The 50,242-nt window shown below is 70.0% G+C and carries 52 protein-coding genes, 1 tRNA gene and 1 pseudogene; 24 read left to right on the top strand and 30 right to left on the bottom strand.

Annotated features, from left to right (window positions below; translation table 11 throughout):
* Window positions 1–271: IS5/IS1182 family transposase (locus EP26_RS19775; protein ID WP_043341184.1), on the bottom strand; the 271-nt coding region annotated here is incomplete at its 3' end.
* A gap of 98 nt (window positions 272–369) precedes the next feature.
* Here EP26_RS19775 and EP26_RS35005 point away from each other — a divergent pair.
* Window positions 370–528, top strand: a complete 159-nt coding sequence (locus EP26_RS35005) for a hypothetical protein (RefSeq protein ID WP_157033634.1) — start codon at window positions 370–372, stop codon at window positions 526–528.
* 347 nt (window positions 529–875) lie between these two features.
* Here EP26_RS35005 and EP26_RS19770 read toward each other — a convergent pair whose 3' ends face one another.
* The 5 genes from EP26_RS19770 to EP26_RS19745 all read right to left on the bottom strand — a co-directional run bounded on the left by EP26_RS19770 (window position 876) and on the right by EP26_RS19745 (window position 6,592).
* Window positions 876–1,730 (bottom strand): hypothetical protein, encoded by an 855-nt coding sequence (locus EP26_RS19770; protein WP_211259483.1) that lies wholly within the window; start codon window positions 1,728–1,730, stop codon window positions 876–878.
* 284 nt (window positions 1,731–2,014) lie between these two features.
* Window positions 2,015–3,067: a DUF808 domain-containing protein gene (locus EP26_RS19765; protein WP_043341183.1), complete on the bottom strand. Its 1,053-nt coding sequence runs from the start codon at window positions 3,065–3,067 to the stop codon at window positions 2,015–2,017.
* A gap of 882 nt (window positions 3,068–3,949) precedes the next feature.
* Window positions 3,950–4,024, bottom strand: a tRNA-Gln gene (locus EP26_RS19755).
* Between the two features lie 55 nt (window positions 4,025–4,079).
* Window positions 4,080–4,931: a 4-(cytidine 5'-diphospho)-2-C-methyl-D-erythritol kinase gene (locus tag EP26_RS19750; protein WP_043341182.1), complete on the bottom strand. Its 852-nt coding sequence runs from the start codon at window positions 4,929–4,931 to the stop codon at window positions 4,080–4,082.
* Window positions 4,931–6,592, bottom strand: a complete 1,662-nt coding sequence (locus tag EP26_RS19745) for a tetratricopeptide repeat protein (RefSeq protein ID WP_245624455.1) — start codon at window positions 6,590–6,592, stop codon at window positions 4,931–4,933. The genes EP26_RS19750 and EP26_RS19745 overlap by 1 nt, the downstream gene beginning before the upstream one ends.
* A gap of 171 nt (window positions 6,593–6,763) precedes the next feature.
* Between EP26_RS19745 and EP26_RS35000 the strand changes: the two genes are divergently transcribed.
* Entirely contained in the window at window positions 6,764–6,940 is a 177-nt protein-coding gene (locus EP26_RS35000; RefSeq protein WP_157033633.1) for a hypothetical protein, read from the top strand.
* A gap of 3 nt (window positions 6,941–6,943) precedes the next feature.
* Here EP26_RS35000 and EP26_RS19740 read toward each other — a convergent pair whose 3' ends face one another.
* The 8 genes from EP26_RS19740 to EP26_RS19700 form a co-directional block, all read right to left on the bottom strand.
* Window positions 6,944–7,576 (bottom strand): class II aldolase/adducin family protein, encoded by a 633-nt coding sequence (locus tag EP26_RS19740; protein ID WP_043341180.1) that lies wholly within the window; start codon window positions 7,574–7,576, stop codon window positions 6,944–6,946.
* Between the two features lie 500 nt (window positions 7,577–8,076).
* Complete coding sequence (locus EP26_RS19730; protein WP_052389396.1) at window positions 8,077–10,482, bottom strand: PAS domain-containing sensor histidine kinase; 2,406 nt, start codon at window positions 10,480–10,482, stop codon at window positions 8,077–8,079.
* 419 nt (window positions 10,483–10,901) lie between these two features.
* The gene (locus EP26_RS19725; RefSeq protein ID WP_043341177.1) at window positions 10,902–12,080 is read right to left on the bottom strand and encodes a multidrug effflux MFS transporter; all 1,179 of its coding nucleotides are present in this window, start codon (window positions 12,078–12,080) and stop codon (window positions 10,902–10,904) included.
* Window positions 12,081–12,112: 32 nt separating this feature from the next.
* Window positions 12,113–14,197, bottom strand: a complete 2,085-nt coding sequence (locus EP26_RS19720; protein WP_052389395.1) for a TonB-dependent receptor — start codon at window positions 14,195–14,197, stop codon at window positions 12,113–12,115.
* 40 nt (window positions 14,198–14,237) lie between these two features.
* Window positions 14,238–14,774, bottom strand: coding sequence for a hypothetical protein (locus EP26_RS19715; RefSeq protein WP_043341175.1), 537 nt, complete (start codon window positions 14,772–14,774; stop codon window positions 14,238–14,240).
* Window positions 14,775–14,802: 28 nt separating this feature from the next.
* Complete coding sequence (locus EP26_RS19710) at window positions 14,803–15,090, bottom strand: DUF4214 domain-containing protein (protein WP_043341174.1); 288 nt, start codon at window positions 15,088–15,090, stop codon at window positions 14,803–14,805.
* A gap of 8 nt (window positions 15,091–15,098) precedes the next feature.
* Entirely contained in the window at window positions 15,099–15,701 is a 603-nt protein-coding gene (locus EP26_RS19705) for a matrixin family metalloprotease (RefSeq protein WP_245624456.1), read from the bottom strand.
* A gap of 204 nt (window positions 15,702–15,905) precedes the next feature.
* On the bottom strand, window positions 15,906–16,640 hold the full coding sequence (locus EP26_RS19700) for a maleate cis-trans isomerase family protein (RefSeq protein WP_043341171.1): 735 nt from the start codon (window positions 16,638–16,640) through the stop codon (window positions 15,906–15,908).
* A 108-nt stretch (window positions 16,641–16,748) separates the two neighbouring features.
* Between EP26_RS19700 and EP26_RS19695 the strand changes: the two genes are divergently transcribed.
* The 3 genes from EP26_RS19695 (at window position 16,749) to EP26_RS19685 (ending at window position 18,551) form a co-directional block, all read left to right on the top strand.
* Window positions 16,749–17,165 carry a rhodanese-like domain-containing protein gene (locus EP26_RS19695; RefSeq protein ID WP_043341170.1) on the top strand — a complete coding sequence of 139 codons (417 nt, stop codon included), beginning with the start codon at window positions 16,749–16,751 and terminating at the stop codon, window positions 17,163–17,165.
* Window positions 17,166–17,178: 13 nt separating this feature from the next.
* Window positions 17,179–17,646 (top strand): DUF3237 domain-containing protein, encoded by a 468-nt coding sequence (locus tag EP26_RS19690; RefSeq protein ID WP_043341169.1) that lies wholly within the window; start codon window positions 17,179–17,181, stop codon window positions 17,644–17,646.
* A 71-nt stretch (window positions 17,647–17,717) separates the two neighbouring features.
* Complete coding sequence (locus EP26_RS19685; protein WP_043341168.1) at window positions 17,718–18,551, top strand: cytochrome c; 834 nt, start codon at window positions 17,718–17,720, stop codon at window positions 18,549–18,551.
* Between the two features lie 65 nt (window positions 18,552–18,616).
* On the opposite strand, the gene EP26_RS19680 is transcribed toward EP26_RS19685, so the two are convergent.
* From EP26_RS19680 to EP26_RS19665, 4 genes are read right to left on the bottom strand one after another with little or no spacing between them, the layout of a single operon-like run.
* A complete protein-coding gene (locus tag EP26_RS19680; protein ID WP_043341167.1) occupies window positions 18,617–19,297 on the bottom strand; it encodes an amino acid ABC transporter permease in 681 nt (226 codons plus the stop codon).
* Between the two features lie 3 nt (window positions 19,298–19,300).
* The gene (locus EP26_RS19675; protein WP_043341165.1) at window positions 19,301–19,981 is read right to left on the bottom strand and encodes an amino acid ABC transporter permease; all 681 of its coding nucleotides are present in this window, start codon (window positions 19,979–19,981) and stop codon (window positions 19,301–19,303) included.
* 3 nt (window positions 19,982–19,984) lie between these two features.
* Window positions 19,985–20,725: an amino acid ABC transporter ATP-binding protein gene (locus tag EP26_RS19670; protein ID WP_281177101.1), complete on the bottom strand. Its 741-nt coding sequence runs from the start codon at window positions 20,723–20,725 to the stop codon at window positions 19,985–19,987.
* Window positions 20,722–21,588, bottom strand: coding sequence for a transporter substrate-binding domain-containing protein (locus EP26_RS19665; protein ID WP_052389394.1), 867 nt, complete (start codon window positions 21,586–21,588; stop codon window positions 20,722–20,724). The genes EP26_RS19670 and EP26_RS19665 overlap by 4 nt, the downstream gene beginning before the upstream one ends.
* A 172-nt stretch (window positions 21,589–21,760) precedes the next feature.
* On the opposite strand from EP26_RS19665, the gene EP26_RS19660 reads away from it, so the two are divergent.
* The gene (locus tag EP26_RS19660; RefSeq protein ID WP_157033632.1) at window positions 21,761–21,979 is read left to right on the top strand and encodes a hypothetical protein; all 219 of its coding nucleotides are present in this window, start codon (window positions 21,761–21,763) and stop codon (window positions 21,977–21,979) included.
* A gap of 17 nt (window positions 21,980–21,996) precedes the next feature.
* On the opposite strand, the gene EP26_RS19655 is transcribed toward EP26_RS19660, so the two are convergent.
* The 4 genes from EP26_RS19655 to EP26_RS19640 all read right to left on the bottom strand — a co-directional run bounded on the left by EP26_RS19655 (window position 21,997) and on the right by EP26_RS19640 (window position 25,715).
* Window positions 21,997–23,448 carry a porin gene (locus tag EP26_RS19655; protein ID WP_052389393.1) on the bottom strand — a complete coding sequence of 484 codons (1,452 nt, stop codon included), beginning with the start codon at window positions 23,446–23,448 and terminating at the stop codon, window positions 21,997–21,999.
* 208 nt (window positions 23,449–23,656) lie between these two features.
* Window positions 23,657–24,745 carry an S-methyl-5-thioribose-1-phosphate isomerase gene (gene mtnA, locus EP26_RS19650; protein ID WP_043341161.1) on the bottom strand — a complete coding sequence of 363 codons (1,089 nt, stop codon included), beginning with the start codon at window positions 24,743–24,745 and terminating at the stop codon, window positions 23,657–23,659.
* Window positions 24,746–24,760: 15 nt separating this feature from the next.
* Window positions 24,761–25,246, bottom strand: coding sequence for a UPF0262 family protein (locus EP26_RS19645; RefSeq protein ID WP_043341159.1), 486 nt, complete (start codon window positions 25,244–25,246; stop codon window positions 24,761–24,763).
* The gene (locus EP26_RS19640; protein WP_043341158.1) at window positions 25,239–25,715 is read right to left on the bottom strand and encodes a DUF983 domain-containing protein; all 477 of its coding nucleotides are present in this window, start codon (window positions 25,713–25,715) and stop codon (window positions 25,239–25,241) included. Before EP26_RS19640 ends, EP26_RS19645 begins: the two co-directional genes overlap by 8 nt.
* Before the next feature lie 149 nt (window positions 25,716–25,864).
* Here EP26_RS19640 and EP26_RS19635 point away from each other — a divergent pair, with 149 nt between their 5' ends.
* On the top strand, window positions 25,865–26,374 hold the full coding sequence (locus EP26_RS19635) for a ferritin-like domain-containing protein (protein ID WP_043341157.1): 510 nt from the start codon (window positions 25,865–25,867) through the stop codon (window positions 26,372–26,374).
* A gap of 1 nt (window position 26,375) precedes the next feature.
* Here EP26_RS19635 and EP26_RS19630 read toward each other — a convergent pair whose 3' ends face one another.
* Both EP26_RS19630 and EP26_RS19625 read right to left on the bottom strand, forming a co-directional pair.
* Window positions 26,376–27,023 carry an aspartate/glutamate racemase family protein gene (locus EP26_RS19630; protein WP_043341155.1) on the bottom strand — a complete coding sequence of 216 codons (648 nt, stop codon included), beginning with the start codon at window positions 27,021–27,023 and terminating at the stop codon, window positions 26,376–26,378.
* Window positions 27,020–27,817, bottom strand: a complete 798-nt coding sequence (locus EP26_RS19625; protein WP_342669114.1) for an SDR family NAD(P)-dependent oxidoreductase — start codon at window positions 27,815–27,817, stop codon at window positions 27,020–27,022. Before EP26_RS19625 ends, EP26_RS19630 begins: the two co-directional genes overlap by 4 nt.
* A 53-nt stretch (window positions 27,818–27,870) precedes the next feature.
* On the opposite strand from EP26_RS19625, the gene EP26_RS19620 reads away from it, so the two are divergent.
* The 6 genes from EP26_RS19620 (at window position 27,871) to ppdK (ending at window position 35,202) form a co-directional block, all read left to right on the top strand.
* Window positions 27,871–28,683 carry a S49 family peptidase gene (locus EP26_RS19620; RefSeq protein ID WP_043341153.1) on the top strand — a complete coding sequence of 271 codons (813 nt, stop codon included), beginning with the start codon at window positions 27,871–27,873 and terminating at the stop codon, window positions 28,681–28,683.
* 48 nt (window positions 28,684–28,731) lie between these two features.
* Window positions 28,732–29,616, top strand: coding sequence for a glycine--tRNA ligase subunit alpha (locus EP26_RS19615; protein ID WP_043341152.1), 885 nt, complete (start codon window positions 28,732–28,734; stop codon window positions 29,614–29,616).
* A gap of 38 nt (window positions 29,617–29,654) precedes the next feature.
* Window positions 29,655–29,915, top strand: a complete 261-nt coding sequence (locus EP26_RS19610) for a type II toxin-antitoxin system VapB family antitoxin (protein ID WP_043341151.1) — start codon at window positions 29,655–29,657, stop codon at window positions 29,913–29,915.
* Complete coding sequence (locus tag EP26_RS19605; protein WP_043341150.1) at window positions 29,912–30,301, top strand: type II toxin-antitoxin system VapC family toxin; 390 nt, start codon at window positions 29,912–29,914, stop codon at window positions 30,299–30,301. Before EP26_RS19610 ends, EP26_RS19605 begins: the two co-directional genes overlap by 4 nt.
* A 3-nt stretch (window positions 30,302–30,304) precedes the next feature.
* The gene (gene glyS / locus EP26_RS19600; RefSeq protein ID WP_043341148.1) at window positions 30,305–32,458 is read left to right on the top strand and encodes a glycine--tRNA ligase subunit beta; all 2,154 of its coding nucleotides are present in this window, start codon (window positions 30,305–30,307) and stop codon (window positions 32,456–32,458) included.
* Between the two features lie 74 nt (window positions 32,459–32,532).
* Window positions 32,533–35,202 (top strand): pyruvate, phosphate dikinase, encoded by a 2,670-nt coding sequence (gene ppdK / locus EP26_RS19595; RefSeq protein WP_043341147.1) that lies wholly within the window; start codon window positions 32,533–32,535, stop codon window positions 35,200–35,202.
* Window positions 35,203–35,239: 37 nt separating this feature from the next.
* Here the strand turns inward: ppdK and EP26_RS19590 are convergent, their stop codons facing one another.
* On the bottom strand, window positions 35,240–35,950 hold the full coding sequence (locus EP26_RS19590) for a serine/threonine-protein kinase (protein ID WP_043341145.1): 711 nt from the start codon (window positions 35,948–35,950) through the stop codon (window positions 35,240–35,242).
* Window positions 35,951–36,049: 99 nt separating this feature from the next.
* Between EP26_RS19590 and EP26_RS19585 the strand changes: the two genes are divergently transcribed.
* From EP26_RS19585 to EP26_RS19575, 3 genes are read left to right on the top strand one after another with little or no spacing between them, the layout of a single operon-like run.
* Window positions 36,050–36,922: an SDR family oxidoreductase gene (locus tag EP26_RS19585; RefSeq protein WP_043341144.1), complete on the top strand. Its 873-nt coding sequence runs from the start codon at window positions 36,050–36,052 to the stop codon at window positions 36,920–36,922.
* A 28-nt stretch (window positions 36,923–36,950) separates the two neighbouring features.
* Entirely contained in the window at window positions 36,951–37,430 is a 480-nt protein-coding gene (locus EP26_RS19580; RefSeq protein ID WP_043341143.1) for a GNAT family N-acetyltransferase, read from the top strand.
* Window positions 37,431–37,483: 53 nt separating this feature from the next.
* Window positions 37,484–38,449: a Bug family tripartite tricarboxylate transporter substrate binding protein gene (locus EP26_RS19575; RefSeq protein WP_043341142.1), complete on the top strand. Its 966-nt coding sequence runs from the start codon at window positions 37,484–37,486 to the stop codon at window positions 38,447–38,449.
* Window positions 38,450–38,462: 13 nt separating this feature from the next.
* Here EP26_RS19575 and EP26_RS19570 read toward each other — a convergent pair whose 3' ends face one another.
* Window positions 38,463–39,365, bottom strand: a complete 903-nt coding sequence (locus tag EP26_RS19570; RefSeq protein ID WP_043341141.1) for a LysR family transcriptional regulator — start codon at window positions 39,363–39,365, stop codon at window positions 38,463–38,465.
* Window positions 39,366–39,461: 96 nt separating this feature from the next.
* On the opposite strand from EP26_RS19570, the pseudogene EP26_RS19565 reads away from it, so the two are divergent.
* A pseudogene (locus EP26_RS19565) lies at window positions 39,462–40,216 on the top strand (SDR family oxidoreductase).
* A gap of 12 nt (window positions 40,217–40,228) precedes the next feature.
* On the opposite strand, the gene EP26_RS19560 reads toward EP26_RS19565, so the two are convergent.
* Complete coding sequence (locus tag EP26_RS19560) at window positions 40,229–40,807, bottom strand: YqaA family protein (protein ID WP_043341186.1); 579 nt, start codon at window positions 40,805–40,807, stop codon at window positions 40,229–40,231.
* Window positions 40,808–40,979: 172 nt separating this feature from the next.
* On the opposite strand from EP26_RS19560, the gene EP26_RS19555 reads away from it, so the two are divergent.
* From EP26_RS19555 to EP26_RS19540, 4 genes are all read left to right on the top strand, one after another.
* Window positions 40,980–42,215, top strand: a complete 1,236-nt coding sequence (locus EP26_RS19555; protein ID WP_043341139.1) for an MFS transporter — start codon at window positions 40,980–40,982, stop codon at window positions 42,213–42,215.
* Window positions 42,216–42,229: 14 nt separating this feature from the next.
* A complete protein-coding gene (locus EP26_RS19550) occupies window positions 42,230–42,781 on the top strand; it encodes a dihydrofolate reductase family protein (protein ID WP_043341138.1) in 552 nt (183 codons plus the stop codon).
* A 241-nt stretch (window positions 42,782–43,022) separates the two neighbouring features.
* Window positions 43,023–43,358 carry a hypothetical protein gene (locus EP26_RS19545; RefSeq protein ID WP_043341136.1) on the top strand — a complete coding sequence of 112 codons (336 nt, stop codon included), beginning with the start codon at window positions 43,023–43,025 and terminating at the stop codon, window positions 43,356–43,358.
* Between the two features lie 114 nt (window positions 43,359–43,472).
* Window positions 43,473–44,201, top strand: a complete 729-nt coding sequence (locus tag EP26_RS19540) for an RraA family protein (protein ID WP_052389392.1) — start codon at window positions 43,473–43,475, stop codon at window positions 44,199–44,201.
* Between the two features lie 146 nt (window positions 44,202–44,347).
* Here EP26_RS19540 and EP26_RS19535 read toward each other — a convergent pair whose 3' ends face one another.
* Window positions 44,348–45,556, bottom strand: coding sequence for an MFS transporter (locus tag EP26_RS19535; RefSeq protein ID WP_043341134.1), 1,209 nt, complete (start codon window positions 45,554–45,556; stop codon window positions 44,348–44,350).
* A gap of 278 nt (window positions 45,557–45,834) precedes the next feature.
* Here EP26_RS19535 and EP26_RS19530 point away from each other — a divergent pair, with 278 nt between their 5' ends.
* Complete coding sequence (locus tag EP26_RS19530) at window positions 45,835–46,830, top strand: catalase family peroxidase (protein ID WP_043341132.1); 996 nt, start codon at window positions 45,835–45,837, stop codon at window positions 46,828–46,830.
* Window positions 46,831–46,872: 42 nt separating this feature from the next.
* On the opposite strand, the gene EP26_RS19525 is transcribed toward EP26_RS19530, so the two are convergent.
* Window positions 46,873–47,853 (bottom strand): Bug family tripartite tricarboxylate transporter substrate binding protein, encoded by a 981-nt coding sequence (locus tag EP26_RS19525; protein WP_043341131.1) that lies wholly within the window; start codon window positions 47,851–47,853, stop codon window positions 46,873–46,875.
* A gap of 206 nt (window positions 47,854–48,059) precedes the next feature.
* Here EP26_RS19525 and EP26_RS19520 point away from each other — a divergent pair, with 206 nt between their 5' ends.
* Window positions 48,060–48,584 (top strand): MOSC domain-containing protein, encoded by a 525-nt coding sequence (locus EP26_RS19520; protein WP_043341129.1) that lies wholly within the window; start codon window positions 48,060–48,062, stop codon window positions 48,582–48,584.
* 114 nt (window positions 48,585–48,698) lie between these two features.
* Window positions 48,699–49,901, top strand: coding sequence for a CaiB/BaiF CoA transferase family protein (locus EP26_RS19515; protein ID WP_043341128.1), 1,203 nt, complete (start codon window positions 48,699–48,701; stop codon window positions 49,899–49,901).
* Between the two features lie 56 nt (window positions 49,902–49,957).
* Here the strand turns inward: EP26_RS19515 and EP26_RS19510 are convergent.
* Window positions 49,958–50,242, bottom strand: a 285-nt coding sequence (locus tag EP26_RS19510; protein WP_043341126.1) for a transposase, incomplete at its 5' end; no start/stop codon positions are given.

The raw sequence follows: 50,242 nt of genomic DNA, 5'->3' as shown, positions 1-50,242 counted from the left end.
GCACAGTCCAATCAAGGCCGGTCAGCCGCAGGAGGCTCTCGACGAAGCCAGTCGTCTGGCGCAGCGCCATGCCGAACAGCACCTTCATGGTCAGGCAGGTCTGGACAGCAGCATCGCTATAGAGGGGCTGTCGGCCCCGTTTACCGGTCGGCGCGGCTTCCCAGGTCATCTCGCGATCGAGCCAGATCGTTAGCGAGCCGCGTCGCTTGAGCCCGTCGCTGTAGGCAGGCCAGTTCCTGGTCTTGTAAGTCGGCGGTGTCGGTCTGCTCATGCCGTCCAGCTATCACGCTGGATTCACGAGATGAATCCCCCTCAGGCCATTTGTGCAACAGAGCCCCCTACAGCCCCGACCTGAACCCAGACGAGGGAGTGAACGCCGACCTCAAGCAGGCGGTCCCGCGCAAGGCGCCGGCGCGCAGCAAGCAGCAGCTGAAACGTGCGGCGATCAGCCATATGCGTAGCCTTGCCAAGCGGCCGCAGCGGATCCGCTCCATCTTTCAGCACCCGCAATTCCGCTACGCCGCGTAGTCAAGACAATGGGGGCCGCCTCAATAATGCCAGAGGTAAAAGGTGATACCGTCATGTCTGTCGTGAAGCAGCGCCAAGACGAGGCGTTCATCGCCAGGATGGATCAGACGCAGCGCGTCCCAGCGCTGCTGCGCGGCCTTACCTACAACCTCCAGCGCCTCGTTCGCCTCGGTGCTCCCGTAGAGCCTTGCGACAGAGCAAGGCGCTCTAAATTCCTCAGGAAAAGCATTTGCGCCGCCAGTCGATCTTGGCGTTATGGCCAGATTTGATGGGTTTGGGCGGTAGCAACCCTCCGGTACAGGCAATCGCCAAGTAAGGGAGAATGCATGACACGTAGCCGTTCACAGTCAGCGCCAGCCCTCGCTGAGTTGCCACTGCACGGCGAAGGCGATCTGGAAGTTCGGTGAGTTCCGGTTGGTCCCGGCACCCGCAGCCAAGCCAAGCACTGTTCCGCTTTGCAACCTGTGGCGTATCCCTGCCTGGACTATGCTGTAATCCCGGTCTCCGCGCTCCTGCTGCTCCCGCGCATAGGTCAAGACCAACGCCGTGTCCCGGGACACGGCCTGCCCGACTGAGGCGTTGATGAGGAAGCGGTTCGGCCGCTCTCCCGGCTGGGGGTCGATGCGTGCCACCCATCCGAGGTTGACATGAAGGCCAAGCGGCCGGTCCCTTTCCCGAAAGGTCTTGCCAATGAGGGCCACGGCTTCGGTTTCGTAGCCCGTTCTGCCTGGTCCGTAGAGCGTCCGTACCCGCCCGAGCAGGCCCACCGCCGGCGAGCCGCTCCGGCCGTCGCTGAGCTGGTACAAAGCGCCGAGCCGCGTGGCGCCACCCCACAATGCTCGGCCTGCATCGTCCGTACTGCCCGAAAGGTCTGCCACGGTACCCAGCTTGCGCCGGGTTTCAAGGTTGCCGTAGGCGCCGGTCTGCCCGAGGCGGAGTTCGAGACCTGGGACAAGGCCCATCTCGAACTCCGCCTCCACGCCCCCGGTGTCGCGGACGCGGCCGCGCCGAGCCCGCTCATAGGACCCAACAAAGCCGACCTCCGCAGCGCCGGGAGGGGCGGCGATGGGATCGGTGATCTCGAAAGGGTCGTCCGCCAGCTCGATCGGCTCGTCCTGAGCCACCGCGGACGGGACGACGGCCACGAACAGTGGCAGCAAGACCACCGCATGGGCGAGAGCGGGTAGAAAGCGGTAAAGCATCGGGACTCCCGGTGATGGAGGCGCCTGTCGCGCCGGGGATGCCAAGCTTGATGGTTGAACCCGGGACGGTATCCCCCGTTCCAGAGACGCTGCCGGTCCCGGCAGGGGGCAAGGCAGGAGCTACCCTGGGCGGGCTTGCAGGCGAAGGCCTTCCCGGTGCCGAGTGTAGCGATCGGTCTTTGGCGCCAGGCCTGGCGCGGGGTGGAGCGGAAGGTGCAAATCCGCCTCGGACCCTCTCCCTATTCAACCCTAACAGACCCTGCCGGCAGCGTCGGCATTCCCCATCAGTCGCTCGCCGCTCCGTGTCTCTTCGGCTCCTGCCGGAACAGGCCGAGCAGCGGCGACACCACAAATTGCACAATGGGGATCAGTGCTGCGCCGACTACCAGTCCCACCACACCCGAACCCGCCGCCGTCACCAACCATTCCACGGCACCCGCAACCGCTGGCACCGCGTTCGCTGCCGCGACGGCGGCGCCGTGGGTGGCGTGCTCGACCTCCGGCAGGCCGTAGCCCGCCAAGCCATGCACGATGATGCCGCCGCCCACCCACACCATCGCCGCCGTGCCCACGATTGCCAGCACCTTGAGGAACCAGGGCATCCCGACCACCAGCCCACGCCCGATCGCCTGCGTCACCGGCCGCGCCGCGAGGTCGGCGCCGCTGGGCTGGCCGATCCGCCGGCGGAAGATCGCCGAGATCGGGCGCTCGCCGGCCGCCATTGCCAGCCCCGCATCGTCCGCCTTCACGATCAGCGCCACCACGGCGTAAACGCCCACCGTGATGCCGATGCCTACGACCGCCAGCACCACCGCCTGCTCCCACAGCGGCACGTCGGGTAGGGTACCGAGCGTGATCGCCATGATCTCGGCCGACAGGATGAAGTCGGTGCCGATGGCGCCGCGCACCTTGGCATCCTCCAGCGCCTTGGGGTTCTCCGGCGGTGCCAGCACTACCGCTTCGTGCTGGCTGGCTCCGTGCGGCGCCACCGCGTGCCAGACCTTTTCCGCTCCCTCGTAACAAAGATAGGCCCCACCCAGCATCAGCAGCGGCGTGATCGCCCAAGGCGCGAACAGGCTCAGCAGCAGCGCCCCGGGGAGGAGAAACAGAATCTTGTTCTTGAGCGACCCCCAGGCGATCCGTGCCACGATCGGTACTTCGCGCGCCGCGGTGAAGCCCACCACATAGCGCGGCGTCACCGCTGCGTCGTCGATCACCACGCCCGCGGCCTTGGCGCCAGCCTTGGTCGACTGCGCCACCACGTCGTCCAGCGAGGCCGCCGCGACCTTGGCCAGCCCGGCGATGTCGTCCAACAGCGCGATCAACCCTGTGCTCAAGCGAAACTCCCCTGTGGCGCGGGTGCGCGACCATCATGAACGGTCTGTAAGCTCACTGTGCCCTTAAGAGTTCGCGTCGAAAACGTCCGGACCGGGTCGCCATCCGCTACCTGGCGCGTTTTTCTGCCTGACTAAGTCGCTTGTGACCCTGCGCAATGCATGGCGGTGTTCCAATGTTGCCCTGGCATGAAGGCAGTGGATATGCCGAAGGCGCTGTCGGTCGACTTGCGGGAACGCGTGGTGGCGGCGATCGCGGCGGGGTTGTCCTGCCGGGCGGCGCTGGTGCGGGAGGCGGCTCGGTCGCGCCAGGACCGCTAGGCGGGGACCGACGCTCGGCGCTGATCGACGCGCATGCGGCGCTGATCCTTCGCCTTGTTGGCCAGAAGTCGGACATCACGCTGCGGGAGATCCGGGTCGAGTTGACCAAGTCTGTGTGTCCGGTGGTATTGGCACGCTCTGGCGCTTCCTCGACCGGCGCCGGATGACATGGAAAAAAGTCCGCCCACGCCGCGGAGTAGGACCGCCCGGACATCTTGAGGCGGCGCTGGGCCTGTTCGAGGCGCAGCTTGATCTCGACCCGGACCGGCTGGTGTTCATCGATGGTTCGAAGCACTGCTTCGAACGGGGTTTCGACCAACATGGCTCGCACCCATGGTTGGGCACCCCAAGCTTCACGGCAAGCACCAATCGCCGCTCCCGGACCTCCATCCGTACTGCCAAAATGCCATTGGGAGGCGCGGGCGCACTTTGGCCGCCCGATACCGCCTGACCGGCGTCTTCATGTACAACCAAGGATACGCCGCCGCGTGTCAGGCCAGAAGCCCGGGGCTTTTGCGACCACCGGCCCGAAAACCCCCAAATCGCTGCGACAGGCTGACCGGGTGGTTGGGGCGCCAGGATTCGAACCTGGGAATGGCGGTACCAAAAACCGCTGCCTTACCGCTTGGCTACGCCCCAGCGGCGGCGCACTGGATAGGGCCGGGACCTCGCCGCGTAAAGCCCTAAGCGCGCTTCAAGCGGCCCGATGCAGCGGTCCCGCCGCATGCCACCAGCCACCCGGCAGGGCCGGCGCCGCCGCCTCCGCCGCCTCGGGCGTGGCGAAGAGGCCGAAGCAGGTTGCCCCGCTGCCGCTCATCCGTGCGAGCAGGCAGCCCGGCAGGGCACGGAGCGCGGCCAGGACCTCGGCGATGGGCGGGCAGAGGCGGATCGCCGGCGCCTCCAGGTCGTTGCGTAGCATCGCGAGATCGCGCGTCATGGCCGCTGCATCGGCCCAGGCGGCGGGCAGGGTGGCAGGCGGGGCGAAGCCGCCTTCCCGCGCCCGGAACACCGCCGGCGTCGCCAGCGCGAGGCCGGGATTGACCAGCAGCAGCCCGCAGGACGGAAGGGATGGGGCCGGGGAGAGCAGCTCGCCCACGCCCTGCATCCGCATCGGGCGGGAAGCGAGGCAGACCGGCACATCCGCCCCGAGCCGCTCGCCGATCTCCGCCAGCCGCGCTTCGCCGAGGCCCAGCCCCCAAAGCCGGTCGAGCAGCCTCAGCGCCGCCGCTGCATCGGCCGAGCCGCCGCCGATGCCGGAGGCGATGGGCAGCCGCTTCACCAGCCGCAGCGCCGCGCCGCGGTTGCAGCCAGCCGCCTCCGCCAGTGCCCGCGCGGCACGCAGCACCAAGTTGTCCTCCTCCGCCGCCAACCCCGCGCCAAAGGGGCCGTCGAGGGCGAGCGACAGCCCCTCTGCCGGCTCGGCCGCCACCTCATCCGCCGCTGGGCCGAAGACGGCGAGGCTGTCGAGCAGGTGGTAGCCATCCGCCCGCCGCCCGGTGACGTGCAGGTAGAGATTGACCTTGGCGGGCGCGGATTCGGCCGGCATCAGCGCTGCGCGGTGGAGGCGGGGTAGCCGGGCAGGCCGTCGCGCAGCTTCTGCTGGATCTTCGGCACCTCGGCCGGCTCCGGGTCGAGGGCCAGCGCCCGGCGCCACTGGAACTGCGCCTCCCGCTGCCGGCCCGAAGCCCAGTAGGCATCGCCCAGATGATCGTTGATGACGCTGCTGCGCGGCTCCAGCTCGACCGACTTCTCGAGCCAGGTCACCGCCTCCGGCAGGTTGCCGAGACGGAACAGAACCCAGCCCAGGCTGTCGGCGATGTTGCCGTCCTGCGGCCGCAGCTCCGTCGCCTGCAGCAGCATGGCCTTGGCACGGTCGAGGTTCTTCCCCTGCTCGGCCCAGCTGTAGCCGAGATAGTTCAGCACATAGGGCTGGTCCGGCGAGAGCTCGAGCGCACGCAGCAGATCGGCCTCTGCCGCCGCCGCCTGGCCGGAGCGTTCGCGGGCGATGCCGCGGGCATAGAAGAGCGGCCAGTCCGCCGTATCGACCGGCCCGCTACGGGCCAGCGCCTGGTCATAGGCCTCGGCCGCCTCGGCAAAGCGCTCGCGCCGTCGCAGCAGATCGCCGAGCCGGGTCGGGGGCTGCGGCAGGGCCGGGTTGGCGGCGGCGAGCTGGCGCAGCAGGGCCACCGCCTCATCCGTCCGGTTCAGTTTGTCGAGCAGGTTGGCGCGGCGGAGCGCGATCACCGGCGCCAGCGGATCGTCGGTGGCAACCTGGCCGAGTGCGGCGAGCGCTGCCTCCGGATGGTTCTGGTCGGCCACCGTATCGGCGGTCAGCACCAGCGCCGGGGCGAAGCCGGGCCGCAGCCGGAGCGCCAGCTGCGCCAGGATCAGCGCGAAGTCGTTGGACCCCTGGCCGCGCAGCGCGCTGGCGAGCGCGGTATAGGCCTCGGCGATGCCATCCGCAGGCGAGGCGACGCCGCGGGCAGCCAGCGCCAGCCGCCGGTTGGCCGGGGCGGCGGCGAGGGCGGCATCCTCGCTGCTGGCCACCACCCCGTCCATCAAGCGGTTCGCCTCGTCGGCGCGACCGGCGCGGCTCAACACCCCGGCGGCGAGCACGGCGAGGCGCCAAGGCGGCTGCGGCTGGTCGGCGATGGCAAGGCGGGCAAGCCGCTCCGCCTCGCGTGGCTTGCCGGCGAGGTCGGCGATGAGGGCGGCGTGCAATGCGTTCAGCGCGCGCAGCCGGTTGGCCTCGACCAGCGGGCGGAGCGTCGCCTGCGCTTGGTCGACCTGGCCGCGGCCGAACTGCACCCAGGCCAGCAGCACCGGCTGGAGCACCTGCACCGGCCCGCTGCGGCCGAGGGCACGGAGGCGCTGCTCCGCCTTGTCCCAACGGCCGCCCTGGACGTCGCCGCCGGCGAGGAGCAGGTTGGCGGCCGGGTTGTCCGGCAGGCGGCGGGCCAGGCGGTTGGCCTCCGACCGTCCGTCGAGCAGCGTGGCAAGGAAGGCGCGGTTCAGCACTTCCGGCTGGTCCGGGTCGGCCTTCAGCGCCTCGAGCAGGCTGTCGGCAGCGGTCCTGGTATCGGTCTCGGCGGCGGCGAAGCGGCCGGCGAGGTAGGCGCCGAAATCCGGCTGGCCGGACGGGCCTGAGCCGCTGCGCGGGCCGCTGGCGGCACAGGCGGAAAGGAGCGCGGCGGCCAGGAGGGCCAACCGGGACGGGGGACCGGGGAACTGCATCGGCGCCGAAGCTAGAACAGAATGCCGCGCGGCGGTATCGCCCCGTGGCACGGGCGCCGCAGTCGGCGATTGTTTCTGCCTTGCTTCAGGGCGGACTCGTCATGAAAGCCTCCCAATCATGTCGGCGAAGGGAGAGAAAACATCATGCACATCAGGCTCTTGCTCGGGCGGTTGGACACGGCGCTGGCCGGCACCATGCCGGCTGCGGCGCAGAACCGCTTCAACCCGGTGAACAGCACCGGCCAGACCATGCAGCGCGTCGCTGTCTCACCCTCCTGGGTGAGCAGCAGGGGGTTGGGACCTGCTCGATACGCGAACTGAATTTCAGGTAAGCCGGCCGTAGTCGCCGAATTGGGCGAAGACCTCACGCAATTCGGCCTCGGTCAGCAGCACGGGCGGCAGGCCGGCGGCACGGAGGGCGAGGTATTGTCGCGCCAGGTTTTCCACCTCCATGGCCAGGGTCCGGGCGCCGGCCAATGTGCGCCCGAGCGCGACGGCTCCATGATTGGCGAGCAGCGCCGCGCGCCGTCCTTCCAGCGCCGCAACGCAGGCCTCGGCCAGCGCCGCCGTGCCGAAGGTCGCATAGGCCGAGCAGCGGATATCGGCCCCGCCGCCGAGCGCGATCATGTAGTGGAAGGGCGGGATCGGCTGCCGCGCGCAGGACAGGGCAGTGGCGAAGGGGCTGTGGGTGTGCACCACCGCCCCCGCCTCCGGCCGCGCTGCATAGACCGCCGTATGCAGCCGCCATTCCGATGAAGGGCGGCGATGCCCGGCGAGCACGCTGCCATCGAGGGCGACTTCGACCAGGTCCTCAGGTCCCGTCTCCACATAGGGCAGGCCCGCCGGGGTGATGAGGCAGCCGCGCGCCGTCCGCACCGAGAGGTTGCCCGACTTGCTCGGCATGAAGCCGAGCGCATCCAGCGCCCGCGCCGCGGCGATGATCTCCTTTGCGGCCATGCCTCACCCTGCCTGCTGCCCGGCGCATGAAAGCAGGCCGCGCGGTGCGGTTGAAGGCTCCGCCTGCGGATTGGGCATCGCGGTGGCCGGTGCCCTCGGCATGCAGCCGGCCATGCGGTCGGCCTGCTGGCGCCTGACCCGATGGCGGCTGGCCGCAAGGGGGAGCACTTCGAAGAAGGAATCGGCGGTCGTCTCGCAGCCGGGTACTCCGACGCTTGGCTCCGTTCCGGTGGCGCCGGAAGGTCGCTTCGATGGTGCGATGCGGGTTCGCCTGTGGCACCGCGGCAGCGCCGGCCGGACGTCCTCGATGAGCTGCGCGAGCCCGTGCCACCAGGTGTCTGCGAGAACCATGCAGGGCGTCGCCCGGATGCCCGCGCGAGGCGTGCCATGGATCCGGTCCATGCCTTGGGCCGCTCCCGGCGGCGCTGATGCCGCGCCAAGGTTAAAATTTGCAGAAGTGCCGCGAGGACCCGCCTCGCTTCCGCCAACGCGCGGGGATGTCAATCCTCGCTTCCACCTTTGGCAATGAGGCGCTGGCGAACGATATCCTGCTCGGTCTCCCGGCCGTGACGTGCCGCTCGGGTAAAGCCGTCCTCGGCATGGCTTGCGGCGAACCCGTCCCCGTCGTCCCGCGCCTCCGCCCCGCCGGCGCCCCGGAGCGGCACGGTGATCTCGCAAACGACACCGCCCACCTCCCAGGTCAGCGACGCCTCGCCGCCGAGCTGGCGGCGGATCGTGTCCTCGATCACGCGCGACCCGAAGCCGCGGCGCAACGGCGGCCCGCCGACGGCAGGTCCGCCGGCTTCGGCCCAGCGCAGCCGCAATCGGCCCGGCAGGCTGTCGTCAAGGTGCCACGAGACCGCGACGCGGCCTGCAGCCACCGAAAGCGCCCCGTACTTCACCGCATTCGTCGCCAGCTCGTGCAGCGCCATTGCGACCGGCTGTGCCGCCCCGGGTGGCAGCAGCACCGACGCGCCATTCAACTCCATACAGGGGCCGACTTCGCTCACGAAGGGGGCCAACTCCCCTTCGACCAAGGTGCGCAGATCGGCCCCGCGCCAGCGATCCTGCGCCAGCAGCGTTTGCGCCCTCGCCAGCGCCGAGACGCGCCCCAGTGCAATCCGCTGGAAGGCCGGCACGTCGGACGCCCGCGTCAGCCTCAGCGCGGCCTCCACCACGGCCAGCACGTTCTTGGCCCGGTGGTCCACCTCGCGCATCAACAGCGCCCGCCGCTCCTCCTCCGCCTTGCGCGCTGTCACGTCGAGCACCAATGAGGCGGTCCGGCCTGGCTCGACGGGGTAGGCGATCACCTCGTACCAGCGTCCAAGCGGGGCAACGTAGCGCTCGATATGCGCCGCCTGGCCCGTCTCAGCGACCTGAGCCAAGGTCCCGACCCAGAAGGCTACCTCATCCGCCGGGAAGATCTCGCTCCCGCGGCGGCCGACCGTGGCCTCCCGCAGCAGGCCGGTCTGCCGCTCCCAGGCGGGATTGACCTCGAGGTAGCGAAAGTCCACGGCCCGCCCATCGGCATCGTAGACCAACTCGTCCACCTCAACGCCTTCCTGCATCCGCCCGAACAGCCCGCGCCAGCGCGCCTCGCTCTCGCGCAGTGCCGCCTCGGCCTCCTTACGGTCATGGATGTCGACCGAAGCCCCGAACCAGCGGGCGATCTCGCCGGTGCCGGGGTGCCGGTAGGGCTCGCCACGGACCAGGAACCAGCGGTACTGGCCGTTCTTCGAGCGAATGCGGTGCTCGACCAGGAAGGTGCCGCCAGTCCGCCGGGCCTCCTCGAACCGCATCATCGTCAATCCTGCGTCTTCAGGATGAACGAAGTTGGCCGCAACCTCCGCCGCCGTCGTCGGCTCGTAGGGGGCGCCGGTGTAGTCCGACCATTGACGATTGAAGAACTCTGTCCGTCCCTCCGCATCGGTGATCCAGATGATCTGCGGGACAGCGTCGGCCATCACCCGGAAGCGTGTCTCGCTTTCGCGCAGGGCTTCCTCCGCCTGCCTGCTCTCCGTGACGTCGCGCGTCGTCCCGGCGACGGCCTCCACCCGGCCCTCCGCGTCGAGAACCGGCACGAAGATGTAGTCGTAGATCCGGCGCCCAAAGGTCCCCGTGAACGGCACCTCGCCCCGGATCGGCTGCCTGGTTGCGATGACCTGCTCGATCTCGCGGTCGTGCATGGCCGCGTGCCAGTCCGGGTAGTCTAGCTCAAGGCAGGTCTTGCCGATCGCCTCATCCCAGGTCCGGCCCCACATCCGCAGCAGGCCTTCGTTGGCGTAGATGAAGCGGTGGTCGAGATCGAAGACGTAGGCGAGGTCCGGGGTATTCCCCAGGATGGCCTCGTAGAGGCGGCGCTGGCGCTCGCGCTCGGTCTGGCTGCGGCGCAGTTCCCGCTCGCTGCGGGCCCGGAGCGCTTGCTCGGCGAGGACTTTTTCGGTGGTCTCGATCGCCGAGCAGTAGATGCCGGCGATCTTGCCGGCCTCGTCGCGCAGCGGCGTCCAGGAGAACGTGAACCAACTCATCGGCAGGCCAGGCCGGCCCGCCAAGGCAACAGGCTTGTCGACGAAGTGCTGTGCCTCGCCGGCCATCGTCGCGGCGGTCATTGGCCGGTATTCCGGCCAGATCTCCGCGAACAGTTCCGTATAGGGCTTGCCGAGACCCGTCGGATGCTTGTTGCCGAGAATGGGAATGTAGCCGTCATTGAAGATGGAGATGAGTTCGGGGCCCCAGGCGATGTAGACCGGCTGGCGCGCGGCGAGCATCAGGTCGACCGCCGTCCGCAGGCTCTGCGGCCAGCGCCCGATCGGCCCGAGCGGCGTCGCCGCCCAGTTGTGGGCGCGGAGGCGATCGGCCATCTCGCCTTGCGCGGCGGGGAAGCCGGGCCAGGTCTCAGCGTCCATCGGCCCGTCCCCGACGCGACGCCTTGGCGTGCGGAACCGAAGGTGGATTCCGGTCGCGTTCCGTCTCCTTGAGGGGGCGCAAGGCGGCGCCGCCCATCCCGCCCGCGCTGCGGTAGCGGCCTGTCGCACCCCCCCCTTGGGCGAGGGCCGCGAGTTCCGAGGTGACCGATACGTTCATCGTCGTCGGGGAAAGCATCCACCCAACACTAGGGATGGATAGGACACATGCCAATCTTGCCCAAACCGCCGGAACGGTTGGCGACCGCCCAGCTGGAACCCCCGACCTAAGCAATTTGCCCGATCGAACAAACGGCCAGAGCGGCTTCTATGAGCCAAGGCGAACGCAAGGGACAGGTAAGCCAGTGAGAACGATGGCTGGTGGCCTGGAACGGAATCCGAAGCATTTCGCGGCCAGGACACTAGCGTCTCCGCAGGGCGATGCGGAAGGCGAGTTGCGCGAGCAAGCTAGCTCCTGCCAGCACCGCCGAGGCAGCCAGTGCCGGGTCCGGTCCCAGCCCCGCCAGCGCCGTGCAGAGCGCACCGACCCCCATCTGCGCGAAGCCGTACAGGCCCGAGGCGGAGCCGATCACCTTCGGGTTGACGCTCACCGCCCGCGCCAGCGCCGCCGGGCTCGCCATGCCGATGCCAAGGGTGAAGACCAGCATCAGCCCGAGCATCGGCACCAGGCTGAGCCGCCCCGCCAGCACCATCCCGAAGAAGCCTAGCGCCGCCGCGCCGCTCAGCGCATTCGCCCCGAGCAGCAGCCGCTCCGTGCCAAAGCGTGCGACCAGCCGCCCGGTCATCAGGTTACCGGCCGCCATGCCGAGGATGATGAGGCCGAGGCAGAGCCCCACCTCCTGCGGCGGCCGGTGCAACTCTCCGGTCAGGATGAAGGGCGCCGCGGCGACGAAGGCGTAGAAGGAGGTCGTCGCACAGCCCCCGCCGATGGCGAGGCCGAGGAAGGCGCGCGAGCCGACCAGCGCCCGGTACTCGCGCCCCAGCAGGCGCGGGTTCACTGGCCCGGCGCGCCCGCCCGTCTCTGGCAACAGCCGCCAGCAGAGGGCGATGCCTAGCGCCCCCATCGCCGCCAGCAACAGGAAGATCGCACGCCAGCCGAGGGTCGCGGCCAGTGCCCCGCCCAGCACCGGCGCGAGGCCCGGCCCGACCAGCATCATGAGCGTCAGCAGGGCGAGGCGCCGCACCGTCTCGTCCGGCCCCGCCGTGTCGCGCACCATGGCCCGCCCCAGCACCAGCCCGGCGCAGCCGCCGAGCGCCTGGAACAGTCGCGCCACCACCAGCGCCCCGGCATTCGGCGCCAGCGCCGCCGCCAGCCCGGCCAACGCATAAATGGTGAGTCCCGCCATCAGCACCGGCCGCCGCCCCAACGCATCGGCGAGCGGCCCATAGGCGAGCTGCCCGAAGGCGAGGCCGAGGATGTAGAGGCTGATGGTCATCTGCATCGCCCCGGCTCCGGCGCCGAGGTCGCGCCCGGCCTCCGGCAGGGCCGGCACGAAGATATGCATCGCCATCGTGCCGCTGAGGGTGATGAAGGCCAGCAGCCAGAGGGGCGGTCGCTTCGGCTGCGCGGTTTCGGCCATGGGGGAAGCCTAGCTCCCACCCGCCGCTGCCGCTAGAAGTTGCGGCTCAGCCCGGCGAAGACGCCCCGCCGCACCCCGTATTGCGGCGCGCCGAGCCCGATGCCCGTGCCGTCGCGCAACTGGTAGATCGAGTCGAAGACGTTGATCAGGTCGATCCGCGCCGTCCACCGCCCGCGATCCGGCCCGGTGAATTCCTGGCTCAGCCCAAGATTGAACGTCGCATAGGGATCGACCTTCTCCGTCGCCGCGAAGCCCTTCCTAAGCCCGCTGCCATAGAGCATGGAGGCGGAGAGCCGCCCGCCCTCCCAAGCGTTCCAGATCGCCCCGGCCGACCCGGTGATGAGTTGGTCGTGGTCCGTCCGCACATACTTGCCGGCGATATAGGCCAGCTCATCCGGCTCGATGGCGAATTGCCCCGAGCGCAGGTCGCGCCCGACGGAGCGGCTCAAGGCCAGGTTGGCATAGGCCAGCCAGCGGTCGCCGCGCCAGTTGCCGGAGAATTCCACGCCATAGACGCGGCCCTGGCGGAAGTTGAATGGCGTGAAGATCGGCGCCGCACCGAACTGGCCGAAATCCAGCAGGTCGCGAACGGATTTGTAATAGGCATCGACGCCGAGCGTCAGCCGTGGCCCGATGCGCTGCGAGATGCCGACATCGAAGCGATGGGCGCGCTCCGGCCGGGCGAGGCCGTTCTCCAGGCTGAAGGGCGCTGCCGTCGTGCCCTCGTACCGGGTGATGGCGCCTGCCTGCACCAGCTCGAATTGCGGCGGGGTGAAGGTGCGCGCATAGCCGGCATGGATGGTCGTCGTGTCGCCCGGCTTCCAGACCAAGTTGACGCGCGGCGAGAGCTGCCCGGCGGTAACGAACTGCACCATCTGGTCCCAGCGGACGCCGAGATTGAGCGTCAGCCGCGGCGTGATCCGCCACTCGTCCTGCACATAGCCGCCATAGAGCCAGCCGGTGCGCCCGTAGCGGTCGCCGATGGTGAAGGGATCATCCACTGGCGCGCCATCGGCATCGAGGGGCAGGGCGGTGGTGGTGCTGCGGAACCGCGCGCGCTCGCCCTGCGCCTGGACGCCGATTCGGATGGTGTGGTTCGCCGCGACTCGCCAGGCCGCATCGCCCTGCACGCCCATCGCCATGCTGGCGCGGAAGACATCCGCCGCGCTGCCGTTGAACACCGTCTCGCCCACGGTGCTCGGCACGTAGTGGATGGAGGAATAGCGCACGAAGGGCGCGATCTGGACATCGACATCGCCATAGGACTTCTGCAAGGCGGCGACGCCGTACCAGTTGCGCTCCCATTGCCGCGCGCGCAGATCGGCGCTGTCGAAATCGGAGGCGCCGAAGGCGGTGAAGGCCGGCTCCTGCCCCCGCGTCACCGGAATGCGGAACCGGCTGAGCGAAGTGCCAGCGATGAGCGAGAGCCGCGTCGTGTCGTCGAGCTGCCGCGCCGCATAGGCCAGGCCGCGGGTCTGCTGCGTGTTGCCGTTGATGGCGCGCCAGGAGCTGGTCGGGTTGTCGATGCCCTGGTCGCTGCGCAGGAAGCTCCCAGCGACGAAGACATCCCATGGCCCGACGAGGCCCGCCCAACTTGCATGCGGCTGGATCGTACCACGTGCCCCGCCATAGACGCCGATGCTGCCGCCCGGGTCGAGCGCGCCCGTCCGCGTCTCGAGATCGATCACCGCATTGGTGCGGAAGCCGAACTGCGCGGGCAAGGCGCCCGTCAGCACGGAGACGCTGCGCAGCGACCGCGCATCGAAGACCTGGGCGAAGCCGCTGATCCCTTCCGGCAGCTGCACCCCGTTCAGCCGGTATTGCAGGTTGCGATGCTCGCCGCGGATATGGATGTCGCCAAGCCCGTCCTGCACCACGCCCGGCGTTTGCAGCAGGATCTGGTTGAGCGGCTGGTTCGCGCCGCCCGGCAGGCCCTCGATGGTCTCCCGATCTACCGTCACCTCGCGCGCGCCGAAGCGGGCGAGGATGCCCTGCCGCGCGGCGGCGGCGCGCTGCGCCTCCACCACCATCTCCGGCAGCACTGCCACGGGCGCATCCTGCCCAATGGCGGGGACGGGGGCGAGCAGGGCGATGGGCAGCGCAAGGGTACGTCTCATAGGGAGACGTTATGTTATAACATCCCTTACGGCAAGATGCTCAGTCGAACAGAACCCCATCCACGCTGACGGTCATCCAGTGCTGCTCCGGAAGCCCTTCGGCGAGCGCCACCAGCAGCCCCAGCGCATCCAGCCCAGCCGCCAGCTTCGCCGCCCAGGGCGCCAGCTCCGCCGCGCTCGGTGCATGGCCCAGACCGTGCTCCAGCAGCAGCGGCAGCAGCGCCGCCGGCGCCATGTCCTGCATCTCGGAGGCTTCAAGGAATTGTACCGCCAGCTCCAGAGCCGACGCGCCCTCAGCCATCAGTGTGGTCCATTGCGTCCATGCCTCGGGCGACGGCGCGTGGCCGAGAGCGAGGCGATAGAGTCCCGCCACCTCCTCCGCCGTGCCACGCACGTCCCAAAGGCCGGCGGCGAGGTCCGCCGCCGTCGCTCGCCGCGCCGCCCAGCCATCAGCCAGATCGACCAACGCCTGCTCCCGGCTCGCCCCGCCGGCGAGGGCATCGAGCACGTCCCAAGCCAGGTCCGGCGCGCCGAGATGCGAGGCCACCAGCCGGGCGAAGCCCGCATCGTTCAGCACGCCGTAGAGATCGGTGAATTCCCGGCTGTTAAAGGAGGCCCGCCGCGACCGAAGTCGCTGCCGCCCCCTGCTCCAACGCCAGCGTCCAATGGGCAAGGCCGGTCGTATCCGGCAGCCGGTCCAGCGCCACGCGATAGAGCCGCATGACCAGCGCCGCCGGGTCGTCGGCATCCATCACCACCTGCCCGTCGGTGAAGGCGATGACCTCGATTCCCTGCAGATAGTCGGTGCCATCGGGCGCCGCGACGGTGCCGGCGGCGGTGTTGACCACCACTTGGCTGCTGGCATGGTCGTAGCGCGCCACATCCCGCCCCATGCCGCCGATCAGCGTGTCATTGCCGCACCGCCGACCAGCGTGTCATCGCCGGCGCCGCCGATGAGCGTATCGTCCGCGGCTCCGCCCCTCAGCAGGTTCGGCAGGTCGGTGCCCTGGATGCGGTCGTCGCCCGCCGTCCCCGTGCCATGCACCGCCCCGTCCTGCCAGGACCAGGCGAGGCCTTGCGTCCGCTCCGCCGCCTCCGTCCCGTAGAGTGTCTCCGCCGCCGCCTGGTCGAGCGGCCGCGGCGCGCCCGGCTGCGGCAGGCGGCCGCTGACATCCGCCATCACCGTCAGGTCGCGCGTCGCCCCCGGTACCTCGTCCGGGTGGTCGAGGCCGATCGCATGACCGATCTCGTGCAGCAGCACGGCGAAGCCGACCCGCGTCGCGCTCGGCGCCAGCGCATCGCTCCTGAACAGGTTGAGGCTGAGGACGATGTCTCCATCGCCGGGTCCCGTCGCCTGGCCGAGTACGCCGAAGCTCATCGTCTCCAGCCGAAAGCGCAGGTCGATCCCGGCCCCACCCAGCGTATCCGGCACTTCGAGGAAGGAAAGCCCCGTATCCGCCGCCCAGCACGAGAGCGCTAGCCGTGCCGCCGCCTGCTGTTGCAGGTTGAAGGCCCCCAGCCGTCATCCTCCAGGCGGTTTCCGATGTCGTCCAGCCCGTCATGCGCGAAGCTGTAGGTGAGCAGCAGCGGGCGACCGCTGCGCCAGGGCTCGGCACGGAGAAGGATGCTGGAATCGGGCGTGCTCCTGCCGGAATGAGTAAGGCCGGCGTTAACTCGCCATTCACTAAAAAAGAGATTTTTAATATTTTTAAGACAATTCACCGAGACTGAAGAGCTGCCCCCAGGGCGCCAGCCCCGCCCCTCGCGCCCCGGCTGTCCGCAGGGCGCCCCAGAGCGCCACGGCGATGCTGTCCAGCACCGGGATGCCCGTCTCCGCCTCCAACGCCGCGGCGGCGCCAGCCCCACGGAAATTGGTGCAGTGGATGGTGATCGCCTCCGGCTTCGCCTGCGCGACCTCCCGCACCAGCCGCGCGACCAGCTCTTCCGTGTGCTCGGCGAAGCTGAAATTGCCAGGATCCTCCAGGTGCCGCTCCGCCACCACATCGAGCCCGTCCTCGGTCCAGCGCGCGACAATCGCTTGCTGCACCGTGCCGAGATAGGGCGTCACCAGCCCGATCCGCCGCGCGCCCAGCAGGGCCAGTGCTTCCATCAGCGCCAGCGTCGCCGTCACCGCCGGTATGCCAGTCGCCCGGGTGATGGCCTCGCAGATCGCCCGATCCTGCTCCAGCCCGAGCCAGGCGCCGGAGGTGCCGTTCCAGCAGATCGCATGCACCTTGGCATCCGCCAGCAGCCCCGCCGCCTCCAGCATCGGCCTTGCGTCGAATTGTGCTCGCGACCCGGCATCGAGCCCGATCGCCACCACCCGGATCCGGGCGAAATGCGCCGTCACCCCTGGCAGCCCGGCGAGCATCGCCGCCGTCACCGGCTCGAGCACGGTGTTGGAGGAGGGGGTGAGCATGCCGAGGCGGATCGGGGCGTCCATGCCGGAATGGTCGGACCTCGGGCCGGGCCGGTCAATCGGGAAGCTGGATTGCCCTCCGCCGGCAGGCCGCCCATGCTCCGCCCGAACCCCGTGCAGAGGAGACGCCGCATGCCCGGTGTGCCCGATATCCGCCCCCGCGACACCTGGGAGACGCTGGTCCAGGACCCCGCCGCCATCCTCATCGATGTCCGCACTGACGCGGAATGGAATTTCGTCGGCCTGCCAGACATCACCGAGACGGGCAAGCAACTCCTGCTCATCCCCTGGCAGGTCTATCCCTCCATGCAGGTGAACGGCGCCTTCGCCGAGCAGATGCGCAAGGCTGGGCTGACGGCGGAGAACCGCCTCTACTTCATCTGCCGCTCCGGCGTCCGCAGCCTCGCCGCCGGGCAGGCTGCGCAGAGCATGGGCTTCCCGCATGCCTTCAACGTCGCCGACGGCTTCGAGGGCCCGCCCGACGAGGAGGGGCATCGCGGCCAGCTCGCCGGCTGGAAGGCCGAGGGCCTGCCCTGGCGGCAACGATAAGGAGGACAAGGCCATGACACCCCTGCCACTGATCGGCGAATTCCTCTTCCGCGCCACCCTTACGGTCGGCGCACCCCAGCCTGTGGGCGCGACACGGACCGGCGATCTCCGCATCGTCCCCGTCACCGGCGGCCGCATCGAGGGCCCGGCGCTGACCGGCGAGATCCTGCCCGGCACCGCCGCCGACTGGCTGCGCGTCGATCCGGACGGCACGGCGCATATGGATGTGCGGCTGACCGTCAAATCCGCCGAAGGCCACCACATCTTCATGCATTACAGCGGCATCCGCACCGCGGCGCCCGAGGTGCTGGCGCGGCTGAATGCCGGCGAGGCGGTGGACCCGGCCGAGTACTATTTCCGCACCGCCATCCGCTTCGAGACCGGCGCCGCGCCGCTTGCCTGGCTCAATCGCATCCTCGCCATCGGCATCGGCCAGCGGCCGCCGAGCGGGCCGACCTACGATGTCTATGCCGTGAAGTAGATGACCGCCGCACCGGTTGCGCCGGTGCATCGTCCTTGCTCTCCTGGCCGGACCAATAGGGAGGCGGAAGGATGCGGTTCTGGCTTGGATGGGGCCTGGCCCTGCTGCTCGGCGGCCAGGCCCTGGCACAGGAGGCCGCCCTGCTGGAGCGCGGCCGCTACCTGGTCGAGGGGATTGCCGCCTGCGGCAACTGCCACACGCCGAAGGGCCCGTCCGGCGAGGTGCCGGGCATGGCGCTGGCCGGCGGCCTGGTCATCGAGGAGCCGGGGCTGTTCCGTGCCGTTGTCCCCAACATCACGCCCGACACCGAGACCGGCATCGGCCGCTGGACCGATGCGCAGATCGCGCTCGCCATCCGCGAGGGGCGGCGGCCGGATGGCAGCCTGATCGGCCCGCCCATGCCGATCGAACTCTACCGCGGCATCGCCGACCGCGACCTCGTCGCCATGGTCGCCTATCTCCGCAGCGTGCCGCCGGTGCGGAACGCGACAGGGAAGTCGAGCTTCCAGATCCCGCTGCCGCCCTCCTACGGGCCGCCGGTCGGGACCGTGTCGATGCCGGCCGACAATCCGGTTTCCCGCGGCGCCTATCTTGCCGGGCCGCTCGGCCATTGCATCGAATGTCACAGCCCGATCGGGCCCGACGGGCGGCGCGACTGGAGCCGGGCGGGCACCGGCGGCCCGCCGATGGCCTCGCCGCTGGGGCAGGTCGTGCCGCGCGACATCACTCCGAGGGCCATCGGTGACTGGACCGAGGCACAGATCTTCCGTGCCATCACGCAGGGCATCTCCGCGGACGGTCACCAGCTCAGCCCGCCGATGGCCTTTGGCTACTATGCCCGCGTCAGCCCCGACGACCTCTCGGATATCGTGGCCTATCTGCGGACACTGCCCAGCGGACCTTAGTCATCTGTCCGCCCAGGGGCACCACCCACGAACGGACGGGATGAGCAGGCGGCTGACGGCGGGGACTACCGCCGCCCAGCCATCTGCCGGTTCTCCAGCCGCGAGAGCAGCCGCACCACCGGCCAGAGCAGGATGAAGTAGATCACCGCCGCCGCCATGATCGGCGTCGCGTTGTAGGTCACGCTCTGCGCCTGCCGCGCTTGGAAGAGCAGTTCCGGCAGCGCCACCACCGAGGCGATGGAGGTGAGCTTCACCACCTCCAGCGTGTTGGAGATGAGGTCCGGCAGCACATTCCGCACTGCCTGCGGCAGCACGACATGCGCCATCGCCTGCGCCGCGGTGAGGCCGGTGCAGCGCGCCGCCTCCACCTGCCCGCGCGGCACGCTCTCGATGCCGGCGCGCAGGATCTCGCCGTAATAGGCGCCGGTATTGAGGAAGAAGCCAATGGCCACCGCCGTCAGCGCCGTGACCTCGAGCCCGGCGAAGGGCAGCCCGGCATAGACGAAGACCAGCAGCACCAGCGGCGGCAGCGAGCGGAACAGGTCCACCCAGGCGATCAGCGGCCAGCGCACCCAGCGGCTGTGCACCGTGCCGAGCAGGGCGAGGATCAGCCCGCCGAGGAAGCCGAGCGGCACCACCACGACCGAGAGCAGCAGCGTGTTGAGCAGCCCCGCCCAGAGGATCGGCCAGGCCTGCTGCAATATCTCGAGCGAGAAGAAGGCCTGGAGGAAGTCATCAAACGACATGGCTCAACGCTTCCAGGCGAAGCGCGTCTCGACCCAGCGGCCGAGGATCACGACGGGCAGGAACAGCACGAGATAGGCGACCGCCCCGAGCGTCAACGGCGTCGGGTTGAAGCTGAAGGAGACGCCCGCCTGCGCCGCGCCCAATATCTCCTGCACCGCGACGACGGAGGCCAGCGCCGTCCCCTTGGTGATGGCGATGGTGCGGTTGGTCAGCGGCGGGATCACCATCCGCACCGCCTGCGGCAGCACGACCAGGGTGAAGGTGTCGAGGAAGCCAAGCCCCGTGCTCCGCGCCGCTTCCCACTGGCCCTTGGGCACGGCGGTGATGCCGGCCCAGAAGATCTCCTCGGTGAAGGCCATCAGCACCAGCGAGAGCGCCAGCCAGGCCGCCGCGAAGCCGGAGAGCGACAGCCCCGCCGCCGGCAGCCCAAAATAGAGCAGCGCGATAATGACCAGCGGCGGCAGCGCCCGGAACAGGTCGACAACGAAGATGATCGCCCAGTTCAGCACCCGGATGCCGAGGCTCCGCAGCACCGCCAGCGCCAGCCCCGCCGCGACCCCGGCCAGGATGATGCAGGCGGCGAGCAGGATGGTGAGCCAGAAGCCCTCGATGATCTTCGGCAGGTACTCGGCGGCCACGCGCGCGTTGAAGAAGCTGTCGAGGAAGCGGTCCCAATTGGTCACGGGTCAGTGCCGCTCGATCTGGCCGATGAAGGCGCGCGTCCGCTCCTGCTGCGGGTTGCCGAAGATCGCCTCGGGCGGACCCTCCTCGACGATGCGCCCGCCATCCATGAATACCACCCGGTCCGCCGCCGCGCGGGCGAAGCCCATCTCGTGGCTGACGACGACCATGGTCATCCCACTCTCCCGCAGCTCCCGCATCGCCTGGAGCACGCCGCCGACCAGTTCCGGGTCGAGCGCCGAGGTTGGCTCGTCGAACAGCATCACGCGAGGCTCGAGCGCGATGGCCCGCGCGATGGCGACGCGCTGCTGCTGCCCGCCCGAGAGCTGGCCCGGGTAATGCCCGGCACGGTCCGCCAGATGCACCCGCTCCAGCGCCTGCCGCGCCCGCGCTTCCGCCGCCGCCCGCGACATCCCCTGCACCCGGCGCAAGGCCAGCGCCACATTCCCGAGCGCCGTCATATGCGGGTAGAGGTTGAAGGACTGGAAGACCATCCCGATCCGCTGCCGCGCCTTGTTGATGTCGGTGCGGCGGTCGAGCATGTCGATGCCGTCCACCGTGATGCTTCCGTCGCTTGGCTCCTCCAGCCGGTTGAGGCAGCGCAGCAGCGTCGACTTCCCGGAGCCGCTCGGCCCGATGACGAAGACCAGCTCGCGCTCCCGCACCGCGAGATCGACGCCCTTCAGCACATGCAGGCCGCCGAAATACTTGTGGACGCCGCGCGCCTCGACGATCGCGGCGCTCACCCGCAGGCCGCGCGCACCGGCGTCGCGTCATAGCCCGGCAGGCCGGGCGGGCCATATCCGGGGAAGGGGACGCGCTCCGCATCGTCCTCCTTCGGTGCGGCGCCGAACCACTTCTCGGAGAGCCGCGCAATGGTGCCGTCCTTCTTGAGGCATTCGATCGCTTCCTCAAGCTGCGCCCGCATCGCCGTGTTGTCCTGCCGCGTCGGCGTCCCCCAGTGGAAGCGCGTGCCGGGCAGCGCGAAGTCGGCGATGAACTGCGGCGTGCGCGCCGCCGAGTACTTGATCACCGTGTTGCCCGAGAGGTTGGCATAGGCCCGGCCCTGCAGCACCGCCTGCACCGCATCCGGCTGGCTGTCGAAGGCGAGCAGCGTCAGCCCCAGCCGCTCGGCGTTGTTGCGCACCCATTGCTCATAGGGCGTGCCCTTGTTCACGCTGACCGTCTTGCCGCGCAGGTCCTCTTCCGAGCGGATCGGCGTGGTGCCGCGCCTGATGCCGAATTGCAACTCGGTCCAGAGATAGCCCTCGGTAAAGAGCAGGCTGCGCGCCCGCTCCTCCGTCACCGTTACGGGCGCGCAGAGGAAGTCGTAACGGCCCGCATTCATCGCCGGGATGAGGCCGGAGAAGCTGGCGCTGTCGACGACGAGCTGCCGCCCCAGCCGCTTCGCCACGGCATCGAACAGGTCGATCTGGAAGCCCTGCACCCCGCCCTGGAGGCTCGGGAAGGCATGCGGCGCGAAGGTGCCATCCACCGCGCAGCGCAGCGGCGGCTGGCTGCCGGCAGGCGCCCCGACGGTGGTCTGGGCGAGGGCCGGCGAGGCCAGCAGGCCGGCGCCCAGCAAGGCGGCGAGGAAGGCACGGATCATGGATGAGGGGCTCCCGGCAGGCGACGGGGCGGCACGATCCCGCATTCCTTGCTGCGGCGCAACCGGGGGGCTTGCCACGAAATCGCCCCACGGCCGGCCAGAAGCTGCCAAGGCTCGGGTGTTCTTATCGTCACACGGGCCGCATGGCCCAGGACGAATGGAGCAACAGAGCATGCAACGGATCGCCTGCAGCCTGATCGGTGCCTCCCTGGCCGTGATCTCGGCCTTGGTCGCCCTGCTGCTGTCCGATGCCTTCGCCCCCGGCCGCGTGCCGCCGATGCTGGCTTTCTGGGCGGCCTGCGGCGCCGGTGGCATGCTGATCGCGGGGCTGATGATGCTGGAGCGCACCAGCCGGGACCGCCACCCGGTCCCGGCCCTCTACGGCCGCTGAGGCCGTCGCGGCACGGATCAGAACGCCATCTGCGACCGCAGCCCGATCGTGTGGAAGCGGTCGCCGATCTGCTGGGTGCCGGCGGTGTTCAGCCGGTCCACGTTGACGATGTTCCAATCGAGCATGAAGCGCAGGAAGTTGGTCGGGTACCAGGACAGGCCCAGGCCCACCACCTCCTGCCGGCCGCCATGGACGCCGCCAGTCGCCGCCTGCGCCTGGCCGCGGGTGACCTTGTCGTTCAGGTCGGCGACGCTGTAGCGGGCCATCAGCTCCCAGGCACCCCAGCCGCCGCCGCTGAAGTCAAAGGGGCGCGCGGGGTTGGGCCGGCCAAAGGCGGCGGAGGAGGTGCTGTAGCGCCGCGGCTCGCCGGTCATGACCCAGCTCGCCTCGACATAGCCGCCATCGAAGGTCAGGTCGGGCCGCAGCGCGCCGCTGGCCTGGGCCTGCGCCACATTGATCTGCTGGTACTCGCCTTGCAGCATGAAGTTGCGCCAGCGCACGCCGAACTCGGGGCCCCAGGCGCTGGCATTGTCGGCCGCCAGGTTCCCGGTATCGATCAGCCGGGTGGAAGGATCGCCGGCGCGCCATTCCGGCCGGTCGCGCAGGCGGAGCGTCTGGCCATCCGCCTGCCGCCGCAGGTCGAAGGCGTAGGAGCCGGTGATGCCGACATGCAGGTCGGTGTCGGCATCGGTGTAGGGCCGGCCGGCCACGCGGCCGACGAAGCCGGTTTGCCCGCTGGTGGCCTGGGTGGTGCTGTTCGAGCCAGCGACGTCGCCGGTGAAATAGCCGGCGGCAAACCAGCGATTCGCCGCCCAGCGTCCGCCGACCGAGGCACGAGCGTCACCGGCCGTGATGTTGCGGGCGATCTCCATGATGCTCGGCCGCTCGAGGAACAGGAAGTCGTTCGAGCTCATGGAATCGGCCAGGCCGTAATAGGGCTTGTAGTAGCCGACCGTCAGCGCCAATGGCCGGATCGGCGTCCAAGTAAGGTTGGCCTCGTAGAGCGACGGCGTGCCATCGGGCGAGCCGCCGAAATCGGGCGTCACGCTCAGCAGCAGATCGTCGTACTTGAAGCCGAAATACAGTCGGCCGCGGCGAAGGTTCTCGCCGAAGGAGTTGAGCCGTGGCGCTCCCGCGGTGCGGTCGCCCTGGAGAGCGCCACCGATGTCGTACTGGAATTGCGCGCCGAGATAGGCGCTGAAGCGGCCGTCGGCGGAGGTGATGGTCGGCCGGTTGCTTGGGAAGCCGATGCGCACCTGGTCGGCCGGCGGCTGCGCGGTGACACGCGGCGCGGCCTCGACCTGACGCTGCGCGGTTTCGATCTGGCGCTGCGCGGCCTGCGCCTCGGAGCGGGCCTGCGCGGCGTCCTGCTTGGCCGCCCGGGTCTCGGTCTCGCGCACCTGCATGTCGCGCCGCATGCGGGTCAACTCGCCCTGCAACGACCGGATCTGCCGCTCGATCGCTTCCATCCGCGCAGCATCCTGCGCCCGGGCAGGCTGTGCCGCCACCGCAAGAAGAACACTACCTGCTGCCAGAATTCGGGCCTTACGCATCATCCACAACCCCCAAGCCATGCGGCGGCGGACCATGCCGCCGCCGTATAGCCGGAGGATGATGTTCAGGTTTCAGGTCGGCTACAATTCAGCCTGGGCCGGATGAAGCAGCTTGCCCGGTTTTCTATTGTTCGGTGAATTCCGGATACATGGCGGTGAGCCCTGCCTCGCTGGCTTCGCACCGCCCGCGCTCGGTGATGAGCCCCGTCACCAGCCGTGCCGGTGTCACGTCGAAGGCCGGGTTGGCCGCGGCGCTGCCCTCGGCGACGACCCGCACCGTCTCGATCCGTCCATCCGCGGTGCGGCCGGTCAGCTCCGTCACCTCGGCCCCGCTGCGCTCCTCGATCGGGATTTCGGCCACGCCGTCCCGCACCCGCCAGTCCAGCGTCGAATGCGGCAGCGCCACCCAGAAGGGGATGTCGTTGTCCCGCGCCGCCAGCGCCTTCAAATAGGTGCCGATCTTGTTGGCGACGTCGCCCTGCCGCGTCACCCGGTCGGTGCCGACGATGCAGAGATCCACCTCGCCATGCTGCATCAGGTGCCCGCCGGCATTGTCGGCGATGACGGTGTGCGGCACGCCATGCGCGCCGAGTTCGAAGGCGGTCAGCGCCGCGCCCTGGTTGCGCGGCCGGGTCTCGTCCACCCAGACATGCACGTCATGGCCCGCGTCATGCGCCATGTAGATCGGGGCGAGCGCCGTGCCCCAATCGACGGTTGCCAGCCAGCCGGCATTGCAATGGGTCAGCACATTAACCTTGCCCTTCCGCGCCGCGACCTCGGCGAGCAGCGGCAGCCCATTCTCGCCGATGCGCCGGCAGGTCTCCGCATCATCGTCGGCGATGGCCGCCGCTTCGGCGTAGGCCGCCTCCGCCCGCGCCTCGACGGGCAGGTTGTGCAGCGCCGCCCGCTGCCGGTCGAGCGCCCAGCGCAGGTTGATCGCCGTCGGCCGGGTCGCATTCAGCGCGGGCAGCACCTGGTCGAGCGAGGCAGGGTCGCCCCGCATGGCCAGCGCCACGCCATAGGCGGCGACCGCGCCGATCAGCGGCGCCCCGCGCACCTGCATGGAGCGGATCGCATGCGCCGCCTCCTCCCAGGTGGTGAGGCGGAGGATATCGACCGACCAGGGCAGCCTGGTCTGGTCGAAGATGCGGATGGACCAGCCATCATCGGGGTCCACCCAGACGCTGCGATAGGGGGTGCCGTTGATCTTCATGGATGAGAGTGCCTGCTAAATCCGCTGGTGCAGCGCGCAGACCAGGGTGAAGAGCCGCCGCGCCGTTTCGAAATCGAGGCCGATCCGGCCCTCCAGACGCTCTTCCAGCAGCGCCGCGCCCTCGTTGTGCAGCCCGCGCCGGCCCATGTCGATGGCCTGGATGCGCGCCTCGTGCCCGCCCTCGCTGACCGCCTGCTCGTGGCTCTGGACGATCATGTGGTAGTCCTTGATCAGCCGCCGAAAGGGCCCGAGCGCCAGCGCCACCGCCCGTACCGGGGTATCCGCTTCGTCGCGGATATCGAAGACCAGCCGCCCATCGCGCACGCAGAGATTGAGCACGAAGGGCCCGCCCGGCACCCCATGCGGGTCGAAGCTGTTCCCGGCCAGCAGGTCCTGCACGGCCTGGTGCCGGTCCGCCTCGGCATAGGCCGAGGGGAGGGGGCTGGCATCCGGCAAGTCCAGCCGGGCGATGCGCCGCGCCGGCGTTTCGTCCTCAGGCATTCCGGTCGGGCAATCCGTGCAGCGGGGGTGCCGCCGCGGCCGGCGCCTCCTTCTCGTCGTCATCATCCTCGACCGAGACGATCCCGAGCGTGCTCATCCACCCCACCACCGCGCCCTTGATGGGCCGCAGCAACAGGATGCAGAGGATGGTGAAGAGAGGCAACCAAATGACCATGTGAAGCCACATCGGCGGCTCATAGGCCTTCTCCACCCAGAAGACGGGCGGCACCAGCAGGTGTCCGACGAGGAAGATGACAAAGTAGGGCGGCGCGTCATCCGCCCGCAGCCGGGCAAGCGGAGCGTGGCAGTTGCTGCATTCCGGCACCAGCGTCAGGTAGCCGGCGAAGACCCGGCCGACGCCGCAATAGGGGCAGCGGTTGCGGACGCCACGGCCGAGTGCCGTGCCGAGCGGCGCCGGTACGAAGCGCGGCGCCTTGTCGCCGCCGGAGGTCGTCGCGTCCCACCGCATCGGGCTGTCCTTTTCCATGCCCGGCAGAGCGCCGTAGCCCCGCCCCGCGTTCCCAGGCGATAAGGCATGCCACCGGAACGGTCCCGCCGTCCCGGGAACCGCCCCCTGCCCGGCGCTGTTCCTTGCGCAGGAAACACAGGAGACACTCCATGGCAAGCAGCGCCCAGGACATCTACATCACCGGGCTGAAGAACGCCCATGCCCTCGAGACGCAGGCGGTTCAGCTGCTCGAGCGCCAGATCGAGCGGATCGAGAACTACCCCGAGATGGCGGCGCGTATGAAGTCGCATGTCGAGGAGAGCCGCACCCAGGCCCAGCGCCTGGAGCAGATCCTCGAGCGTCACGGCACCAGCCACTCCGCGCTGAAGGATTTCGGCACCGGGCTGATGGGCAACCTCGCCGCCATGGCGCACGCCCCGATGCAGGACGAGATCCTGAAGAACACCTTCGCCAACTACGCCTTCGAGCATTTCGAGATCGCGTCCTATCGCGCCCTTATGGAGATGGCGCAGGCGGCGGGTGACCAGGAGGGCCTCGGCCTGTTGCAGCAGAGCCTGCAGGAGGAGGTGCAGATGGCCGAGTTCGTCGGCCAGAACCTTCCGCAGACGGTCCAGCGGTACATCCAGCTCGAGACCAGCGGCCAGAAGTCCGGCATCTGAGCTAACCGGGGGCGGTGGCCAGCAGCGCCATCGCCCCCGCCGCCGCGCAGGGCTCGACCACCGGGAGCCCCGCGGCATCCTCCGCCGCGGCGACATGCCCGGCCATGCCGGTGCAGCCCAGCACGATTGCCCCCGCACCCATCGCCGCCAGCGCCCGCGCTGCCTCGCGGATGCGCGTCCGCGGCGCCTCCGGGTCGGTCAGCACCTCCATCGGCAGGTCGAGCGGAATCCATCCCGCCAGCCGCTCTTCCACCCCCATCCCCCGCAGCGCCAGCCGTTGCCGTGCTTCGCTCGCCGCGACGAAGCCGATGACGCCGAAGCGTTCCGCCCGTGTCATCGCCGCCGCAACCGCGCTGCGGAACATCCCGAGCACCGGCCGCCGCGTCACGCTCCGCACCGCTTCCAGCCCGGGGTCCGAGACGCAGGCGACCACATAGGCGGCCGCCTCCTCCCGCTCCACCAGCCGGCAGAGCGGCTCGGCGACCGAATGCCAATCCCGCCAGCTGGCGATGGCAGGCGGCCCCTCCGCCAGCCGCACCACATCGAACCGCCCGAGCGCGCCGAAGCGCTCCAGCGCCGCAGCGATCCCCTGCGTGCAGGAGACGGATGAGTTCGGGTTGATGACGAGGATGCGGTCGGCGTCGCTCACAACATCTGCCCGCCATCGACGATGACGGTCTGCCCCGTCACCCACCCGGCCAGCGGGCTCGCCAGGAACATCGCCACATTGGCGACTTCCTCCGGCGTGCCGAGCCGGCCGAAGGGGATGCTGCCGAGGATCGAGTTGTACAGTTCGGGATTGCTCGTCCGCCGCTGCTCCCAGGAGCCGCCGGGGAATTCGATCGAGCCCGGCGCCACGGCGTTCACCCGGATGCCCTTCGGCGCATACATCGCGGCCTGGGAGGTGGTGTAGTTGATCAGCAATGCCTTCACCGCCGCATAGGCTGGCGTCCGCACCGAGGGCCGGTAGCCCGAGATGGAGGAGACGTTGATGATGCTGCCGCGCCCCGCCTCGAGGAAGGGCAGGGCAGCATGCGTCGCCCGGACCGTCGCCATGACATCGACCGAGAGCCCCTGCGCCCAGTGTTCCTCGGTATCCTGCGAGCCGAAGCCGCTGGCGTTGTTCACCAGCACGTCGATGCCGCCGAGCGCCTCGGCCGCCGCGGCGACATAGCCGCGCACCGCCTCCCGGTCGCCGAGGTCGCAACCTGCCGCATGAGCCTGGACGCCATGCCCTGCGATCTCCGCCCGCGCCGCCTCCAGCGGCCCCGCGCTCCGGGCGCATATGGATACCGCCGCCCCCGCCTGCGCGAAGCCGAGCGCGATCGACCGCCCGATGCCTCGGCTGCCGCCGCAGACCACCACCCGCTTGCCTTTGAAGTCGAACATCGCCCGGCCCTCCCTGCTCGCCGGCAGGCTGGCGAAGCCGGACGCGAAGGACAACCCCCCGGCATGCGGGCTTGATACCGGCGCCGCCACGGGCATGTCTTGGCCCCATGCCCCTCTCGCTCCCCTTCCTCTCCCGCGACCCGCGCATCGCCCTCGTCCGCCTCCAGGGCGCCATCGCTGCCCGCCCTGGCCTCGGCGGCGGCCTGAACCTCGCCGGCATCGCCCCCGTCCTCGACCGCGCCTTCGCGCTGAAACGGGCGGCCGCCGTCTTCCTGGTCATCAACTCGCCCGGCGGCTCGCCGGTGCAGTCGAGCCTCATCGCCCGCCACATCCGGCGGCTGGCGGAGGAGAAGAAGCTCCCCGTCATCGCCTGCGTCGAGGATGCCGCGGCCTCCGGCGGCTACTGGATTGCCTGCGCCGCCGATGAGATCGTGGCGGACCCGGCCTCCATCCTTGGCTCCATCGGCGTCATCGCCGCCGGTTTCGGCTTCGAGAGGGCGATCCGGCGCCTCGGCATCGAGCGGCGTATGCACACCGCCGGCAGCGAGAAGAGCTTCCTCGATCCCTTTGTCCCCGAGCGCCCGGAGGATGTCGCCCGGCTCGACACCCTGCTCGGCGAGCTGCATGGCGAGTTCCGCGCCTGGGTCGAGTCCCGCCGCGGCGACCGCCTCAAGGCCCCGGTGGAGGAGCTGTTCACTGGCCGCTTCTGGCCCGGCCGCCGTGCGGTGGAACTCGGCCTCGCCGACCGCCTGGGCGATGCGGCGGAGGAGGCGCGCCGCCGCTTCGGCCCCAAGGCGAAGCTCGTCCCCTTCGGCGCCCGCCGCCCCTCCCTGCTGCGCCGCCTGCTCCCCGGCCTCTCCGCCGAGGCGCTGGTCGCCGCGGCCGAGGACCGCGCCGCTTGGGCCCGCCTCGGGCTGTGACCGGCGGCCCACTAGGTTCGCGAGCGGGGCCGTGGCAAAAGGCGCCGCATGCAGAGCCTGGCCGCACCTACCCTCCGTCAGAAGCCCCCGAGCTTCCAGGACATCATTCTTCGCCTGCACGCCTTCTGGTCGGCGCAGGGCTGCCTGATCCTGCAGCCCTATGACATGGAGGTCGGCGCCGGCACCTTCCACCCGGCGACGACGCTTCGCGCCCTCGGCCCCAAGCCCTGGAAGGCCGCCTATGTCCAGCCGAGCCGCCGCCCCTCCGACGGGCGCTATGGCGAGAACCCCAACCGGCTGCAGCACTACTACCAGTACCAGGTGATCCTGAAGCCGAGCCCGCGCGACCCGCAATCCCTACTGCTCGACGCCTACCGGGCGCTCGGGATGGACCCCAAGGTCCACGACTTCCGCTTCGTCGAGGATGACTGGGAGAGCCCGACCCTCGGCGCCTGGGGCCTCGGCTGGGAGGTCTGGTGCGACGGGATGGAGGTGACGCAGTTCACCTATTTCCAGCAGGTGGGCGGCATCCCCTGCGCCGTGCCCTGCTGCGAGCTGACCCTCGGCCTCGAGCGGCTGGCGATGTACCTCCAGGGCAAGGACAGCATCTACGACCTCGACTTCAACGACGAGGGCGTGAAGTACGGCGAGGTCTTCCTCCGCGCCGAGCGCGAGTACAGCGCCCACAATTTCGAGTTCGCGGACGTGCCGATGCTGTTCCGCCACTTCGAGGATGCGGAGAAGGAGTGCGCCGCACTGCTCGCCCAGGGCTTGGCGATGCCGGCCTACGACCAGTGCATCAAGGCCAGCCACCGCTTCAACCTGCTCGATGCCCGCGGCGCCATCAGCGTGACCGAGCGCGCCGCCTATATCGGCCGGGTGCGTGCGCTGGCGAAGGGTTGCTGCGAGGCGTGGTTGAAGGGGGAGGGGTAGGGTAGAATGTTTTTCCCCAATCTACCCTGGAGTCCCGTATGGGCCAGCTGAACATCAAGGACGAGGCGCTGATCGCCGAGGCCAAGGCGCTGGCCGAGCTGATCGGCACCAGCACCACCGAGGCTATCCGCCGTGCCGTCCACGAGCGCCTGCAACGCGAGACTGCGGCACGGGACGAGGAGCGCCAGCGGCGCTTCGAGGCCATCATGGCGATCGGCAAGGAGGCGTCGAAGCTCTTCCCGCCAGGCAGCACCAGCGACCATTCGGATTTTTATGACGAGAATGGGCTGCCGAAGTGATCGTCGATACCTCCGCCCTCATGGCGATCCTGCGCGATGAGCCGGATGCGGCGCTCTATGGCGCTGCCCTGACGACGGCGACGACGGTCGCCATCTCCGCGGCGACCCTGGTGGAAGCTACGATGGTGGCCGAAGGACGCACCGGCCAGCCGATGGAGGATAGGCTCGGCCGATTGCTGGGCCAGGCCAAGGCCGAGGTCGTCTCCTTCACCGCCGAACACGCTGCCCTGGCCGCGGATGGCTGGCGCCGTTTCGGCAAGGGCCGGCATCCGGCAGGCCTCAACCTCGGCGACTGCTTCGCCTATGCCCTCGCCAGACACCGCAATGAGCCTCTCCTTTTCAAAGGCGACGACTTCGCCAGGACCGATGTGAAAGCGGCGCTGTAACCGATGCCTGAACTCCTGATCGAGCTCTTCTCCGAGGAAATCCCGGCCCGCATGCAGGCCCGGGCCGCGGAGGACTTCGCCCGCCTGCTCCAGGTCGAGCTGCGCCCGCTGATGCCGGAGGCCCCGCGCCCGCTCTCCGGCCCCCGCCGCATCGCCCTCATCGGCGAGTTGGCCGCCCGCGCCGAGACGCCCGGCAAGGAGGAGCGCGGCCCCCGCCGCAACGCCCCGCCCCAGGCGCTGGAAGGCTTCCTCCGCAAGCACGGCGCGACCCGCGAGCAACTGCGGGAGGAGGGCGATTTCTGGGTTCTCGCCAAGCCCGGCGAGGTGACGCTGGCGGAAGACCTGCTCGCCCGCGCCGTCCCCGCCGTGCTGCGCGCCTTTCCCTGGCCGAAATCCATGCGCTGGGGCAGCAGCGACTTCGCCTGGGTCCGCCCCCTGCAGCGCGTCCTCTGCCTGTTCGACGGCCGCCCTGTCCGCTTCGCCCTCGCCCATGGCGAGGACCAGGTGCACGGCATCGCCGCCGATGACCTGACCGAGGGCCACCGCATCCTCGTCGACACCGAGCCCTTCGCCGTCGCCTCCTTCACCGAGTATGAATCCGGCCTGCGCGAGCGCTTCGTCATCGCCGACGCCGCCGAGCGCGAACGGCTGATCGAATCCGGCATCGCCGAACTCGCCGCCCGCGAGGGGCTGGAGGTCGTCCCCGACCGCGGCCTGCTCGCCGAGGTCGCTGGGCTGGTCGAATGGCCGGTGCCGCTGCTCGGCTCCATCGACGCGGCCTTCATGGACCTCCCCCCGGAGGTCATGCGCACCACCATGCGGGTGAACCAGCGCTACTTCGCGCTGCGCCACAAAGACGGCAGCGCCGCCCCGCGCTTCGCCCTGGTCGCCAACATCATCCCCGAGGATGGCGGCGCCGCCATCATCGCCGGGAATGAGCGCGTGCTGCGCGCCCGCCTCGCCGATGCCCGCTTCTTCTGGGACCAGGACCGCAAGCAGCGGCTGGAGGCGTTCCTGCCGAAGCTGGAGAACGTCGTCTTCCATGCCAAGCTTGGCACCCAGGGCGAGCGCGTTCGGCGGCTGGAGCGCCTGGCCGGCCTGATCGCCCCGCATGTCGGCGCCGACCCGGCGCTGGCGGCCCGCGCGGGCCGGCTGGCCAAGGCCGACCTGGCGACGGGCATGGTCGGCGAATTCCCCGAGGTCCAGGGCATCATGGGCCGCTACTACGCCCTGGCCGACGGCGAGGACCCGCGCCTCGCCGAGGCGATCGGCGCCCATTACCGGCCGCTCGGCCCCGGGGATGCGGTGCCCTCCGAGCCGGTCGCGGTCGCGGTGGCCCTGGCGGACAAGCTGGACCAGCTGGTCGGCTTCTTCGCGGTGGGCGAGCGGCCGACCGGCTCGGGCGACCCCTTCGCCCTCCGCCGCGCCGCGCTCGGCGTCATCCGCATGACCCGGGAGGGCGGATTGCGGCTCGGCCTCGCCGGACTGATCGGCGAGGCCTTCTTCGGCTATCCCCAGGCCACCGGCAGCACTGCCAGCCCCAAATTCGGCATGGATGTCGCCACGGAAAAGGTGAAGGCCGGCTGGCAGCCGCCGGCCGGGTCCGAGCACCCGCCCATGGTCGCCGCCTTCGCCGCGGGCCTTCTCGACTTCCTCCTCGACCGCCTCCGCGTCCAGCTCCGCGCCGAGGGCGCCCGCCACGACCTCGTCGCCGCCATCTTCGGCGCGACGCCCGATGACGATCTCGTGCGCCTGCTCGCCCGCGCCGCCGCGCTCGAGACCATGCTGGCGACGCCAGACGGCGCCAACCTCCTCGCCGCCTACAAGCGCGCCGCCAACATCCTCCGCATCGAGACGCGGAAGGACGGCCCGCATGACGGCCCGGTCGAGACTGGCCTGCTCGTCCTCCCCGCCGAGGCCGCCCTCGCCGAGGTGGTCGAGGCCCGCTCGGCCGAGGTCGCCGCCGCCCTGGCCCGGGAGGATTTCCTCTCCGCCATGGGGGCGCTCGCCGCCCTCCGCGCCCCACTCGACGCCTTCTTCGAATCCGTGGTTGTGAACGACCCGGATTCGAAACTGCGTGCTAACAGGCTGCGTTTGCTCAGCCGTCTCTGCGCCGCCATGGCGGTGGTCGCGGACTTCTCAAAAATCGAAGGTTGAATTGACGTCGGAATGGCACACTCTGCGCCACAACCGGCGTCCGCGTCGCCCCCGTCAACACAAGGAACTCGCCCGTGAGCAAGTGGGTCTACAGCTTCGGTGCCGGCCATAACGAAGGCAAGGCCGAGATGCGCAACCTGCTCGGCGGCAAGGGCGCCAACCTGGCCGAGATGGCCAGCATCGGCCTGCCCGTCCCGCCCGGCTTCACCATCACCACCGAGGTCTGCACCTACTACTACGACCACGAGAAGCAGTACCCGCCGGAGCTGAAGGACCAGGTCGCCGCCGCCCTCGCCCGCGTCGAGGAGGCGGTGGGCGTGCGCTTCGGCGACCACCGCAAGCCGCTGCTCGTCTCGGTTCGTTCGGGCGCCCGCGTCTCCATGCCGGGCATGATGGACACGGTGCTGAACCTCGGTCTCAACGACGAGACGGTGGACGGCCTCGCCGCCGCCTCCGGCGACCCGCGCTTCGCCTGGGACAGCTACCGCCGCTTCATCCAGATGTTCGGCAGCGTCGTGCTCGGCGTCGATCACCACCGCTTCGAGGAGATCATCGAGGAGGTGAAGATCAGCCGCGACGTCCACGAGGATACGCAGCTGACCGCCGAGGACTGGAAGACGGTCGTCACCGGCTACAAGGAGATGGTGGCCCAGGTCACCGGCAAGCCCTTCCCGCAGGACCCGGAGGCGCAGCTCTGGGCCGCCATCGGGGCCGTCTTCGGCTCCTGGATGAACGCCCGCGCCAACACCTACCGCCGCCTGCACGACATCCCGGCCAACTGGGGCACCGCGGTCAATGTCCAGGCCATGGTCTTCGGCAATATGGGCGAGGATTGCGCGACCGGCGTCTGCTTCACCCGCGACCCCAGCACCGGGGAGAACATCTTCTACGGCGAGTACCTCATCAACGCCCAGGGCGAGGATGTGGTGGCGGGCATCCGCACGCCGCAGCCCATGGCGCAGCTCAAGGCGAAGCCGGGCGAGCGCAGCATGGAAGTCGCCATGCCGAAGGCCTACCAGGAGCTCGTCGCCGTCCGCGCCAAGCTCGAGCAGCACTACACGGACATGCAGGACATCGAGTTCACGGTCCAGCAGAACAAGCTCTACATGCTGCAGACCCGCAACGGGAAGCGCACCGCGGCCGCCTCGCTGAAGATCGCCGTCGACATGGCGCGCGAGGGGTTGATCGACCAGACCGAGGCCATCAAGCGCGTCAATCCCTCGGCGCTCGACCAGCTGCTGCATCCGACGCTCGACCCGAAGGCGCCGCGCAAGCTGCTCGCCAAGGGTCTGCCGGCAAGCCCCGGTGCCGCCAGCGGCGCCGTCGTCTTCTCGGCCGATGAGGCGGAGGCCCGCGCGGCCAAGGGCGAGGCCGTCATCCTTGTCCGCATCGAGACGAGCCCGGAGGACATCCACGGCATGCACGCCGCGCGAGGCATCCTGACCACGCGCGGCGGCATGACCAGCCACGCGGCGGTAGTCGCCCGCGGCATGGGCCGGCCCTGCGTCGCCGGCGCCGGCGGCGTCACGGTCGACTATTCCTCACAGATGCTGATGGCCGGCGGCCAGACCATCCGCGGCGGCGAGACCATCACCCTCGACGGCGCGACGGGCGAGATCTTCATCGGCTCTGTCGCCATGGTGGAGCCGCAGCTCTCCGGCGACTTCGCCACGTTGATGCAATGGGCCGACACCGTGCGCCGCCTCAAGGTCCGCGCCAATGCGGAGACGCCGCTCGATGCCGACACGGCACGCAAATTCGGCGCCGAGGGCATCGGCCTCTGCCGGACGGAGCACATGTTCTTCGACCCGCAGCGCATCGGCGCGGTGCGGCAGATGATCATGTCGGAGACGGAGGGGGGCCGGCGCGAGGCGCTCTCCCGCCTGCTGCCCTTCCAGCGCGCCGACTTTATCGAGCTGTTCCGCATCATGGCCGGGCTGCCGGTGACGATCCGCCTGCTCGACCCGCCGCTGCACGAGTTCCTGCCGCACAGCGCGTCGGAGATCGCCGATGTGGCTGTCTCCCTCGGCACCGACCCGGCGACGATGCAGCGGCGCGCGGCCGACCTCTCCGAGGCCAACCCAATGCTCGGCCACCGCGGCTGCCGGCTCGGCATCTCCTACCCCGAGATCTACGAAATGCAGGCCCGCGCCATCTTCGAGGCCGCCGTGGCGACGGCCAAGGAGACGGGTGCGGCGCCGGTGCCGGAGATCATGATCCCCCTCGTCGCCACCCGCCGCGAGCTGGAGATCACCCGCGCGCAGGTCGACAAGGTGGCGAAGGAGGTCTTCGCCGAGACCGGCCAGACGATCGAGTACTATGTCGGCACGATGATCGAGCTGCCGCGCGCCGCGCTCACGGCCGACAAGATCGCCGAGGTCGCCGACTTCTTCAGCTTCGGCACCAACGACCTGACGCAGACGACCTTCGGCCTCTCGCGCGACGATGCCGGCAAGTTCCTTCCCCTCTATGTCGAGAAGGGCATCCTGCCGAAGGACCCCTTCGTCTCCATCGACCCGGAGGGTGTTGGCGCGCTGGTGAAGATCGCCAAGGAGAAGGGCAGGGGGGTGAAGGACGACCTCAAGCTCGGCATCTGCGGCGAGCATGGCGGCGACCCGGCCTCGATCCAGTTCTGCGAGGAAGCCGGCCTCGACTACGTCTCCTGCTCCCCCTACCGCGTCCCCGTGGCGCGGCTGGCGGCGGCGCAGGCGGCGCTCTCCGGCGGCGGCGACCGCACGGCCTGAGCCAACAGCCGATTGGGGGGAGCGCCGCTCCCCTCGGTCACCCGTTGCGCGTGCTGCCCTCCCGACTGGCGAGGCCGTAGGGCAGCGACGCGAAGCCCCTGAGCCTGCCCTCCACCGCCGCGAAGGCGCTGCGCTCGGCCTGGCTCAGCGGCGCATCGGGCGTGTTCGTCCGGTGCGCCAGGTAGCGCGCCACGCTGCCCGCCCCGCGCCGATGCGCCGCCGCGACCAGCCCCGCCTCGGTTAGCGGCACCGCCTGCCCGTCGAGCCCCGTCACGCTGCCGCCTGCCCGCGCCAGGCTGCCGTTGCGGTCGAGCTGCTGCTCCGCCCGCCGCAGATAGGCCGCCATCGCCGCCTCCTGCGCCGGGGCGGTCGCCAGGAAATCCGCCTCCGACCGGACGCCGTGCCGCGCCGCCAGCGCCGTCCACTGCCCGCCGGCATCCTGCCAGCCGAGGTCGCGCAGCGACAGCGGGGTTATCTGGTAGCGCCCGAGCGCCCCCGAACTCGCATTCCGTGCCCCCAGCCCCTGGTCGGGCGCGCGGGCGCTGCTCTCGGCCAGGGCGATGCGGGCGCGGAAGGCATTCTCCGCCATTCGCGGTGCCGGGGCCGGGGAGGGCAGACGAGCCGGTGGCCCCGCGCCCTCCATGGCGCGCGCCATCGCCTGCTTGAAGGCATCCGCCTTCGGCGGGCGCTGCGGCTTGCCGCCCGGCCCGGCGAGGCCGCCCTGGGAGATGCCTTGGGTCCTGTCCATCGCCCGCAGCCTAGCCCCGCAGAGCTTAACCGACCGTTCCACTCCCCATGGGGCAACCCCGCCCCGCCCTCCCCGTTGGCCGGGAAACGGAGGACCTTCATGCCCGACGACAAGCAGACCCCCCAACCGCCGCAGCGCCAGGACCGCCAGCCCGGCCTCACCACCGAGATGACGCCCCGCCCGCAGGACCGGATGGAGCACTGGCGCGCCAGCGGCAAGCTCACCGGCAAGACCGCGCTGGTGACCGGCGGCGATTCCGGCATCGGCCGCGCCGTCGCCATCGGCTTCGCCAAGGAGGGCGCCGATGTCGCCATCCTCTACAAGGACGAGCACGAGGACGCCGAGGAGACGAAGCGCCTGATCGAAGCCGAGGGCCGCCGCTGCACCGCCATCGCCGGCGACATCGGCGAGCGGGAGTTCGTCCACCGCGCCGTGGCCGAGGCCGCGCAGGCGCTGGGCGGCCGCATCGACATCCTGGTGAACAACGCCGCCGAGCAGCACATCTGCAAGAACTTCGCTGAGATTCCGGAGGACCAGGTGGAGCGCACCTTCCGCACCAACATCCTCGGCATGTTCTGGGTGACGCGGGCGGCGCTGGCGCACATGCCGGCGGGCGGCGCCATCGTGAACTCCACCTCCGTCACCGCCTACAAGGGCAGCCCGGGGCTGATCGACTATGCCAGCACCAAGGGCGCCATCCTCGCCTTCACCCGCAGCCTGTCGCAGCAGCTCTACCCCTCGAGGCAGATCCGGGTGAACGCCGTGGCGCCGGGGCCCATCTGGACGCCGCTGATCCCGGCCAGCTTCGACGAGGAAAGTGTTGCGAAGCACGGACAGTCCGCCGAGATGGGCCGCCCCGGCCAGCCGGACGAATGCGCCCCGAGCTACATCTTCCTCGCCGCCGAGAGCGACAGCAGCTACATCAACGGCCAGGTGCTGCACCCAAATGGCGGCACGGTAGTGAACGGGTAGGGGCGCGCGGCCAGCCCCAACCCTCGGCATGGCGGCCGAGATCCGCCACGCCCGGGCCGAGGACCTGCCGGCTCTCCTGGCCTTGTACCGCCACTTGAACCCGGCCGATCCGACGCCCGCGGCCGAGCTGGCAGTGGCGGCTTGGCAGGCGATGGTGGCCCAGCCCGGCCTCACCGTCTTCCTCGCCGAACAGTCCGGCGAGCCCGTCGCCACCTGCACCCTGATCCCGGTGCCGAACTTGACGTGCGGCACCCGGTCCTACGTCTTTATCGAGAATGTCGTGACCCATGCGGCGCATCGCCGCCAGGGCCAGGGCCATGGCCCTGCCGTGCTGGAGGCGGCGCTCGCCGCCGCCTGGGCGGGCGGCTGCTACAAAGCGGTGCTGCTGACCGGATCGAAGGAGGAGTCGACCTTCCGCTTCTACGAATCCGCCGGCTTCCGTCGTGGCGAGAAGACCGGCCTGATCGCCCGCCCCACCGGCATCGTTGCCACGCCGCCGCCGGCATGATCCGATCCACCCCGGTCGCCGCGCCATAAGCGGACACCGGGAGGATCGACACTATGCAAAGACGCGCCCTCATCGGCGGCCTGGCCGGCCTGCCGCTCGCCGCCCCGGGCCTCGCCCTGGCCCAGTCCGGTTTCCCCGACCGCCCGCTCGCCATGGTGCTGGCCTTCCCGGCCGGCGGCGGCACGGATGTCGCGGCCCGCCCCCTGGCCCGGATCATGGAGAAGTATCTCGGCCAGCCCGTGGTGGTCACCAACCGCCCCGGCGCCTCGGGCGAGATCGGCTTCACCGAACTCGCCCGCAGCAAGCCGGACGGCTACACGATCGGCTTCATCAACACGCCGACCATCGTCACCATCCCGCTCGAGCGGCCGCAGGCGCGCTTCCGCCTCGACGACTTTGCCCCGATCCTCAACATCGTGGACGATCCCGGCGCCATCTGGGTGCGGCCTGACAGCCCGCTGCGCAATGTCGCCGACCTGGTGGAGGAGGCCCGGCGCCGCCCCGGCCAGATCAGCTACGGCACCTCCGGCATCGGCTCCGACGACCATCTCGCGGTGCTGGCACTGGAGCGCGTCACCGGCACCAAATTCCTCCATGTCCCCTTCGCCGGCGGCGCTCCCGTCCGCACCGCGACGCTCTCGAAGCAGATCGACCTCGCCGTGACCAATATCGGCGAGGCGATCGGCGATTTCCGCCAGGGCCTGTTCCGCCCACTCGGCCAGATGGGCACCACGCGCTGGCCGGTGATGGCCGATGTGCCGACCTTCCGCGAACAGGGCTTCGACGTGGTCGAGGGCTCGATGCGCGGCCTCGCTGCCCCGGCCGGCCTGCCCCGTCCGGTGCTCGACCGGCTGGTGGACGCCGCCCGCCGCGCGGCCGAGGACCCGGAATGGCAGGCCACCGCCACCCAGCTCGCCCTGCCGCTCCGCCTGCTCGGCCCCGACGAGTATCGCGGCGAGCTGGTGGCGATGCAGGCCCAGTACGAAAAGCTTTGGGCTGCGCATCCCTGGAGGGAATGAGCCGGGCGCCCGCTCAGCCCGGAGCGGACAGGCGGTCGGCCAGGAAGGCGGCCAGCGCCTCGACCTTGGCCGGCCGGCGCCGCCCGGTCGGCGTGACGAAGTAGAGCCCGCCCAGGGCCATCCGCCAGCCGGGCAGCACCACCTCCATCCGCCCCGCCGCCAGATGCTCCGCCACGACGAAATCCGGCACCTCGGCGATGCCGAGGCCATCCAGCACGGTCGGCACGAGCGCATCCACATTGGTCACTCGCAAGGGGCCGGTGGGAATGACGGCGACCTCCTCGCCATCCGGTCCGAGGAAGCGCCAAGCATCGCCCCGGGCCCGATAGGCGTAGCCGAGGCAGCGATGCGCCGCGAGCTCCCTTGGGTGCTGCGGCCGCCCATGCCGGGCGAGATAGCCGGGCGAGGCCACCACCAGCCGCGCCACCGGGCAGAGCCGCCGCGCCACCAGCGCGGAATCCTCCAGCACCGCGATCCTGAGCGCCGCATCGAACCCCTCCCCGACCAGGTCCACGGCGGCATCGCCGAGATGCAGGTCGAGGGCGATGTCCGGGTAGCGCCGCAGGAAGTCCGGCAGGATCGGCGCCACCCGGCGCAGCCCGAAGGACATCGGCACGGTCAGCCGGACCAAGCCGCGCGGCTGGCTCGCCAGCTCGCGCCCGGCTGCCTCCGCCTCCTCCGCCTCGGACAGCGCCCGTGCCGCCCGCTCGGCTACGATGCGGCCGAGATCCGTCAGCGCCAGGCGGCGGGAGCTTCGGTTGAACACCCGGCCGCCCAGCCGCGCCTCCAGCCGCGATACCGCGCGGGAGACGGTCGCCACCGAAAGGCCGAGCGAGCGCGCCGCGGCGGCGAAGGACCCTTGCTCGGCCAGCCGGGCAACCATCGCCAGCCCCTCGAAATCCGGCAGCCTCGACATCGACAATCCTGCAAGGATGGCTTTCGATCCTTTCTATTTTGGCAGGATCGCCCTGGCCACATCTTTCTCCTGTCCCATTGAGCAGGAGTTGCAGACATGGCCCGCAAGCTCGAAGGCAAGATCGCCGTCGTCACCGGCGGCACCAGCGGCATCGGCCTCGCCACCGCCCGGCAATTCGCCGAGGAGGGGGCCCAGGTCTTCGTCACCGGCCGGCGCGAGGCGGAGCTCTCCTCCGCGGTCGCCGCAATCGGCCCCAACGCCACCGGCATCCGGGCCGATTCCGCCAGCCTCGCTGATCTCGACCGGCTCTATGCCCGGGTGAAGGTCGAAGCCGGGCGCATCGACGTGCTCTTCGCCAATGCCGGCGGCGGCTCCTTCATGCCGCTCGGCTCGATCACCGAGGAGCAGGTCGACGACACCTTCAGCCGCAACGTGAAGGGCGTCCTCTTCACCGTGCAGAAGGCGCTGCCCCTGCTGGTGGACGGCGCCTCGGTCATCCTCGCCGGCTCGACGCGGCCAGCACCGGCACGCCCGGCTTCAGCGTCTATGGTGCGTCCAAGGCCGCGATCCGTGCCTTCGCCCGCAATTGGATCCTCGACCTGAAGGAGCATCGCATCCGGGTGAACGTCATCGCCCCCGGCCCGACCCGCACCCCCGGACTGGTGGGCCTTGCCGGCGACGATGCCGCCGCGCAGCAGGGCCTGCTCGACCAGCTCGCTTCCCTCATCCCGCTCGGCCGCGTCGGCGAGGCGGAGGAACTGGCGCGGGCCGCGCTGTTCCTCGCCTCCGACGATTCCAGCTTCGTCAACGGCACCGAATTCTTCGTCGACGGTGGCCAGGCCCAGATCTGAGGCGGGTGGCGCTCAGAGGAACTTGAGCGCCACGAACCCCAGCACGATCCCGGCGGCGGCGCCGGTCGTCACCAGCGTCAGCCGCCGCTCGATGAAGTCGCGGATCGGCGGCCCGTAGCGCCGCAGCAGGAAGGCGAGCAGGAAGAACCGCGCCCCCCGTGTGAGAATGCTCGCCAGCACGAAGATGACGAAGTTGAACTGCGCTGCGCCGGAGGCGATGGTGACGATCTTGTAGGGGATCGGCGTCAACCCTTTGATGAGAATGACGAGCGCCCCCCAGCGGTCGTACCAATCCTGGAATGTCTCCATCGCATTGGCATGGCCATAGGCGCGCAGCACCGGCACGGCCAGCGCATCGAACAGCCAGAAGCCGATCGCATAGCCGAGGACGCCGCCCAGCACGGAGGCGATGGTGCAGATGGCGGCATAGCGATAGGCCAGCTCCGGCCGGGCGATGCACATCGGGATCAGCATCGCATCCGGCGGGATGGGGAAGAAGCTGCTCTCCGCGAAGCTGACGCCTGCCAGATAGGTCGGCGCCCGGCGGTGCCCCGCCAGCGCCAGGACACGATCGTAGAGGGCTCGCAGCATCATCCATTCCCAGAGAATTCCGGCTGGCCTTCGCACTTCCCGGGCCTGCGCGCAATTCACGGGATGGCGGACCCACCCTACAAGCATGTGCGCCGGGTGGAGCCATGCGTCTTGCGCATTTGCTCTGCTCGGTCCCGCAATGCTCTCATGCCGGCGACCGAGAGGAAGACCCATGTCCGTATCGACCCGGCTATCCGTCGCCCTGCTGCTCGGCTGCGGCGTTGTCACCGCCGCCCTGGCCATGGGCCTCCGCCAGAGCCTCGGTCTCTTCCTCGCACCGATGACGACGGCCCAGGGCTGGGGCGCCAGCGGCTTCGCCTTCGCCATCGCCCTCCAGGTGCTGTGCAACGGCATCACCCAGCCGATCTGGGGCCAGGTGGCGGACCGCATCGGCGGCCGCCGCGTCATCATGATCGGCGCCGTGCTGCAGGCCGTGGCCCTCACCGGCATGGCCTTCTCGACCAGCCTTTTCTGGTTCACCTTCTTCGCCGGGGTGGTGATGGGCTGCGCCGTCTCCGCCGCCGGGATGCCCGTCATCATGGCGAGCCTGACCCGCCTGCTGCCGGAGAGCCTGCGCGGCCGCGCCACCGGCCTCGGCACCGCCGGCTCCTCCTTCGGCCAGTTCCTCGTGGTTCCCATCGTCGCCTTGGGCCTGCACGCCGCCGGCTGGCAATGGGCGCTGCTCGCCATCGCCGCCGTCTCCCTGCTGATGATCCCGCTCGCCCTGCCGCTGAACGATCAGGCGGCGAAGCCCGTCCCCGGCGCCGCACCGGAGGAACGCGCCACCGTCGCCCTCCGCCGCGCGCTGCGCGACCCGACCTTCTGGTTCCTCTCCTTCGGCTTCTTCGTCTGCGGCCTGCATGTGAGCTTCATGGCCGTCCACCTGCCGGGCTTCGTCGCCAGCTGCCACCTGCCGCTCGGCGTCGGCGCCGCGGCCATCAGCCTGATCGGCCTGTTCAACATCGCCGGCTCGCTCATCGCCGGCGAGCTCTCCGGCCGCTGGCGGCGGCGGGAACTGCTGGTGATCATCTATGCCGCCCGTGGCGTGCTGATCGGCGGCTTCATGCTGGTCGAGAAGACGACGGCGAGCGTCCTCGTCTTCTCGGCGATCATGGGGCTGCTCTGGCTCTCGACCGTGCCGCCGACCGTGGCCCTCTGCGCCCGCAACTACGGCACGCGCTGGCTGGCGACGATCTTCGGCCTGGTCTTCCTCGGCCACCAGGTCGGCGGCTTCACCGGCGCCTGGCTCGGCGGCGTGGTCTTCGACCTCGACGGCAGCTACGACCGCATGTGGCTGCTGGCCACCATCGCCGCCTTCGCCGGCGCCGGCTTCTCCGCCCTCTGCCGCGACGGCGCGCCGGCCCCGACGGCGCCCGCGCGGCCGATCGGGCGCGTGGCGGAGGCGTGAGAAGCACGGCGCACATGGCTGGCACGATCTGGCATTGCCACATCGCCGTCTCCCTCGATGGCAAGATCGCCCGCCCGGATGGATCCGTCGACGACTGGCTGGCCGCGGACTATCCGGCCGAGGATTTCGGTTTCGAGGCCTTCTTCGCCGGCGTAGACGCGATCCTCATGGGGCGGGGCACCTATGATGCGATACGGCGCTTCGGCGACTGGCCCTATCCCGGCAAGCCCACCATCGTCCTGACCAGCCGCCCGCTGGAGGATGCGCCGCCGGGCGTCGAGGCCCGCGCCAAGGGCCCGGCCGCCATCGCCGCCGAGTTGGAAGCCCGCGGATGCCGCCGCGTCTGGGTCGAGGGCGGCGGCCAGCTCATCCGCTCCATGATCGCGATCGGCAAGCTCGACCGGCTCGAGATGGCCGTGATCCCGGTCATCCTGGGCGACGGCATCCCGCTCTTCCCGCCGGGTACCGGCGAGCTCAGGCTTCGTCTGCTTCACTGCGAGACCAAGGCGAAGGGTGCGCTGCATCTGGTCTATGAGCGGCTGAACCGCCCCACCACCTGCACCTAGAACATCTGGCAGAACCAGCTCCTGCCGGGCGTCTTCCCTGCACGGCTGGCGGTGCGGGCCTCGAACCGCCTCCCGCATCCGTTCGGCAGGCTTCGCCCCACTCGACCCGCAGCGCGCGGGTCAGGAGCTGGAGACGGAGGTCCGCCACCGCCTGGGCAAGGCCAGCGCTTCTGCCACTCCCGGCAACTCCCGCATGGGGTTATGGCTTTCCCCTGGCTTCGGGGCAGGGGAGGGAGGGTGAATGCGGGCGACCGATGCGGCGAAGCTGGCGCGGATTCTTGGTCTGCTCGGCTCCGACCAGGCCGGCGAGCGCGCCGCCGCGGCCGAGGCGGCGCACCGCATGGTCTCCCGCCTCGGCCTCCGCTGGGAGGACATTCTCGCCCCGCCGCCCAAGGCCCCACGTCTTGTGCCCTCTCCCTCGCCCTCGCATGACGCGCTGGATGCCGCCCAATCCCGCCTCCGCCAATCGATGCGGGAGAATGCCGACCTCCGCCGCCGTATCACCCAGCTTCAGCGCCGGATCGAGGTGCTGCACCAGCAGATGCCGCCACCCCCGCCGGAGCAAGACGCGGAATAGGATGTCCGTATCTCCCTGGCCGGCGGCACGATCCGCCGCGAGGGCTCGCGGCGGGGCTGGACGAGCGGCGCCCCGCTGGCGACCATGCGCGCACAACCCAGGGAGAGCGCCAGCATGACGGCCAGCAAGGACGAGATCTTCGCCGGACTGCGCAAGATCGACACGCCGACCATCACCAACGTGGTGGCGACCTATCCGAAGAACCCGCTCTGCCTGGGTCTCTACAATCCGTGGACCGAGAACTGGTACACCGACACCTCGATCCGCTGCATCTACCCGGAGATGGGGCCGGTCATCGGCCACGCCGTCACCTGCGTCTACGGCATGCCGGACCCGAACTACAGCGGCAGGCTCAGCTTCATGGACGTGATCGACGCGCTCGATGCCATGCCGAAGCCGACCATCCTGGTCATCCAGCAGAAATGGCCACCGGAGCTGATGGCGAAGGCGGGGCTTGCCGGCGAGATTATGGTCACCTCCATGATGTCGGTCGGCTGCATCGGCCTGCTCTCGAATGGGCCCTCGCGCGACGTCGACGCGATCCGCAAGCTCGATTTCCAACTGCTCCTCGGCGGTGTCACGGCCGGGCATGGCGAGATGGCGGTGCAGGCGGTGAACGTGCCGGTTTCGGTCGGCGGCATGGATGTCGCGCCGGGCGAGTTGATCCACATGGACGAGAACGGCGCCGTGAAATTCCCCGCCGACCGCGCCGCACAGGTGCTTCAGAATGCCGAGACGATGCTGGCCGGCGAGGCCGAGCACCTGGCACGGCTGCGGGCCGCGAAGACGGCGGCCGAGGTGCGGGCGGCTGGCGGCGCCTATTCCGCCAAGCCGAAGGCCTGACGCCATCCGGCGGCCGGCAGCCCTGGCAGGTGGACGGCGGCGCGAGGATGCCGTCCATTGGACACGATCTCCCCTGGCTGGGATCGCCGTCGACACGCCAGGGCATGATCGACGCCTCCGGCCGTTCCGCCTTCGCCAATCACGCTCTACGCCGGTTTGAGCCGTTGATGTCCCATCCGGGGAAGGGGCGGAAAGGCGAGGGCGATCGCCACCGCCCCGAATCCTATCGCCAGGGAGCTGAGGTGCATCCCGGCATAGCTGCCGAAGCGGTCGAAGATCCAGCCACCAAGGGTCGGTCCTGCCGCCATGCCGACGCAGGACACCATGGTAGCGGCGCCGAACACCGTGCCCATGATGCGTGGACCGAAGTAGTCACGCGCAAGCACTGCATAGAGCGGCATCACGCCGCCATAGGCGAGGCCGAAGGCCGCGGCGACGGCATAGAACCCGCCGAGGCTGCTGGTCGGGAGGAAGGCGCCGATCGCCAGCGCCTGCAGCAGCAGGCCTCCGATCAGTACGGGCTTGGCCCCGTGCCGGTCGGCGAGCACGCCCAGGAGCAGGCGCCCGCCCAGCCCCGCCAGACCCTGCAGGCTGTAGACGCTGACCGCGGCGGCCGCGGAAAGCCCGCAAACCATCGCATAGCTGACGACGTGGAAGATCGGCCCGGCATGCGCAAGGCAGCAGGCGAAGAAGGTCGCCGCGAGCACCACGAATTGCCGGGAGCGAAGGGCCTCGCGGGCAGTGAAGTCCCTTCCTTTCGCCGTGGCTGCCGCGCCGGTGCCGAGGGTCGCGGCCGGCGGGCGGCGCAGCATCAGCGCGGCCGGCAGCAGGACCGCCCAGGCGACGAGCCCGATGACGAGTTGCGAGCTGCGCCAGTGATGGTTGGAGAGCAGCCATTGGGCGAAGGGCGCGACGGTCACGGGCGCCATGCCCAGTCCGGCGGAGACGAGGGAGACGGCAAGCGCCCGCTGCCGTTCGAACCACGCGCTGGCCGTCGCCATCATCGGCGCGAAGAAGGCGCCGACCGCAGTGCCCAGGAACAGGCCATAGGCGAGCTGGAAGGCCAGCAGGCTCGTCGCCTGGCTAGCCAGAACCAGCCCGGCGCCCAGGAACAGCCCGCCAACGATGCCGACGATCCGTGGCCCGTGGCGGTCGCTGATCCAGCCCCAACCGAAGCCGCCAACCCCCATGGCCAGGAAGGCGATCGTCATCGAGGCGGAAATGCCGGCGCGCGACCAGCCGGTATCGGTTGCAATGGGATCGAGGAGGACGGCGAGGGAGAACAGCGACCCCATGCCGATGCAGCCCATCAGCGCCCCGACGGCGACGATGACCCAGCCATAGTGTCGTTCCATTGGCGTTTCTCCCCGCGCGGACCCTGCCGACCGGCCCAGGTCCTGCTGCAGTCCGCATCGTCCCAGATCGGCGCCGCGAAGCAAACTCCCGTCCCGCAAGCGAACCGTCGCCGGCGAGGAGCCGGGTGGATGTGAAGATGGCGCCGCGATTCTCCGGCCCGGATGCCTCGCCGCCGCGTGCGGTGCCAACGCGGCGGGCCGCCCCTTTGAACGTCTCGTTGCGAGGACTGCCGCGCTCCCACATCATGCCATGGCGAATTGCCAAAGGAGGAAGGCTGATGCCCATGTCCCGTCGTACCGCTCCGGTCGTAGTCCTCCTCCTCGGCCTCGGGGTTGCCGTTCCGGCGGAGGCCCAGACGCCGACCCCGACGCAAGTGATCGAAGCCTTCGAAGGGGTGCAGGGCCCGATCCGGACGCATCGTCCGAGCCACCCCAAGGGTACCTGCGCCTCGGGGTTCTTCGAGGGCACGGCCGAGGGGGCGCGGCTGTCGGTCTCGCCGACCTTCGGCGGGCAACGCATTCCGACGATCATCCGCTTCGCCGTCGGCGGTGGTCCCGCCGCCGCCGATACCAGCCGCAGCACCCGTGGCCTCTCGATCCGCTTCCAAGTGCCCGGCGGCACGCCCTGGGACATGGCGAACATCTCCGTCCCCATCTTCGGAGCGCCCACCCCGGAAGCATTGGTCGAGGGCCTTCGCGTGCGCAGGCCCGACCCGGCGACCGGGCGGCCGGACCAGGCGGCAATCGACGCCTTCATCGCCGCGAACCCGAAGACCACGCTGCAAGGAAGGTGGCTCGCCGCCAATGCGCCGCCGGCGAGTTGGGCGACGACACCCTATTGGGGGGTCAACACCTTCCGCTTCCGTGGCGCCGATGGCGAGGTCCGCCCGGTACGCTGGGTGTTCGAGCCCGTGGCCGGGACGCAGCGCCTCAGCGAGGAGCAGATGCGCAGCCTGCCGGCCAACTTCCTGGCCGATGAACTACGTGGCCGGGTCGCCCAGGCGCCCGTCACCTTCGACATGGTGCTGATCTTCCCGCAGGCTGGCGACGACCTGAACGACCCGACCACCGCATGGCCCGACGATCGGCCACGCGCGACCGTAGGCCGGCTGACGGTCACCGAGGTCGCATCCGGCCCGGGCGGCGCCTGCGACCGGATCAGCTTCCTGGCGCTGGCCAATCCGCCAGGGGTCGAGTTCAGCGACGACCCGACGCTCCGTGCCCGGCCGGCGCCTTACGCGGTGTCGCTCTCGAAGCGGACACGGCCGCAATGACGCCGGGCGGGAACTCGCCGTGCCTTCGGCTTTCCGAACCCGTCAGTCGATCGACAGGTTCAGCCGGGTGACCATCCGCTGCTCGTACCCGGCGCGTTCGCGCGCGAATGCGGTATAGTCGGCAGGGCCGAGATACTCGTTCGGCATGTCGTTGGTGGCCATGAACTCCTGCACGCGCGGATGGAACTGCGTCTTGCGGAAGGCCTGGTGCAGGGTCTCGACCAACTCGGGGTCCATGCCCTTCGGCCCGGCGATGCCATAGGGTGAAGTCACCACCATGCCGTAGCCGAGCTCGAGCAGCGTCGGCGCATTGGGAAAGCTGCGCAGCCGCTCCTTCGTCCAGACCGCGAGCAGCCGCAACTGTCCCGTCTCGACGACAGGGGCCCAGGAGTTGGAGTTGGCGATGCAATCCAGCTGCCGGGCCAGCACCGCGGTGATGTTCTCCGAGGTGCCGCGATACGGCACATGCACCATCTGCACGCCCTCCTTCTCGCAAAGCTCTTCCATGGCCAGATGATTGGAGGTCGCGATGCCGGAGGTGCCGTAGGTGAGGCGGCCGGGTTGCCGGCGCGCTTCGGCGAACATGTCGGCCAGCGTGTTCCAGCCCGAAGCCGGATGCACCACATGGCCGAAGACGAAGCCGGTTTGCTGCATGATGTAGGTGAAGTCGTTCACCGGATCCCAGCTGGGCCGCTTCGTCAGGAAGGGATGGCGGATCACCGACAGGTGGTGATGCGCGATGGTGTAGCCGTCGGGCTTCGCCTGGGTGAGCAGGAACTGGGCGGCCAGCGTGCCGCGGGCGCCGGGGCGGTTCTCGATGATCAGCGACTGGCCGGTATCCTGCTGGAACAGCTCGGCCTGCAGGCGGATGAAGGCATCGAGCGTGCCGCCGGGTGCCCATGGAATCAGGAACCGCACCGGCCGATTGGGAAAGCGCTCCTGGCCGATAGCCGGACATGCAAGCACCGTCGCGGCAAGCACGCTGCCGAGCGCAGAGCGCCGGCCGATGGAGACCGTGTTCATGGATCTTGTCCTCCCAGCAAGGCCGCCTTCTTGTCGTCCGGACTTTGCCAAACGCCATGTTTGCTCAGGGCGGCTTGCCGAACAATACCACAGCTGCTTCCGTGGCCTTGGGAGCCCAGGCGCGTGAATGACGCAGCACGCATTGTCCGCCCTGTGCTGGCCTGACGGGACGCCAGGACGACCATTCCTGCTCGAGGATGAGGGCCATGAGCGGCCGGCACGGCGACACCTTCCCTCCATCCTCTCCTCTCGCACGCCTGCTCGATGCCCCGATGGCGGCTGGGCGGCTGGTCTGGATCGGCCTGCGCCCCGCACGGCGGGCAGCGATGGCTGCCGTCGCCGAGGCGCGGCTCGAACCCGGACAGGGCCTGGAAGGCGACCGCTGGCGCGGTGCCGCAGACGGGCCGAGGCAGGTGACACTGATCGCCCGGGAGCATCTGGCCGCCATCGCCAGCTTTCTCGGCCGGCCCGCCGTGGCGCCGCACCAGCTCCGGCGCAACCTGGTGATCGCCGGCCTCAACCTGACCGCCCTGAAAGGGCAGCGGTTCCGCATCGGCGACGCTCTGCTGGAATGGAGCGGGGAGTGCCATCCGTGCTCGCGGATGGAGGAGGAATTCGGCCCCGGCGGCTACAATGCCGTTCGCGGTCATGGCGGGATCACGGCACGAGTTGTCGAAGCGGGCACCATCAGGCTCGGGGACGACGTCACGCGGCAGCGACGCGATCGATGAGCGTAACCCGCCCAAGGCGGCAGGCCGGTGCAAGGACGCCCTGCCCAATTCTCGGCGATTGCCGCCCCGGCCCGTTCCGCCGCAGCATGGCGACAGGAATGGGAGGTGCCACAGATGAGCGGACTCTTCGCGGGCCTCAGGGTGATCGACGCGGCCTCCTATATCGCCGGGCCCTCGGCAACCACGATCCTGGGCGACTTCGGCGCCAGCGTCATCAAGCTTGAGCCACCCGGCGGCGACGCCTACCGCGCCTTGGCAACCGCTCCTGGTCAGCCGCAGAGCGGCACCGACTACCCCTGGATGCTCGACAACCGGGGCAAGCGCGGCCTCACGCTCGACCTCAAGCGCGCGGAGGCGCAGGCGGTGCTGCATCGGCTGATCGCTTCTGCCGATGTCTTCGTGACCAATGCGGTGCCGAGGCTGCGGGGCGGCCTCGGCATCGGACCCGACACCCTGGCGGCGCTGAACCCACGGCTGATCTATGCAGCCCTCACCGCCTATGGCGAGACCGGGCCGGAGGCGGACAAGACCGGCTTCGACGCGACCGCCTACTGGGCCCGCAGCGGCCTGATGGACCTCGTCAGGCCTGATGCCGGGGCTCCTCCCGCCCGCTCGGTGGCGGGCATGGGCGACCACCCGGCCGGCCTCGCCCTCTACGGCGCCATCGTGACGGCGCTCTACCGTCGGGAGCGCACGGGCCAGGGCGGGTTCGTGCACGCCTCGTTGCTCGATGTCGGCCTCTGGTCCAACAGCTTCATGGTGCAGGCGGCACTGGACGGGGCGCGCTTCGTTCCCCGGCCGCCCCGCGACCAGGCGCCGAATGCCCTGGTCAACCTCTACCGGGCCGGCTGCGGCCGCTGGTTCCTGCTCGCCCTGCTCAATGAAGCGCGGCAATGGCCGGCGCTGCTGGAGGCCCTCGGCCAACCGGCCTGGGGCGAGGATCAGCGCTTCGCCAGCCCGCCCCTGCGCCGGACGCATGCGCCGGCCTTGATTGCCGCGCTGGACGCCGCCTTCGCCACCCGAAGCCTGACGGAGTGGCGGCCAGTATTGGATGCCGCCAACCTGACCTTCGACGCCGTGGCGACCACCGACGAGGCAGCGGCGGCAGACCAACCACGCGCGACCGGCGCCATCCGCCGCAGCTCGGCGGGCCGCTGGACGGTGGACAGCCCGTTGCACATCGCGGGCGAGGCCAAGTCGCCGGCCATGCCTCCGCCGGGCCTGGGGGAGGATGAGGCTGCGATCCTGTCGGAGCACGGCTACACCCCGGCGGAGATCGAGGCCTTGCGCGAGGCCGGCGCCTTCGGCCGGCCATAGCCGCCCATCCGGCCGTGTGTCTTCGCGCCGGCGCTTCTAATACCAAATCCCACTGATCAGAACCGATACGCCCAATCGCGCAGTCCGATGGACATGATAGTCCAGGGCTGCTCGACGAGGCGGTTCCAGGCGCGACAGCAATGGTCGACGATGTCGTCGTGGCAGCGGAAGACGCGGTTGGAGAGCCAGTTGTCCCGCATGAACTGCCAGGTGTTCTCGACCGGGTTGAGCTCAGGGCACTTGGGCGGCAGCGGGATGAGGGTGATGTTCGGCGGTACCTCGAGCCTGTCCGATAGGTGCCATCCGGCTTGGTCGAGCAGCAACACGGCATGCGCATTCGG

The sequence above is a fragment of the Belnapia moabensis DSM 16746 genome (genome assembly GCF_000745835.1).
GTDB classification, from domain to species: Bacteria; Pseudomonadota; Alphaproteobacteria; order Acetobacterales; family Acetobacteraceae; genus Belnapia; species Belnapia moabensis.
This window is presented reverse-complemented; position numbering and strand designations above follow the sequence as displayed.

What these genes read in the sequence shown, in the direction of transcription:
- EP26_RS19620 (WP_043341153.1), top strand. Translation starts at nt 27,871, where the DNA reads ATGCCCCTCTCGCTCCCCTTCCTCTCCCGCGACCCGCGCATCGCCCTC.
- EP26_RS19535 (WP_043341134.1), bottom strand. Translation starts at nt 45,556, where the DNA reads ATGGAACGACACTATGGCTGGGTCATCGTCGCCGTCGGGGCGCTGATG.
- EP26_RS19710 (WP_043341174.1), bottom strand. Translation starts at nt 15,090, where the DNA reads ATGGGGCGGGATGTGGCGCGCTACGACCATGCCAGCAGCCAAGTGGTG.
- EP26_RS19720 (WP_052389395.1), bottom strand. Translation starts at nt 14,197, where the DNA reads ATGAGACGTACCCTTGCGCTGCCCATCGCCCTGCTCGCCCCCGTCCCC.
- EP26_RS19525 (WP_043341131.1), bottom strand. Translation starts at nt 47,853, where the DNA reads ATGAACACGGTCTCCATCGGCCGGCGCTCTGCGCTCGGCAGCGTGCTT.
- EP26_RS19645 (WP_043341159.1), bottom strand. Translation starts at nt 25,246, where the DNA reads ATGCCTGAGGACGAAACGCCGGCGCGGCGCATCGCCCGGCTGGACTTG.
- EP26_RS19730 (WP_052389396.1), bottom strand. Translation starts at nt 10,482, where the DNA reads ATGGACGCTGAGACCTGGCCCGGCTTCCCCGCCGCGCAAGGCGAGATG.
- EP26_RS19660 (WP_157033632.1), top strand. Translation starts at nt 21,761, where the DNA reads ATGCAACGGATCGCCTGCAGCCTGATCGGTGCCTCCCTGGCCGTGATC.
- EP26_RS19585 (WP_043341144.1), top strand. Translation starts at nt 36,050, where the DNA reads ATGCCCGACGACAAGCAGACCCCCCAACCGCCGCAGCGCCAGGACCGC.
- EP26_RS19540 (WP_052389392.1), top strand. Translation starts at nt 43,473, where the DNA reads ATGACGGCCAGCAAGGACGAGATCTTCGCCGGACTGCGCAAGATCGAC.
- EP26_RS19550 (WP_043341138.1), top strand. Translation starts at nt 42,230, where the DNA reads ATGGCTGGCACGATCTGGCATTGCCACATCGCCGTCTCCCTCGATGGC.
- EP26_RS19725 (WP_043341177.1), bottom strand. Translation starts at nt 12,080, where the DNA reads ATGGCCGAAACCGCGCAGCCGAAGCGACCGCCCCTCTGGCTGCTGGCC.
- EP26_RS19665 (WP_052389394.1), bottom strand. Translation starts at nt 21,588, where the DNA reads ATGATCCGTGCCTTCCTCGCCGCCTTGCTGGGCGCCGGCCTGCTGGCC.
- EP26_RS19570 (WP_043341141.1), bottom strand. Translation starts at nt 39,365, where the DNA reads ATGTCGAGGCTGCCGGATTTCGAGGGGCTGGCGATGGTTGCCCGGCTG.
- EP26_RS19555 (WP_043341139.1), top strand. Translation starts at nt 40,980, where the DNA reads ATGTCCGTATCGACCCGGCTATCCGTCGCCCTGCTGCTCGGCTGCGGC.
- EP26_RS19580 (WP_043341143.1), top strand. Translation starts at nt 36,951, where the DNA reads ATGGCGGCCGAGATCCGCCACGCCCGGGCCGAGGACCTGCCGGCTCTC.
- EP26_RS19680 (WP_043341167.1), bottom strand. Translation starts at nt 19,297, where the DNA reads ATGTCGTTTGATGACTTCCTCCAGGCCTTCTTCTCGCTCGAGATATTG.
- EP26_RS19635 (WP_043341157.1), top strand. Translation starts at nt 25,865, where the DNA reads ATGGCAAGCAGCGCCCAGGACATCTACATCACCGGGCTGAAGAACGCC.
- EP26_RS19610 (WP_043341151.1), top strand. Translation starts at nt 29,655, where the DNA reads ATGGGCCAGCTGAACATCAAGGACGAGGCGCTGATCGCCGAGGCCAAG.
- EP26_RS19520 (WP_043341129.1), top strand. Translation starts at nt 48,060, where the DNA reads ATGAGCGGCCGGCACGGCGACACCTTCCCTCCATCCTCTCCTCTCGCA.
- EP26_RS19750 (WP_043341182.1), bottom strand. Translation starts at nt 4,931, where the DNA reads ATGCCGGCCGAATCCGCGCCCGCCAAGGTCAATCTCTACCTGCACGTC.
- EP26_RS19700 (WP_043341171.1), bottom strand. Translation starts at nt 16,640, where the DNA reads ATGGACGCCCCGATCCGCCTCGGCATGCTCACCCCCTCCTCCAACACC.
- EP26_RS19615 (WP_043341152.1), top strand. Translation starts at nt 28,732, where the DNA reads ATGCAGAGCCTGGCCGCACCTACCCTCCGTCAGAAGCCCCCGAGCTTC.
- EP26_RS19575 (WP_043341142.1), top strand. Translation starts at nt 37,484, where the DNA reads ATGCAAAGACGCGCCCTCATCGGCGGCCTGGCCGGCCTGCCGCTCGCC.
- EP26_RS19545 (WP_043341136.1), top strand. Translation starts at nt 43,023, where the DNA reads ATGCGGGCGACCGATGCGGCGAAGCTGGCGCGGATTCTTGGTCTGCTC.
- EP26_RS19685 (WP_043341168.1), top strand. Translation starts at nt 17,718, where the DNA reads ATGCGGTTCTGGCTTGGATGGGGCCTGGCCCTGCTGCTCGGCGGCCAG.
- EP26_RS19770 (WP_211259483.1), bottom strand. Translation starts at nt 1,730, where the DNA reads ATGCTTTACCGCTTTCTACCCGCTCTCGCCCATGCGGTGGTCTTGCTG.
- glyS (WP_043341148.1), top strand. Translation starts at nt 30,305, where the DNA reads ATGCCTGAACTCCTGATCGAGCTCTTCTCCGAGGAAATCCCGGCCCGC.
- EP26_RS35000 (WP_157033633.1), top strand. Translation starts at nt 6,764, where the DNA reads ATGCACATCAGGCTCTTGCTCGGGCGGTTGGACACGGCGCTGGCCGGC.
- mtnA (WP_043341161.1), bottom strand. Translation starts at nt 24,745, where the DNA reads ATGAAGATCAACGGCACCCCCTATCGCAGCGTCTGGGTGGACCCCGAT.
- EP26_RS19640 (WP_043341158.1), bottom strand. Translation starts at nt 25,715, where the DNA reads ATGCGGTGGGACGCGACGACCTCCGGCGGCGACAAGGCGCCGCGCTTC.
- EP26_RS19560 (WP_043341186.1), bottom strand. Translation starts at nt 40,807, where the DNA reads ATGCTGCGAGCCCTCTACGATCGTGTCCTGGCGCTGGCGGGGCACCGC.
- EP26_RS19695 (WP_043341170.1), top strand. Translation starts at nt 16,749, where the DNA reads ATGCCCGGTGTGCCCGATATCCGCCCCCGCGACACCTGGGAGACGCTG.
- EP26_RS19590 (WP_043341145.1), bottom strand. Translation starts at nt 35,950, where the DNA reads ATGGACAGGACCCAAGGCATCTCCCAGGGCGGCCTCGCCGGGCCGGGC.
- EP26_RS19690 (WP_043341169.1), top strand. Translation starts at nt 17,179, where the DNA reads ATGACACCCCTGCCACTGATCGGCGAATTCCTCTTCCGCGCCACCCTT.
- EP26_RS19530 (WP_043341132.1), top strand. Translation starts at nt 45,835, where the DNA reads ATGCCCATGTCCCGTCGTACCGCTCCGGTCGTAGTCCTCCTCCTCGGC.
- EP26_RS19515 (WP_043341128.1), top strand. Translation starts at nt 48,699, where the DNA reads ATGAGCGGACTCTTCGCGGGCCTCAGGGTGATCGACGCGGCCTCCTAT.
- EP26_RS19655 (WP_052389393.1), bottom strand. Translation starts at nt 23,448, where the DNA reads ATGGAAGCGATCGAGCGGCAGATCCGGTCGTTGCAGGGCGAGTTGACC.
- EP26_RS19740 (WP_043341180.1), bottom strand. Translation starts at nt 7,576, where the DNA reads ATGGCCGCAAAGGAGATCATCGCCGCGGCGCGGGCGCTGGATGCGCTC.